This is a genomic window from Streptomyces sp. NPDC059994 (assembly GCF_042737755.1).
GTDB lineage: Bacteria > Actinomycetota > Actinomycetes > Streptomycetales > Streptomycetaceae > Streptomyces.
Window position 1 is genome coordinate 26027 of record NZ_JBHWUR010000034.1, and the last position, 40711, is coordinate 66737.

Genomic DNA, 40711 nt, shown 5'->3' on the forward strand with positions numbered 1-40711 from the left:
GGGGGGCGGGACCGTGGGCGCGGGCACTTGATTACTGAAAAACATTTAATTCTTTGTTTTGTGAGAGTGTTGCTCGAACATCTGAACCTAGAGTGGGCCCCGCACCGATTGGTGCGGGGCCCTCTTGCTGTGCGCGTCTCAGCCCGCGGCTTTCTGTACGGGTCTCAGCCCGCGGCCCGCACCGGAGGAGCCCCGGCCGACCCCAGCGCCCACACCCACGGCGCCCCGTCGACGCCGAGGCCGACGGCGACCGGCCCGCGTGCGGTGAGGTGCAGGGTCGGGGCGTCGACCGGGACGGCGCCCTGCGTACGGATCCGGCGCTCACCCCCGACGAGGGCCTGCACCCGCCCCTTGACGTCCTTGCCGAGCACGACGAGCCCGTCCCTGGGTGCCAGGAGCGCGCCGACGGGCCCGTATCCGTCGAAGTCGTGGGGCGCGGGGGTGCGGCCGGTCCCATCGGCGCGTACGGAGACGAGCCGGGGGTCGGCAGGGGCGAGCCCCTTGCCCTTGGTCTTCCGTGGATCGGTGAGCGTCCGGTAGAGCAGTTGCACACCACCCTCCGGCAGGCCCACGGGGGTGGGGGCGCCGACGGCGAGCGGCAGCCGGGGCCCGCTCCTGACGTAGGCGAGGGGCTCGCCGGGCGCCTCCTGCGTCCAGTGGTGGACGAAGTCGTACCCCGGCGCGAAGACGTGCACGCGCCCCTGGGCGTCCACGGTCGCGCCGAGCCCGTCCTGCACGGTCTCCCCGCCGAGCGCACGCCAGGAGCCCCAGGAGCCGTCCGCCTCGCGCACACGCGTACTGACCCCCTTGCCGGCGTTGCGTACGAACAGATGGACGCGGCCGTCGGGGGCGGTGACGGCGACGGGGGAGCCGATCCTGCGCCCCCGGTCGTCACCGGCCTCCGGATTCCCCAGCCCCCGCCAGGCCCGGAAGGGCCCGCCGGGGGAGCCCTGCTCCAGGAGAACGACCTCCCTCGTGTTGGCGCCGGCGCGCCCGGCTATCGCGGCGAACCGCACCCCGAAGAGCAGCTGCCGCCCGTCCCTGAGCGCGGCCCCGCCGAGCACGGGCGCGAGCGGCCCGCCGCCGAGGTCGTCCGCCGCCCCGAACCGCCCGCTGCCGGGCGCGGTCTCCCGCCACCGCACGGCGCGCAGCCCCAGCACCCCGTACGCGGCGAGCCGCCCGTCGGGCTCGTCGCCGACGACCGGCCGGGGCCCGGGGAAGCGGTAGTGGGTGGAGCGCACCCACCCCTTCCAGTTGGTCAGCGGCCGCTTCCCGCCGACGTTGTAGTCCCCGCAGCCGCCGGGGTTGCCGCACTGCCAGTCGGGGGCGCCGCCGTAGGGCTTGAGGTGGGAGGCCTTCTCGGCGAGGACGGCCGGAGGGAGGTTCTTGGGCCAGTGCCGGTTGTAGTAGGCGCGATAGGAGGTAACGGCAAACCCGGGCACGCCCCTCTGCTGCTCGGTGGCCTGGGCGACATACCGCACCATCCCCGCCCAGGCGAAGGAGGCGGCGGCGGTGTGGTCGGCGTGGTCGGCGTACCCCGGCTGCTCGCTGTCGTGCTGGCGGGCCTTCTCGGTGCTGTGCTGGATGTCGGGGTCGGGGTCGAGGGTCTGGACGAGGGTGGGCGCGTACATGTCGAGCAGCCCGGCGACGACCTCGACGAGTTCGTCGTACGTGTACGGGGCGGCCGTGCGCAGGGGCGACCCCTCGGCGATGACGACGGGCAGCGAAAGCGCCCGGTCCTCCCAGAGGCTGGGCAGGCCCATGCGTCCGCCGCGCAGGGTGTGCATGGCGGTGTTGAGGAACACGAGCTCGGCGTGGCGCCCGTTGTGGACGAGCGTGTTGACCTCGGCGCGGTGTCCGCCGCGCAGGTCGAGGACGGACTTCTGCCAGGGGGTGAACACCGGCAGGCCGAGCAGCGAGGCATAGGCCTGCCGGAGCCCCTGATGCCGGGCGGAGGAGTAGGCGGCCTTGTTGTAGATCCGGTCGGAGGGATCACTGACGACCCGGTTGTCCCCGTTGGCCTCCCCGCCGGTGAGATACACGCTGACGATCTTGGCCCCGCCGTCCAGCGCGTGCTGGGTGTCGGGGTTCATGAAGTACAGGTCGTCATCGGGGTGCGCCACGATCTGCATCAGCACGGCCCGCTGCCCGGCGGAGACGGGCTGGCCGGGGGCGGCGGTGGGGTTGTCGCTGCGGTGCCGCTGGCTGCTGGGGACGGAGCACGACCCGACGGCTGCGGCGAGCCCGACGGCGGCCGAGGCGCCGAGGACGGCGCGTCTGCTGGGACGCCGGTACCTGCTTGCTCCGAACACGTACGTTCCCCGTCCCCGTCCGCTGATTCGACTGTCTCGGATCGCTTTTCTTGGTCGCCGGACTAGACGGGGGGAGGGGGGGTGCTGGTTGCTCGGGGAAATTCGATTAGCGGGTGATTTGCGGGGTGGTTGGAATTGGTTTGATTGGAGTTTTCTTTGTGGATGCTTTCTATTTGCTGGGGGGCTTGGTGGGGCCGCAGTCATGAGGACGGCTCGCCCTTACGCGTACCGGGGCAGGCCGTCCGTCGGGATCGTCCAGTCGGCGATGGTGACGTCCTCGCCGTACACGAAGTCCTTGCGGGTGGCGTAGCGGGGGCCGTCGGGGGTGGGATGGATGTCGGTGAGGACTGCGCCCGTGCCGGTGCGGGGGTCGAAGATCGCATAGACCGGGATCCCGAGCAGGGGGTAGTCCTTGACCTTGCCCACCCAGTCGTTGTCCGGGTTGGAACGGGAGACAACCTCGATCGCGGCGATGAGGGTGCGGGGGTCGAAGGAGTCCTGGCCTTCCATGTCGGCAAGGGCGATCACGATGATGTCGGGGAGCCGCAGGATGCTCTCTGGCTCGTCCTCCACATCGGGCGCCCCTGTGTGGGCCGCGAGTTCCTCCGGCATGACCTTCTCAAGCCGTTTCCGCAGGCGTAGAGCGGTCAGCTCGTGAGGCCGGCTCGGGGACATCATGTCGTGGACGATCCCTTCCTTGGTGATCTCGAATTTGCCGGGAATGGTGTCGTCCATCGACTGAAGGAATTCCCGCATGGCCCGGTACAGGGGAGAGGTGGCCTGCTGTGCGTCGTCCGGGGCGATGCTCATGGCGTGCGCTCCTCGTCTGTGCCCGGGGGCAAGGGTCGTCACGTTCATGCTAGGCGGCCTCCGAGGGGGCGGTTCGGCAGTCGCGGCAGCGGCCGGGGCCGGTGTCGCGGAAGGCCCGGTCGCAGTCCTCGCACGTCTGGAGGGGGCGCGGACGTGCCATTGCCGGGGGTACGGGGAGGGGTGGCGGCAGCAGTGTGGTCAGGCGGTGTGCGAGCAGGGCGGTCGGGTGGTGCAGGGACTCCGGGAGGTTCGCCGTCAGGGTGCGGGTTACCGCCTCGGGCGCGGCCCCGCGTTCCAGCCAGGCCGCGACGGCGGGCGCGAGGCGGTGGACGTCCCGTTCGGAGAGCAGGAGGCGGGGGTCGTGGCGGCGGAGGTCTGCCAGTAAGTCGGCTCCCGCGTGGGGGAGTTGAGGAAGAAGGGTGGCGGCCGCGCCGGCCGGTGGAGCCGGGGTCGGGGGGACGTCTGACTCCGGGATGGCGTGGGCCAGAGCCTTCGAGACTTCCGGGGTGGGAGGCGCGGCGGCTTCCGCTCGGACTCCCGGCTGGTTGTACGACACAGTCCGCGTCACGACCCGCCCGCTGGGCAGGCGTTCGCGGGTCCGCTCCAGGTACCCGTATGCCTCTAACTCCCGCAGGGCCGCCGCGATGCGCGTCTCGCCCTCCGGGAAGCGGTCCGCCAGCGTCTTGATGCTGATGCGGGCGCCTGCGGGCAGCGACTGGATGTGGACGGCGAGGCCGATCGCGACGAGGGAGAGCTCGCGGTGCTGGGCGAGGTGGTTGCCGACGACGGTGTAGCGGCTGGTGTGCCGGGTGTTGACGTGGATGACACCTGAACGAGGGGTGCCGCCGGGAACGGGGGACGTGGCGCGCGAGGGCGCGCTAAGGTGCTGAAGAGCCATCGGGAAGGTGCTACTTCCTTGGTGGTTAGGCCCTCGATCGGGATCGCTAGTCCCGGCCGGGGGCCGACGCATGTCCGCAGTTGTTGCTCGGTCGCGGCGAGCATATGCCGCTCAACCCTCCCGGAATCCAGTCCAGTTGGCGCAGATCACCCGTGTGGGTGATGGGAGGCTGGAGGGGTTGGGAAGGGTGTTTTCCCTCCGGATTGAAAAGCCTTTGATGTCGCGGAGCACCGGGTCGCGGACAGCCACCCCGTGAGCAACCGGGTCGTGGCCGTCCGCGACCCGGTGAGGATCGGCCCGACCGCACCTTCCCGGCCACTTTCACCCCGTACAAGCTGTCCGAGTAGGGGTACTCATGCTGTGGCCAAAGGGGCCTCAGTACGGTTGCCGGGTGGGTGCCGACATAGCGCAGTTCGAGAGACAGCTGGGTTCGTTTCGGCGTACGGCAGTGCTCGTGCCACTCATCGACGGTGGTCTCTGGACGGCGGACCGGGGTCGGGTCCGGTGGATCTGTGCCTTCTCCGATGAGGCGGCGCTGGCGCGGTTCGCGGTTGTGCGGGGGGACGGCGCGCGGGAGTGGGCGTATCAGCGCATCCTCGGCGCGCGGCTGCTGGACGTGGCAGTGCCCGCGCTCGGTGTGCCGGGCGGGGTCGCCCTTGACGTGGGCAGTGACGACGGCACGGTGTTTCCGCCGGTCGCCGGGATCGTGCCGGACAGTGCCGTGGTGTCGGCATGAGCGGCGAGACCCCGGACCTCGCGGCACCGAAGGCCGCTCTCGCTTCGATCACGGACGGCATCAACAAGACGCTCGGTGAGCTCAAGGACATCGGGATGGTGGGGGAGGGGTCGCTCGGCCGGGGCTTCTCCGGGCTCGCCCTGTCGGGCATGGAGCTCGGCCACTCCGGGCTGACCTCAGAGTTCAAGGCGTTCTGTGACCGCTGGGAGTGGGGCATACGCAGCCTCGTCCACGAGGGCAACGGCTTCGCGCACCGCGTCGGCCTGTCGGCGGGCCTCATCTACGAGCAGGAGCACTACGTCGGCGACAGCTTCAAGGTGCTGGCCAACTCGCTCAACGGCAATCCCAACCTGAGCGAGGAGGAGGTCGTCAAGAAGGGCTGGGGCGATCTGCTGACGCAGACCCCGCTCGACGGCGCGGACTACAGCGCCGACTCGTTCAAGCAGGCGCAGAAGGACATCAACCGGACCTGGGACAACACCGCGTACGACGTTCAGGCGGGTGTGATGGACCAGCTGAACGACTTCGGCGTCATCGACGAGCGGACGCGTGCGGAAGTGGATGAGGTGTCCCGGCAGGTCACCGACCCGGACCAGGAGGTCGTCGACCGGGCGCACTGGGGGCGTGACTGATGCCGGACTGGGGGAAGCTGGCGAATTCCGGGCTCGGCAAGATCGAACACGGGATCGACTGGAGCAAGAAGAAGGTCGGGGAGGGTGTCGACCGGGCGGCTCACGCGGCCGGTGACGCCCTTGAATACGTCGGCGCCGAGGGAATCGCCGACAAGGTCGAGGACTGGGCCGACGACTTCGCCTCCGGCATGGGCGCGGACGTCGCCGAGCAACAGCTGGGCCAGACCGACGAAGCGAACGAACTGGTGCACGGCGACCCGGACAAGATCCGTGGGACCGCGAAGCACCTCACCACCTTCAAGGGCGCCTTCGAACGGGTCGGCCAGGGCATGAGGAGCCTTGACTCGTCGCACTGGAGGGGTGAGGCGGGCGACGCGTTCCGGGCCAAGTTCGCGACGCATCCCACGAACTGGCTTCACGCGGCGGACGCCTGCGCGAAGGCGGCGGGGGCGCTGGACGCGTACGCCTCCACGGTGACCTGGGCCCAGGGCAGGGCCAAGGAAGCCGCCCTCCTTTACAAGGAGAGCAAGAGGGCCTCGGAGGACGCCCGCGACGACTACAACAAGAAGGCCGACGCCTTCAACGCCAAGCTGAAGGTGGGGGAGGACCCCGGGCCGCGTCCCGCACCGTTCAGCGATCCGGGCAAGGGGCAGCGGGAACGGGCCGCCGAAATCCTCCGCGACGCCCGCCGGCAGCGCAACGAGGCGGCCGAGACGGCCAGGGCCGCCGTGGCGCTGGCGCTCGCCCACGCCCCGAAGGAGCCTCCGCCGCTCTCCCGCGCCAAGGCCGATGTCATGGACTCGGTCGTGGGCGAGGGCATCGAGCTGGCCCACTTCGGCGGAGGCATCGCCAAGGGGACCGGAGGCCTGCTGAACTTCGTACGCGGCCTGGACCCGATGGACCCGTACAACCTCACGCACCCGGCCGACTACTACAAGCACGTCAACATGACCCTCGCCGGTCTGGAGTCGGCGGCCGTCCACCCAGACCGCACGTTCAGCGACATGAGGGACGCGGCCAGGAAGGACCCGAGCGAGTTCGCGGGGCGGATGGTGCCCGAACTCATCGGGGGCAAGGGTGGCGGGCTACTCAAAGGGACGCTTCGCGCGGGAGCGAAGGAAGGTGCCGAGAGCGCCGGGGTGAACGCGGCCCGGCGGGCGGCGAAAAACGACCCGCACGGCAGGTCGCGGCCCGACGAGGCCAAGAAGGAGTGCGGCGACCCCGTGGACGTCGCCTCCGGACGCGTCTTCCTGTCGGAGACGGATGTCTCGCTGGCAGGTGCCCTGCCGCTGCTCTTCCTGCGTCGTACGGAGTCGGGCTACGACTGCGGGCGGTGGCTCGGGCCGTCCTGGGCCTGCACCGCCGACCAGCGTTTGGAGATCGACGCCGAGGGCGTGATCTTCGTGACGGAGGACGGGAAGCTCTTGGAGTACCCGCACCCCGCGCCCGGGGTGCCGGTGATGCCGAAGCACGGACCGCGCCTGCCGCTCGACCGTACGCCCGACGGCGGCTACACGGTCGTGGACCCGGAAACCGGCCATGTCCGGCACTTCCTGGAGCGGATCGACGGGACCGCGCCACTGGTGCAGATCGACGACCGCAACGGCAACTGGGTCACCTTCGAGTACGACGCGGACGGCGCCCCGGCTTCGATCTCCCACTGCGGCGGCTACCGCCTCGAACTCACCACTGTGGACGGTCGGATCACCGTTGTCGCCCTCGCCGGGGCGGGCGAGCTGATCCGCTACGGCTACACGCACGGGCAGCTCACAGAAGTGGTGGACTCGTCCGGCCTGCCGTTGCGCTTCTCGTACGACGAGCGTGGCCGCCTCACGTCGTGGACCGACCGGAACGACAGCTCGTACCGGTACGAGTACGACGACCGGGACCGCTGCGTCTTCGAGACGGGCGAGGCGGGCCATCTGCGGTACGCCTTCCGTTACGAGGAGCCGGACCCGGCGACGGGCCTGCGGGCGGCGACGGCCACCGACTCGCTCGGAGCCGTGACCCGCTATGTGGTGAACGAGCGGTTGCAGATCGTCGAGGAGACCGGCCCGACCGGGGCGGTGACGCGCTCGGAGTGGGACCGGCACCACCGGCTGCTGTCCCGGACGGACGCGCTGGGGCGGGTGACGCGCCTCGCCTACGACGAGCGGGGCAATTCGGTGGGGGTGACACGGCCGGACGGGCGGGGCTCCTCGGTCGCGTACAACGAGCTGGACCTGCCGGTCTCGGTGGTCGCGCCCGACCGGACGGAGTGGCGCCACACGTATGACGAGCGCGGCAACCGCACGTCGGTGACCGACCCGGCAGGCGTGACGACTCGCTTCACGTTCACCGAGGCGGGTCACCTCGCTTCGGTGGCGGACGGGCTGGGGCGGGTGACGCGGGTCCGGTGCGACGCGACGGGCCTGCCGGTCGAGGTGGTCGATCCGCTCGGAGCTATCACGAGCTGCTCGCGCGACGCCTTCGGCCGCCCGGTGGCCGTCACGGATCCGCTGGGTGCGGTGACCCGGCTGGAGTGGACGCCCGAGGGCCGGATCGCCCGACGCGTGGAGCCGGACGGCACGGCGCAGAGCTGGGCGTACGACGGTGAGGGCAACTGCCTCCGGCACGTGGACGCACTGGGCGCGGTGACCACGTACGAGTACACGCACTTCGACCTTCTCGCGGCGCGGACGGGGCCGGACGACGTGCGGTACGAGTTCACGCACGACACGGAGCTGCGGCTGGTGGGGGTCGCCAACCCGCAGGGTTTGAGGTGGAGTTACCTGTACGACCCGGCCGGGCGGCTGGTCTCCGAGACGGACTTCGACGGCCGGGTGCTGGGTTACGCGTACGACGAGGTCGGCGCGCTGGTGGCCCGTACGAACGGGCTGGGCGAGACCATCCGGTACGAGCGGAACGAGCTGGACCAGGTGGTCCGCGAGGACGCGGCCGGAGTGGTCACCACCTTCGAGTACGACCTCTCCGACCAGCTGGCCCGCGCGGAGAACCCGGACGCGACGGTGTCCTGGCTGCGGGACCGGGCGGGCCGCCTCAAGGCCGAGACGGTGAACGGCCGACGGCTCGCCTTCTCGTACGACGAGTTGGGTCGACGTTCGGGCCGTACGACGCCCGGGGGTGCTGCCAGCTCATGGACGTACGACGCGGCGGGGCGCCGGAGCGAGCTGACGACGTCGGGGCGCAGGCTGTCCTTCTCGTACGACGAGGCGGGGCGGGAGGTGGGCCGTGGGGTGGGCGGCACGGTCGAGCTCTCGCACGTGTTCGACGCGCTGGGCCGGCTGACGGAGCAGTCGGTGACGGGCGCGGGCGGCCGGCGGGTCCAGCACCGGGCGTACGAGTATCGCCACGACGGCAACCTGGTCGCGGTCGATGACCAGTTGTCGGGCCCGCGTCGCTTCGACCTCGACGCGGCGGGCCGGGTGACGGCGGTCCACGCCCAGGACTGGACGGAGCGGTACGCGTACGACGAGGCGGGCAACCAGACGGAGGCGAGCTGGCCGACGACGCATCCGGGGCAGGAGGCGACGGGGACGCGCGCGTACGCGGGCACCCGCATCACACGGGCCGGGGGTGTCCGCTACGAGCACGACGCGCAGGGCCGGGTGGTGCTGCGCCGCAGGACGCGGCTGTCCCGCAAGCCGGACACCTGGCGGTACGCGTGGGACGCCGAGGACCGCCTCACGTCTGTGACGACGCCCGACGGCACGGTCTGGCACTACCGGTACGACCCGCTGGGCCGCCGCGTCGCGAAGGAGTCGGCGGCGGGGGAGCGGGTTCTCTTCACCTGGGACGGCTCGACCCTGTGCGAACAGACCACGACGGGGCCGGGGGCGCCGAACCCGGTCACGCTGACCTGGGACCACGACGGGTTGCGCCCACTGGCCCAGACGGAACGCATCGGCGCAGCCGAGGCGCCCCAGGAGGCGATCGACGAACGCTTCTTCGCCATCGCCACGGACCTGGTGGGCACGCCGAGCGAACTGATCGACGAGCGCGGCGAGATCGCGTGGCGCACGAGGTCGACCCTGTGGGGCACGACGACGTGGACGTCGGACGCGACCGCCTATACCCCGCTGCGGTTCCCGGGCCAGTATTTCGACCCGGAGACGGGGTTGCACTACAACTATTTCCGGTACTACGACCCTGAGGCGGGGCGGTATCTGTCCTCGGACCCGCTCGGCCTGGCGCCCACCCCCAATCCGGCGGCATATGTCCACAACCCGCACCGCTGGGCCGATCCACTCGGGCTCGCTCCCGAGGAGTGCACGAAGCCGAAGAGGGTCGGGCGCGGGAGGGAGGAGGCGAAGGCCAAGGCGCTGCGGGATGCTGGTATACCGGAAGGCGCCGAGCCGTTCGATGTCAATGATTACATTCCGGCCACCACTCCGGAATGGCAAGGCGGGAAGCAGTTGATGGGGGCAGACCATAAGCCGATCTTCTATCGACAGGAATGGTATGAGACGCCCAACGGGGATATCGTCGTCTATCAGGACCACTGGTTCGGACATCAAGAACCCGGCACGCCTGGATATCAAGGTCCACATGTGCATGTGCGCCCGTACGACGACACGCGGAACGGGCAGATTCCCGGCGCGGACGAACATTACTACTACGACCGGGGCTGATTTCGTTGACCTGGGCTGATTCTCTGGTAAACCCCGAGGTGTTCACGCCGTTCTACCAAGCCGTTCCGGATCTTGTGGATGTACGGGTGCGCTCGGTCCATCTCGATCGGCGCGGTCCGACCGTGACGCTCCGGCTGGACCTGCCCGGACCGGATCGGCTCCCGGACGGGTGGGAGCGTGGCAGCGGACGCGCGGTGCAGTGCCATGTCCAGTTCCTCGCGGTCGAAGACCTCGTTCTGTCGCACTGGGAACCCCCGGCGGTCGCGCGCGTCGAACTCCGTCCGCTGGAGCGGCACCGCCTGGGTGTGGCGGTTGTCGGCGATGGAGTCGATCTGACGTTCGACAGCAGTGCGTCCCTTGTTGCCGGGCATGTCAGCGTCTTCACGCCGGACGGCGACGGGTCCGATGGGGGCGCTCATCGGTATGCCCGCAGGATTGATGCGATCCGATATGAATCCGTACCCGCGACCTATGAGAAAGTCTTCTTCGAGCGTGTCTGACTGGACTGAATTCCTGACGGTTCCCGGTGCGGTGAGGGAACTCTACGAGGTCCCCCCGGGGCTGAATGCGTGCGACCTCTTCTATTTTCACGTGGATGAACGTCTCGAATCCGTGACCTTGGGATTCGAGACGCGGAAGCTTCCCGCGAACCCCCGTGAGGAATGGCTGGACGCAGAGTTCAATACGTTCGAGTTCTATGTGCAATTCGTTGGCGTGACTGAGCTGCGGATCTCGGGGTGGACGGGGCAGGCGCACCACGACTTCTCGCTGACGCGGACGGCGGACGGACGCCTCGCTGTGGCGATCTCTGGCGCGGCCGCGGAGCAGGGCGCTGAATTTCTGGCGACTGAGGCGTCGCTCGTGAAGAGCCGCGTCTACCTTGCGGGAGGCCAGTAGGCCCATGCGGGGAGGTGTGGGGCCTCAGCCCCTGCCGTGAGCTGGGGCTGCGCGAGGACTCCATGAAGGCGATCAGGAACTTGAAAACCTAAAGAGGGACCTGGTCGGAGACATTAATTCCGAACCGAACCACAATCACTACGACGCTGCTCGGCGGGAATCACAAGGTGAAGTAGTGGCCCGAAAGGCGGACGGCACGCCTTTCGATCAGATAGCCGACTTGAAGCAGGCAAGGAACGGGCTCGACAGCGTACGGCGGGTACTGGAGGACGAGATAAGGAGGCCGTCTGAGGGGATGACCCCGCGCGGTCTCGAAGTCCTGCTGAGCAAGCACAAGGAAACCACCCAGATACTTGACTGTCTGAATGGGTTCCTCCATTCCATCGGTCACCGATGACGCTTCGAGAGGAATACTTGTGGCCAAGCCGTTCGACCGCAACAAGTCGCTGGAGGAGCTGGAAGGCAATCGGTGGCCGGATCCTCCGGAGGGCGCCACCGGTCTCGTCAGGGCCGTGCACAGCCTCCGCCGCCGACCGGTCGGGTCTCTCGACGCGGACGAGCTGCGCCGCCTGATCGGGCAGGACGTCGGGCTCCCCTGGCTTCTGCTGCCGGCCCTGGAGGTTCTGCGTGACACGGCGCCGAATCAGGCGGCCGGCGGCTTCTTTGACGACGATCTGCTGTCGGCGGTGCTGACGCGGAAGCCGTCGCTGTGGCAGGCGATGCCGGAGTCGGCGCGCGAGCTGAGGGAGATTCTCGGCATGCTGACCGGCCTGTCCCCGTACGTTCAGCCGGAAGCCGATGCCTTCCTTGCCTCTGCGCCGGACTGATGATCGTGCCCGCGGCGGCTGGGGCGAGATCCCTGTCCTCCCCGGTGAGCCGCTCGGCGGCCCGCGGCGCCCGCCCCGTGCATGCCCCCATGTGACGTGGGGTACGATCCTCGGCTCGATTGGCCAGGCCACCGCCCCGTGTGGCAGACTGTCGGGGTTGCTCGGTTGAGTGCCGATGCTGCGCGCCTCCCGCCGGGAGGACCGGAAGCGAGTCCCACAGTACTCGTCGCCTTATCTGTCGCCTGCGGCAGCGCTGGGGCGGACGTACGGGAATCTTTCGGGAAGTGTCAGCGGGGCTCCGACCAGGCGCCCGGTGGGTGTTCTGCCCCCGACTGCTCTTCATTGGGCACGCTCTTCATTGAGCACAGCGCGGTCTCACGGCCCGCATCCCCTTGGTTGGGAAATCCTTATGGGATTTCTGCGTAGAGGGAGTGCGACACGCCCGACCGCGTGGGTCGGAGACAGAGTCGGTAGAACCCCCGGGTTCCAGAGCGTTACGAGACAAAGGACTACTAGGTAGCCATGGCGGGACAGAAGATCCGCATCCGGCTCAAGGCCTACGACCACGAGGTCATCGACTCCTCGGCGAAGAAGATCGTCGAGACGGTGACCCGCACTGGTGCGTCGGTCGCGGGCCCGGTGCCGCTGCCCACTGAGAAGAACGTGTACTGCGTCATCAAGTCGCCGCACAAGTACAAGGACTCTCGCGAGCACTTCGAGATGCGCACCCACAAGCGCCTCATCGACATCCTCGACCCCACGCCGAAGACGGTTGACTCGCTGATGCGTCTCGACCTGCCGGCCGGTGTCGACATCGAGATCAAGCTCTGAAGGGACGGGCCGAGATGAGCAAGAACATCAAGGGCGTCCTGGGCGAGAAGCTCGGCATGACGCAGGTGTGGGACGAGAACAACCGCGTTGTTCCGGTCACCGTCGTCAAGGCCGGGCCGTGCGTCGTGACGCAGGTTCGCACGAACGACGTCGACGGCTACGAGTCGGTCCAGATCGCCTTCGGCGAGATCGACCCGCGCAAGGTGAACAAGCCCCTCAAGGGCCACTTCGCCAAGGCCGACGTGACCCCGCGCCGCCACCTGGTGGAGCTCCGCACCCCTGACGCCAGCGAGTACACGCTGGGCCAGGAGATCACTGCCGAGGTGTTCGAGTCCGGCGTCAAGGTTGACGTCACGGGCAAGAGCAAGGGCAAGGGCTTCGCCGGTGTCATGAAGCGTCACAACTTCAAGGGCCTGGGCGCCGGTCACGGCACCCAGCGCAAGCACCGCTCGCCCGGTTCCATCGGTGGCTGCGCCACCCCTGGCCGTGTGTTCAAGGGCCTCCGCATGGCGGGTCGCATGGGCAACGAGCGTGTGACCACCCAGAACCTGACCGTCCACGCCGTTGACGCCGAGAAGGGTCTGCTGCTCATCAAGGGCGCCGTCCCCGGCCCCAACGGTGGCCTCGTCCTGGTCCGTACTGCGGCCAAGGGGGTTTGAGGAACCGATGAGCACCATTGACATCCTTTCGCCGGCTGGCGACAAGGCCGGGACCGTCGAGCTCCCCGCGGAGATCTTCGACGCGAAGACCAGCGTTCCGCTGATCCACCAGGTCGTCGTCGCTCAGCTCGCGGCTGCCCGCCAGGGCACGCACAAGACCAAGACCCGCGGCGAAGTCCGTGGTGGTGGCAGGAAGCCCTACCGCCAGAAGGGCACCGGCCGCGCCCGTCAGGGTTCGACCCGTGCGCCGCAGTTCGCCGGCGGTGGCGTCGTCCACGGCCCGCAGCCGCGTGACTACTCGCAGCGCACCCCCAAGAAGATGAAGGCCGCCGCCCTGCGCGGTGCCCTCTCCGACCGGGCGCGCCACTCCCGCATCCACGTCGTCACCGGCGTGGTCGAGGGTGCGGTTTCCACCAAGGCCGCCAAGACGCTGTTCGGCAAGATCTCGGAGCGCAAGAACCTGCTCCTGGTCGTCGACCGCGCCGACGAGGCCGCGTGGCTGTCCGCTCGCAACCTGCCCCAGGTGCACATCCTGGAGCCGGGCCAGCTGAACACGTACGACGTGATCGTCTCCGACGACGTGGTCTTCACCCAGGCCGCTTTCGAGTCCTTCGTGTCTGGCCCCCAGACCGCTGAGACCGAAGGGAGCGACGCCTGATGAGTGAGGCGACCGTTACCAGCAAGACTTTCTCGGACCCGCGCGACCTGCTGATCAAGCCGGTCGTCTCCGAGAAGAGCTACGCGCTGCTGGACGAGAACAAGTACACGTTCATCGTGAAGCCGGGCTCCAACAAGACCCAGATCAAGCAGGCCGTCGAGGCGGTCTTCTCGGTCAAGGTCATCGGGGTCAACACGATCAACCGCCAGGGCAAGCGCAAGCGCACGAAGACCGGTTTCGGCAAGCGTGCCGACACCAAGCGCGCCATCGTGACCCTTGCTGAGGGCGACCGTATCGACATCTTCGGCCAGGCCTCCTAACGGAGCGCCCTGGTCCGAATATCGGACGAGGACTGAGAAATGGGTATCCGCAAGTACAAGCCGACGACTCCGGGCCGTCGTGGCTCCAGCGTCGCCGACTTTGTCGAGATCACGCGGTCCACGCCGGAGAAGTCGCTGGTCCGCCCCCTGCACAGCAAGGGCGGCCGTAACAACACCGGTCGTGTGACCGTCCGCCACCAGGGCGGTGGCCACAAGCGCGCCTACCGAGTGATCGACTTCCGTCGTCACGACAAGGACGGCGTGCCGGCGAAGGTCGCTCACATCGAGTACGACCCCAACCGCACCGCGCGCATCGCGCTCCTGCACTACGCGGACGGCGAGAAGCGCTACATCATCGCCCCCCGTGGCCTGAGCCAGGGCGACCGTGTCGAGAACGGCCCGGCCGCCGACATCAAGCCCGGTAACAACCTGGCGCTGCGCAACATCCCGGTCGGTACGACCATCCACGCCATCGAGCTGCGGCCCGGCGGCGGCGCGAAGTTCGCCCGTTCCGCGGGTGCCTCCGTGCAGCTGCTGGCGAAGGAGGGCACGATGGCCCACCTTCGTATGCCGTCCGGCGAGATTCGCCTGGTCGACGCCCGCTGCCGCGCCACCATCGGTGAGGTCGGCAACGCCGAGCAGTCGAACATCAACTGGGGCAAGGCCGGCCGTATGCGCTGGAAGGGCGTCCGCCCGACCGTCCGCGGTGTCGCGATGAACCCGGTTGACCACCCGCACGGTGGTGGTGAAGGCAAGACTTCCGGTGGTCGCCACCCGGTCTCGCCGTGGGGTCAGAAGGAGGGTCGTACTCGCTCGCCGAAGAAGGCATCGAGCAAGTACATCGTCCGCCGCCGCAAGACGAACAAGAAGCGCTAGGAGCGGGTTTAGATGCCGCGCAGTCTCAAGAAGGGGCCCTTCGTCGACGGACACCTCATCAAGAAGGTGGACGTACAGAACGAGGCAGGCACCAAGAACGTCATCAAGACCTGGTCCCGTCGCTCGATGATCATCCCCAGCATGCTGGGTCACACCATCGCGGTGCACAACGGCAAGACCCACGTCCCGGTGTTCGTCACCGAGTCGATGGTCGGCCACAAGCTCGGCGAGTTCTCGCCGACTCGCACCTTCCGCGGCCACGTCAAGGACGACCGGAAGTCGAAGCGCCGCTAACGCGGGGTGACTGACTATGACTTACACCGAAGGGACAACCATGGAAGCCAGGGCCCAGGCGCGGTACATCCGCGTCACGCCCATGAAGGCCCGCCGAGTGGTGGACCTCATCCGTGGCATGGATGCCACGGAGGCTCAGGCGGTCCTGCGCTTCGCCCCGCAGGCCGCGAGCGTGCCGGTTGGCAAGGTGCTGGACAGTGCCATTGCCAACGCTGCACACAACTACGACCACACCGACGCCTCTTCGCTGGTCATCAGCGAGGCGTACGTGGACGAGGGCCCGACCCTGAAGCGGTTCCGTCCGCGTGCTCAGGGCCGTGCCTACCGGATCCGTAAGCGGACCAGCCACATCACCGTGGTCGTCAGCAGCAAGGAAGGAACCCGGTAATGGGCCAGAAGGTAAACCCGCACGGGTTCCGGCTCGGCATTACCACGGACTTCAAGTCCCGTTGGTACGCCGACAAGCTGTACAAGGACTACGTCAAGGAAGACGTCGCCATCCGTCGGATGATGACGTCCGGCATGGAGCGCGCCGGCATCTCGAAGGTTGAGATCGAGCGCACCCGTGACCGCGTGCGTGTGGACATCCACACCGCTCGTCCGGGCATCGTCATCGGCCGCCGTGGCGCCGAGGCCGACCGCATCCGCGGCGACCTCGAGAAGCTCACGGGCAAGCAGGTCCAGCTGAACATCCTCGAGGTCAAGAACCCCGAGATGGACGCTCAGCTGGTCGCCCAGGCCGTTGCCGAGCAGCTCTCCTCCCGCGTCTCCTTCCGTCGCGCCATGCGTAAGAGCATGCAGGGCACGATGAAGGCCGGCGCCAAGGGCATCAAGATCCAGTGCGGCGGCCGCCTCGGCGGCGCCGAGATGTCCCGCTCGGAGTTCTACCGCGAGGGCCGTGTGCCCCTGCACACGCTCCGCGCGAACGTGGACTACGGCTTCTTCGAGGCCAAGACGACCTTCGGCCGCATCGGCGTGAAGGTCTGGATCTACAAGGGCGATGTCAAGAACATCGCCGAGGTCCGCGCCGAGAACGCAGCGGCCCGTGCGGGTAACCGCCCGGCCCGTGGTGGCGCCAACGACCGTCCGGCCGGTGGCCGCGGTGGTCGTGGCGGCGAGCGTGGCGGTCGCGGCCGCAAGCCGCAGCAGGCTGCGCCGGCTGCCGAGGCCCCCAAGGCCGAGGCTCCCGCCGCTGCCGCTCCGGCTGAGAGCACCGGAACGGAGGCCTGACCGAAATGCTGATCCCCCGTAGGGTCAAGCACCGCAAGCAGCACCACCCCAAGCGCCGCGGTATGGCCAAGGGTGGTACGACGGTTGCGTTCGGCGAGTACGGCATCCAGGCCCTCACGCCGGCGTACGTGACCAACCGCCAGATCGAGGCGGCTCGTATCGCGATGACCCGCCACATCAAGCGTGGCGGCAAGGTCTGGATCAACATCTACCCGGACCGCCCCCTGACGAAGAAGCCTGCCGAGACCCGCATGGGTTCCGGTAAGGGTTCTCCGGAGTGGTGGGTCGCGAACGTTCACCCGGGCCGGGTGATGTTCGAGCTGTCCTACCCGAACGAGAAGATTGCTCGTGAGGCGCTCACCCGCGCTGCTCACAAGCTCCCGATGAAGTGCCGCATCGTTCGGCGCGAGGCAGGTGAGGCGTGATGTCGGCCGGAACCAAGGCGTCCGAGCTGCGCGAGCTGGGCAACGAGGAGCTTGTTGCCAAGCTCAGCGAGGCCAAGGAAGAGCTGTTCAACCTCCGCTTCCAGGCGGCGACCGGTCAGCTCGAGAACCACGGTCGGCTCAAGTCCGTCCGTAAGGACATCGCCCGGATCTACACCCTGATGCGCGAGCGCGAGCTGGGCATCGAGACGGTGGAGAGCGCCTGATGAGCGAGAAGAATGTGACTGAGACGACTGAGCAGCGCGGTTTCCGCAAGACCCGTGAGGGTCTCGTCGTCAGCGACAAGATGGACAAGACCGTCGTCGTCGCTGTCGAGGACCGTGTGAAGCACGCGCTGTACGGCAAGGTCATCCGCCGTACGAACAAGCTCAAGGCGCACGACGAGCAGAACGCTGCCGGCGTCGGCGACCGCGTCCTCATCATGGAGACGCGTCCGCTGTCGGCGACGAAGCGCTGGCGCATCGTCGAGATCCTCGAGAAGGCCAAGTAATTTCCTGAGCTTTTGCTCAGGATGAGTTCCGCCAGGCTCGGTCGGGGCTTGAGAGATCAAGCCCCGGCCGGGAACCGGCAGACGATCAGGAGATAGACGTGATCCAGCAGGAGTCGCGACTGCGTGTCGCCGACAACACTGGTGCCAAGGAGATCCTTTGCATCCGTGTTCTCGGTGGCTCCGGTCGCCGCTACGCGGGTATCGGTGACGTCATTGTCGCCACCGTCAAGGACGCGATCCCCGGTGGCAACGTGAAGAAGGGCGACGTCGTCAAGGCTGTCGTCGTGCGCACCGTCAAGGAGCGTCGTCGTCAGGACGGCTCGTACATCCGCTTCGACGAGAACGCGGCCGTCATCCTCAAGAACGATGGCGACCCCCGCGGCACCCGCATCTTCGGCCCGGTGGGCCGGGAGCTGCGCGAGAAGAAGTTCATGAAGATCATCTCGCTCGCGCCGGAGGTGCTGTAAGCATGAAGATCAAGAAGGGCGACCTGGTTCAGGTCATCACCGGTAAGGACAAGGGCAAGCAGGGCAAGGTCATCGCGGCCTTCCCCCGCGAGGACCGCGTCCTGGTCGAGGGTGTCAACCGGGTCAAGAAGCACACGAAGGCCGGCCAGACCGCTCGCGGTTCGCAGACCGGCGGCATCGTGACGACCGAGGCCCCGATCCACGTGAGCAACGTTCAGCTCGTCGTGGAGAAGGACGGCAACAAGGTCGTCACGCGTGTCGGTTACCGCTTCGACGACGAGGGCAACAAGGTTCGCGTTGCCAAGCGGACGGGTGAGGACATCTGATGGCTACCACCACCACTCCGCGTCTCAAGACGAAGTACCGCGAGGAGATCGCGGGCAAGCTGCGTGAGGAGTTCTCCTACGAGAACGTCATGCAGATCCCCGGCCTCGTCAAGGTCGTCGTCAACATGGGTGTGGGCGACGCCGCCCGCGACTCCAAGCTGATCGACGGCGCTATCCGCGACCTGACCACGATCACCGGCCAGAAGCCGGCCGTGACGAAGGCCCGGAAGTCCATCGCGCAGTTCAAGCTGCGTGAGGGTCAGCCGATCGGCTGCCACGTCACCCTCCGTGGTGACCGCATGTGGGAGTTCCTGGACCGTACGCTGTCGCTCGCGCTGCCGCGTATCCGTGACTTCCGTGGTCTGTCGCCGAAGCAGTTCGACGGCCGTGGCAACTACACCTTCGGTCTCACGGAGCAGGTCATGTTCCACGAGATCGACCAGGACAAGATCGACCGTACCCGGGGTATGGACATCACCGTGGTCACCACGGCGACCAACGACGCTGAGGGCCGCGCGCTCCTTCGTCACCTCGGCTTCCCGTTCAAGGAGGCGTAAGCGAGATGGCGAAGAAGGCTCTTATCGCGAAGGCTGCCCGTAAGCCCAAGTTCGCTGTGCGTGCGTACAACCGCTGCCAGCGCTGTGGCCGGCCGCACTCCGTGTACCGCAAGTTCGGCCTGTGCCGCGTGTGCCTCCGTGAGATGGCTCACCGTGGCGAGCTGCCGGGCGTGACCAAGAGCTCCTGGTAAACCCCGTAATTTCGGGTTTTTCCGGAGTCTCTCGGTAAGTAAAGGGTGGGCGGAGGCCCCTCTCTCCATGGCTTAGGCTAGGAGGGTTGGGCGTCCGCCGCCCAGACGACTTACTACGCCGTAGGTCCCCGTGCCGCACCCGTCCCGCCCATGAGTGGGGAGAGGGATGGCGCATACAGGAAACCCCGGCGAGAGAGGCCGAAGGCCAATTCATGACCATGACTGACCCCATCGCAGACATGCTCACGCGTCTGCGTAACGCGAACTCGGCGTACCACGACTCCGTCGTGATGCCGCACAGCAAGATCAAGTCGCACATCGCGGAGATCCTCCAGCAGGAGGGCTTCATCACCGGCTGGAAGGTCGAGGACGCCGAGGTCGGCAAGAACCTCGTCCTTGAGCTGAAGTTCGGCCCGAACCGTGAGCGCTCGATCGCTGGCATCAAGCGGATCTCGAAGCCGGGTCTGCGTGTGTACGCGAAGTCCACCAACCTGCCGAAGGTCCTCGGTGGCCTGGGCGTGGCGATCATCTCCACGTCCCACGGTCTCCTGACCGGTCAGCAGGCAGGCAAGAAGGGCGTGGGTGGGGAAGTCCTCGCCTACGTCTGGTAGTCGGGAACGGAGGAAAAGCTAATGTCGCGAATCGGCAAGCTCCCCATCCAGGTTCCCGCTGGTGTGGACGTCACCATCGACGGCCGCACGGTCAACGTGAAGGGCCCCAAGGGCACCCTCACGCACACCGTTGCAGCGCCGATCGAGATTGTTAAGGGCGAGGACGGCGTTCTCAACGTCACCCGTCCCAACGACGAGCGTCAGAACAAGGCCCTGCACGGCCTGTCCCGCACGCTGGTGGCGAACATGATCACCGGCGTGACCCAGGGATACATCAAGGCGCTCGAGATCAGCGGTGTCGGTTACCGCGTCCAGGCGAAGGGCTCCAACCTGGAGTTCGCGCTCGGATACAGCCACCCGATCACCATCGAGGCTCCCGAAGGCATCACCTTCAAGGTCGAGTCGCCCACGAAGTTCTCGGTCGAGGGCATCGACAAGCAGAAGGTCGGCGAGGTCGCGGCGAACATCCGCAAGCTGCGGAAGCCCGACCCGTACAAGGCCAAGGGCGTCAAGTACGCCGGCGAGGTCATCCGCCGCAAGGTCGGAAAGGCTGGTAAGTAAGCCATGGCATACGGTGTGAAGATCGCCAAGGGCGACGCTTACAAGCGTGCGGCCAAGGCACGCCGCCACGTCCGCATCCGCAAGCACGTGTCGGGTACGGCGGAGCGTCCGCGCCTCGTCGTGACGCGTTCCAACCGCGGTATCACCGCTCAGGTCATCGACGACATCAAGGGTCACACCCTGGCGTCGGCGTCGAACCTGGACGCTTCGATCCGCGGTGGCGAGGGCGACAAGTCCGCGCAGGCCAAGTCGGTCGGCGCCCTGGTCGCCGAGCGCGCCAAGGCCGCCGGTGTCGAGGCCGTCGTGTTCGACCGTGGTGGCAACAGGTACGCCGGGCGCATTGCCGCTCTGGCTGACGCCGCCCGCGAAGCCGGGCTGAAGTTCTAAGCCCCGGTTCCGGGACTAACGGACGTAACAGAGAGAGGTAAATCCAATGGCTGGACCCCAGCGCCGCGGAAGCGGTGCCGGTGGCGGCGAGCGGCGGGACCGGAAGGGCCGTGACGGTGGCGCTGCCGCCGAGAAGACCGCTTACGTTGAGCGCGTTGTCGCGATCAACCGCGTCGCCAAGGTTGTCAAGGGTGGTCGCCGCTTCAGCTTCACCGCGCTGGTCGTGGTGGGCGACGGTGACGGCACTGTAGGTGTCGGTTACGGCAAGGCCAAGGAAGTTCCCGCGGCCATCGCCAAGGGTGTCGAGGAAGCCAAGAAGAACTTCTTCAAGGTTCCGCGCATCCAGGGCACGATCCCTCACCCGATCACGGGCGAGCGTGCCGCGGGCGTCGTGCTCCTGAAGCCGGCTTCCCCCGGTACCGGTGTTATCGCCGGTGGCCCGGTGCGCGCCGTTCTGGAGTGCGCCGGCGTTCACGACATCCTGTCGAAGTCGCTTGGCTCGTCCAACGCGATCAACATCGTGCACGCGACCGTGGCGGCCCTCAAGGGCCTGCAGCGTCCCGAGGAGATCGCGGCCCGCCGCGGTCTGCCCCTTGAGGACGTCGCCCCCGCGGCTCTGCTCCGTGCGCGTGCCGGGGCGGGTGCGTAATGGCTCGCCTCAAGATCACGCAGACGAAGTCGTACATCGGTAGCAAGCAGAACCACCGCGACACCCTGCGTTCGCTCGGGCTCAAGCGCCTGAACGACACGGTTGTCAAGGAGGACCGCCCCGAGTTCCGCGGAATGGTGCACACCGTCCGCCACCTCGTGACGGTTGAGGAGGTCGACTGATATGGCGGAGAACAAGCCGCTCAAGGCCCACGACCTCCGTCCCGCCCCGGGCGCCAAGACCGCCAAGACCCGTGTGGGTCGTGGTGAGGCGTCGAAGGGTAAGACGGCCGGCCGTGGTACCAAGGGTACGAAGGCCCGTTACCAGGTTCCGGAGCGCTTCGAGGGTGGCCAGATGCCCCTCCACATGCGTCTTCCGAAGCTGAAGGGCTTCAAGAACCCGTTCCGCACCGAGTTCCAGGTCGTGAACCTGGACAAGCTCGGCGCCCTCTACCCCGAGGGTGGCGAAGTCACCGTTGCCGACCTGGTCGCCAAGGGTGCCGTGCGCAAGAACAGCCTCGTCAAGGTCCTGGGCCAGGGCGAGATCTCCGTGGCGCTGCAGGTGACGGTCGACGCCGTCTCCGGCTCCGCCAAGGAGAAGATTGCCGCCGCTGGCGGCACCGTCACCGAGCTCGTCTGAGACAGCTCGTTGGCCTGAACATCCGACCGGGGATGCCCTCTCAAATGGGGCATCCCCGGTTGGTCGTTCCTAGGGGGGCAGGGTCGCCGGTAAGGTGGCGTGCACTGTCTAAGTTTCCGTGCGGTATGCCGTGCGGTTCCTCTGACTCATCCATATCCGTCGATCCTCAAGACCGTCACCTCTGACGCACCTAGCGCGGGGGTCGCAGGAGGCACCGTGCTCACCGCGTTCGCCCAGGCGTTCAAGACGCCTGACCTGCGCAAGAAGCTGCTCTTCACGCTCGGCATCATCGTGCTCTACCGGATGGGGACGCACGTCCCGATCCCCGGTGTGAGCTACAAGAACGTGCAGATCTGTGTGGACCAGGCCCAGCAGGGCAACAGCCTTTTCGGCCTGGTGAACATGTTCAGCGGCGGCGCGCTGCTGCAGATCACGATCTTCGCGCTGGGCATCATGCCGTACATCACGGCGAGCATCATTCTGCAGCTGCTGACCGTGGTGATCCCGCGCCTGGAGGCCCTCAAGAAGGAGGGTCAGGCCGGCACGGCAAAGATCACGCAGTACACGCGTTATCTGACCGTGGCGCTGGCGATCCTGCAGGGCACCGGCCTGGTGGCCACCGCCCGCAACGGCGCGCTGTTCAGCGGCTGCCAGGTCGCCACCGAGATCGTGCCGAACCACTCGATCTTCACCACCATCACGATGGTGGTCACCATGACCGCCGGCACCGCCGCCGTCATGTGGCTCGGTGAGCTCATCACCGACCGCGGCATCGGCAACGGCATGTCGATCCTGATGTTCATCTCGATCGCCTCCAGCTTCCCGACCTCGCTGTGGGCCATCAAGAAGCAGGGCCACCTGGCGCAGGGCTGGATCGAGTTCAGCACCGTCATCCTGGTCGGCCTCGTCATGGTCGCCCTGGTGGTCTTCGTGGAGCAGGCGCAGCGCCGCATCCCGGTGCAGTACGCGAAGCGCATGATCGGCCGCCGTTCCTACGGCGGTACATCGACCTACATCCCGCTGAAGGTCAACCAGGCGGGTGTGATTCCCGTCATCTTCGCGTCGTCGCTGCTCTATATCCCGGCGCTGGTCGTGCAGTTCTCCAACTCGACCGCGGGCTGGGCGACCTGGGTCAAGGACAACTTCGTCAAGGGCGACCACCCGTACTACATCATCACCTACTTCCTCCTGATCGTGTTCTTCGCCTTCTTCTATGTGGCGATCTCGTTCAACCCCGAGGAAGTCGCTGACAACATGAAGAAGTATGGTGGCTTCATCCCGGGCATCCGGGCTGGTCGACCTACTGCTGAGTACCTGAGCTACGTGCTCAACCGGATCACCTGGCCGGGGTCGCTGTATCTGGGACTGATCGCGCTCGTACCGACGATGGCGTTGGTGATCTTCGGGGCCAACCAGAGCTTCCCGCTGGGCGGGACAAGCATCCTCATCATCGTGGGTGTGGGTCTGGAGACCGTGAAGCAGATCGAGAGCCAGCTCCAGCAGCGCAATTACGAAGGGTTCCTCCGCTGATGCGAATCGTCCTCGTCGGGCCGCCCGGTGCCGGCAAGGGAACGCAGGCCGCGTTCCTCGCCAAGAACCTCGGGATCCCGCACATCTCCACGGGCGACCTCTTCCGTGCCAACATCAGCCAGGGCACGGACTTGGGCAAGCAGGCCAAGTCGTACATGGACGCCGGCAACCTGGTGCCGGACGAGGTCACCATCGGGATGGCCAGGGACCGCATGGCCCAGGCGGACGCCGAGGGCGGCTTCCTGCTCGACGGATTCCCGCGCAACGTGGTACAGGCCGAGGCGCTCGACGAGGCGCTGAAGGCGGACGGTCTGAGGCTCGACGCCGTCCTGGACCTCGAAGTGCCCGAGGACGAGGTCGTGAAGCGGATCGCCGGCCGGCGCATCTGCCGGACCGACTCCGCCCACGTCTTCCACGTCACCTACAACGCGCCGAAGACCGACGGTGTCTGCGACACCTGCGGCGGCGAGCTGTACCAGCGCGGCGACGACACCGAGGACACGGTCCGCAAGCGACTTGAGGTCTACCACAACGAGACCGAGCCGATCATCGACTTCTACCGGGCCCAGGGCCTGGTCGTCACGATCTCGGCGCTCGGCAAGGTCGACGAGGTCACGGAGCGCGCGATGCACGCCCTGAAGGCCGAGAACACGGCCTGACTTCCGGTACGCAGTTGAACGGCCGCGGTGCCCCTCCGGGCGCCGCGGCCGCTGCCGTGTCCGGGCCCGGGTGGCCGTATCGTGGACGTACCCCCGTATCCGTTCCTCCTTCCCCCGCACTCGTTCAGAAAGGCGTCAGTCGCCATGGTGGAGATCAAGACCCCCGAGCAGATCGCGAAGATGCGCGAGGCGGGGTTGGTCGTCGCCGCCATCCACGCGGCGACCCGCGAGGCCGCGGTGCCCGGCGCCACGACGAAGGACCTGGACGAGGTCGCCCGCAAGGTGATCGCCGAGCACGGCGCCAAGTCGAACTTCCTGGGGTACGGCGGGTTCCCCGCCACCATCTGCACCTCGGTCAACGAGGTCGTCGTCCACGGCATCCCGGACGAGAAGACCGTGCTGAAGGACGGCGACGTCATCTCCATCGACGCGGGCGCGATCATCGACGGCTGGCACGGCGACGCGGCCTTCACGGCCTTCGTGGGCTCCGGTCACGCTCCGGAGCTGATCGAGCTCTCCCGGGTGACCGAGGAGTCGATGTGGGCCGGCATCGCGGCGGTGAAGAAGGGCAACCGCCTGGTGGACGTCTCCCGGGCGATCGAGGGCTACATCCGGCGCCAGCCGCGCCCGCCGAAGGGCAAGTACGGGATCATCGAGGAGTACGGCGGCCACGGCATCGGCTCCGAGATGCACATGGACCCGCACCTCCTGAACTACGTGGACAAGCGCCGCCTGCTCGGCCGCCACAACCCGAAGCTGATCCCCGGCTTCTGCCTGGCCATCGAGCCGATGGTGTCCCTGGGCACGCCCCGCACCGAGGTGCTGGAGGACGACTGGACGGTCATCACGACCGACGGGACCTGGTCCTCGCACTGGGAGCACTCGGTCGCCCTGACCGAGGCGGGCCCGATCGTCCTGACCTCCCCGGACTGCGGCAAGGCGAAGCTGGCGGAGTATGGCGTGACGACGGCGCCGGATCCGCTGGCCTGAGCGCTGGGCCGGGGGCCCAGCCGCCGGTCGGAGGCCGGCGCAGCCGCTCGAAGCCTGTGAGGCGCGCCGGCGCCGAGCCCGCGAGGGCGGCAGGGGGAGGGGCCGGCGTGACGACGGCGCCGGATCCGCTGGCCTGAGCGCTGAGCCCGGGGCCCAGCCGCCGGTCGGAGAGCGGCGTCGAGAAGAGTTTCCCGCTGGGGTGTCCCGTCCGGTGCTGTCCGCTTAACGATCTAGTGTTGAGGGCAAGCTTCCCTGATTCGTCTTTTCGGGTGCCCTGACGTAGACTGATGCGTCGGCTCTGGTGTACCCGTGTGTCCGCACACGAGCGCGAGAGTCGATCAAGGTAGCCGATTCGAAAGGCGAAGCGTGGCCAAGAAGCAAGGTGCCATCGAAATCGAGGGCACCGTGATCGAGTCCCTCCCGAACGCCATGTTCAAGGTGGAACTCCAGAACGGTCACAAAGTCCTCGCGCACATCAGCGGCAAGATGCGGATGCACTACATCCGTATCCTCCCGGATGACCGGGTCGTGGTGGAGCTCTCTCCGTACGACCTGACGCGTGGGCGGATCGTCTACCGGTACAAGTAGATCTCACGACCCGGAGAACCTGAATCCCATGAAGGTCAAGCCGAGCGTCAAGAAGATCTGCGACAAGTGCAAGGTGATCCGCCGTCACGGCCGGGTCATGGTCATCTGCGACAACCTGCGCCACAAGCAGCGCCAGGGCTGACGCACGCCGACCGACCTGCATTTACGCAGTTCTTCGCGCGACGCACGTAAACGTACATACGCAGAGCCCGTCGGGCCGTGTTCCACGGTTGACGACACCTCCGGCGGGGGCCGGGGACCCGGACGTACCACCTCTCAGCAGAGACGGTCGGCGGTCGGGAGTGGTTCTGCGGAAGACCCCCGAACACACAGGAGCCATTGAATGGCACGCGTTTCCGGTGTTGACATCCCCCGCGAAAAGCGGGTGGAGATCGCACTCACCTACGTCTTCGGTATCGGGCGCACCCGGTCCAAGGAGATCCTCGACTCCACCGGCGTGAACCCGAACACCCGCGTTCGTGACCTGGCCGAAGAGGACCTGGTCAAGATCCGCGAGTACGTGGACGCCAACCTCCGCACCGAGGGTGACCTCCGCCGCGAGATCCAGGCCGACATCCGCCGCAAGGTCGAGATCGGCTGCTACCAGGGTCTGCGTCACCGTCGTGGCCTTCCGGTCCACGGCCAGCGCACCAGCACGAACGCCCGTACCCGCAAGGGCCCGCGTCGCGCGATCGCCGGTAAGAAGAAGCCGGGCAAGAAGTAGTCCTCAGCCGGACGCTTACTCAGCGGTCTTCGCTGTAGGACCGACCACCTCCCGTAGGAGATTTAGATGCCCCCCAAGGGTCGTCAGGGCGCTGCCAAGAAGGTGCGCCGCAAGGAAAAGAAGAACGTCGCTCACGGGCACGCCCACATCAAGAGCACGTTCAACAACACCATCGTCTCGATCACGGACCCCTCGGGCAACGTGATCTCCTGGGCGTCCGCCGGCCACGTCGGCTTCAAGGGCTCCCGCAAGTCGACTCCGTTCGCCGCGCAGATGGCCGCCGAGTCGGCTGCCCGCCGCGCGCAGGAGCACGGCATGCGCAAGGTTGACGTCTTCGTCAAGGGTCCGGGCTCCGGCCGCGAGACCGCGATCCGCTCCCTCCAGGCCACTGGCCTTGAGGTCGGCTCGATCCAGGACGTCACCCCGACGCCGCACAACGGCTGCCGTCCGCCCAAGCGCCGCCGCGTCTGATCCGGGGCGGCGCCCTCTCCGCGCAAGCGGAGGTGAACCGCGCCGCCGCGTCTGACGCACGGCTGCTGGACTGAGGTTTCGGGCGGTACGGCTCTTCGGAGGCGTGCCGCCCGTACCCTTGCAGTACGTACCACCACGAGGGCGTCAAATAGTGGGCGCCCACGACTGAAGGAACACACATGCTTATCGCTCAGCGTCCCTCGCTGACCGAAGAGGTCGTCGACGAGTACCGCTCGCGGTTCGTGATCGAGCCGCTGGAGCCGGGCTTCGGCTACACCCTCGGCAACTCCCTGCGCCGCACCCTCCTGTCCTCGATTCCGGGCGCCGCTGTCACCAGCATCCGGATCGACGGCGTTCTGCACGAGTTCACCACCGTGCCGGGCGTCAAGGAGGACGTGACCGACCTCATCCTCAACATCAAGCAGCTGGTCGTCTCCTCGGAGCACGACGAGCCGGTCGTGATGTACCTGCGCAAGCAGGGCCCGGGTCTCGTCACCGCCGCCGACATCGCGCCCCCGGCCGGTGTCGAGGTGCACAACCCCGACCTGGTCCTCGCCACGCTGAACGGCAAGGGCAAGCTGGAGATGGAGCTGACCGTCGAGCGCGGTCGCGGCTACGTCTCCGCCGTGCAGAACAAGCAGGTGGGCCAGGAGATCGGCCGTATCCCGGTCGACTCCATCTACTCGCCGGTGCTCAAGGTCACGTACAAGGTCGAGGCGACCCGTGTCGAGCAGCGCACCGACTTCGACAAGCTGATCGTCGACGTCGAGACCAAGCAGGCCATGCGCCCGCGTGACGCCATGGCGTCCGCCGGTAAGACCCTGGTCGAGCTGTTCGGTCTGGCGCGCGAGCTCAACATCGACGCCGAGGGCATCGACATGGGCCCGTCCCCCACGGACGCCGCCCTCGCCGCTGATCTCGCCCTGCCGATCGAGGAGCTTGAGCTCACCGTTCGGTCGTACAACTGCCTCAAGCGTGAGGGCATCCACTCCGTGGGTGAGCTCGTGGCGCGCTCCGAGGCCGACCTGCTCGACATCCGCAACTTCGGTGCGAAGTCGATCGACGAGGTCAAGGCGAAGCTGGCCGGCATGGGCCTGGCCCTCAAGGACAGCCCGCCCGGATTCGACCCGACCGCCGCCGCCGACGCCTTCGGCGCCGACGACGACGCGGACGCCGGTTTCGTCGAGACCGAGCAGTACTAAGAGAAACTTCCGGCTCGCACTAGCGGGTCGGTAACTGACACCGGTACCTGACACGGCCGGTGCAGACACTAGGAGAAACACCATGCCGCGTCCCGCAAAGGGTGCCCGTCTGGGCGGCAGCGCCGCGCACGAGCGTCTGCTTCTCGCCAACCTGGCGAAGTCGCTGTTCGAGCACGGCCGCATCACGACGACCGAGGCCAAGGCCCGCCGCCTGCGTCCGGTCGCCGAGCGCCTGATCACCAAGGCGAAGAAGGGCGACATCCACAACCGTCGCCTGGTGCTGCAGACGATCACCGACAAGGGCATCGTCCACACCCTCTTCACCGAGATCGCGCCGCGCTTCTCGGAGCGTCCGGGTGGTTACACCCGTATCACCAAGATCGGCAACCGCCGTGGTGACAACGCGCCGATGGCCGTGATCGAGCTGGTCGAGGGCGAGATCGCCAAGAAGGCGACCGTCGCCGAGGCCGAGGCCGCTGCGAAGCGCGCCGTCAAGGAGGCCGACGAGGCCAAGGCCGCCGAGGCGACCGAGGTCGAGGACGCCGCCCCGGCGGAGGAGTCGAAGGACGCGTAAGCGTTCCGCAGACTGACGGACGGGTCCGTTCCCTTCGGGGGACGGACCCGTCCCGCTTTTGCTGCCGGTCCGGGAGGACCGGTCTGAGAGGATCAGTTACGTGAGTGATGAGGTGGAGCCCGGCCGCGTCCGGGTGCGTCTTGACCTGTCGTACGACGGCAAGGACTTCTCCGGCTGGGCCAAGCAGCCCAGCGGCCGGCGGACGGTCCAGGGCGAGATCGAGAGCGCGCTGCGCACGGTGACGCGGGCGTCCGAGACGTACGCCCTGACGGTCGCCGGGCGCACCGACGCGGGCGTGCACGCGCGCGGGCAGGTGGCCCATGTCGACCTGCCCGAGGAGGTCTGGGCCGAGCACCGCGAGAAGCTGCTGCGGCGCCTCGCGGGACGACTGCCGCACGACATCCGGATCTGGCGGGTCGCGGAGGCCCCCGGCGGGTTCAACGCGCGCTTCTCCGCGATCTGGCGGCGGTACGCGTACCGGGTGACCGACAACCCCGGCGGCGTCGACCCGCTCCTGCGCGGCCATGTGCTTTGGCACGACTGGGAGTTGGACGTCGACGCGATGAACGCGGCCTCGGCCGCGCTGCTGGGTGAGCACGACTTCGCGGCGTACTGCAAGAAGCGCGAGGGCGCCACCACCATCCGCACGCTCCAGAAGCTGTCCTGGGTGCGGGGCGAGGACGGCGTCGTCACGGCGACCGTGCGGGCGGACGCGTTCTGCCACAACATGGTCCGCTCGCTGGTGGGCGCGCTGCTGTACGTCGGTGACGGGCACCGGGGTGTGGAGTGGCCGGGCAAGGTGCTGGCGGCGGCGGTACGGGACTCGTCGGTGCACGTGGTCAAGCCGCACGGGCTCACCCTGGAGGAAGTCGGCTACCCCGCCGACGAGTTGCTGGCCGCGCGCAGCCGCGAGGCGCGGAACATGCGGACGCTGCCGGGGGCCGACGCGGGGGCGGGCTGCTGCTGACGGGGGCGCCGCTTGGGGGGCGCAGGACAACCATCTTCGGTGGTCGCTGGTCTGGGTGACCATGAGATCTGTCCTGAAAATGAGATCCGTCCCTTCTCTTGCCGCTGCCTCGGGGCTGGTCGCGGGGCTGGTCGCGCTGGGCCTCGCGGGCCCGGCGCGGGCCGCCGAAACGCCGGGTGACGCGGCGCAGTTGGCGTTCGGCTGGACCGACATGCCGAAGCAGTCCAAGGCGGACACCGTGCTGCACAGCCGGTTCGCCCTGGTCAACAAGGGCAAGGCCGCCGTCCCCGACGGGGTGATCCTCTCCATCCGGGCCACCCGGGGCCTGGACCTGACGCAGCACTTCTCCAACTGCGAGTACGGCGACAGCAAGTGGTACTCGTACGAGCGCCGGCTCCTGTGCTTCGTGCCGGGTGCCGTCGAGGCGGGCGCGGCCTACGAGCTGTCGTCGAAGCTGGATGTGGCGGCGGGTCACATCGCGTACAAGGAGTGGCTCTTCGCCGCCGCGCTCCCGGACACGCCGGCCAACCGGGCGGAGCTGCGCGGCGACGCCAAGGCGGTCAAGGGCGAGGGCCCCGAGCTGAAGCTGAACAGGCTGCCGGAGGGTGCGCCCGACCCGAAGCCGCTGGGCGAGGACGAGTTCATCTTCGCGAACAAGGCCGACTTCGCGGTGACCGGCACCCGGGTGAAGGGCGCGCCGGGCCAGACCGTGAAGGCGACCGTGGAGTTCCGCAACCTCGGGCCCGCGTGGGTGAACGAGCTGTGGCGCCAGCGGTCCATCACGGGCCTCGCGATCGACTTCCCCGCCGGTGTGGAGGTGACCAAGGCGCCGGCCCACTGTGCCCCTCCGAACCCGCCGGACTTCCCGTCCGAGCCCGGCGTCGACTACACGTGCTTCACCAGCTACATCGTGACCGAGGACGAGCGGGACGCGTTCACGTTCGAGGTGCGGCTCGGCAAGAAGGCCGGGACGGCCAAGGGGAGCGCCGGGATCACGGCCGCGCCGATCGACCCCACCGAGAAGAACAACACGGCTGAGCTGGTCTTCGAGACGGCGGCCGAGGGTTCTGGGACGGGCGGGACTACGGGTGGAACCACGGGTGGCACCACCACGACGGGCGGCACGTCCGGCTCCACCGGGGGCTCCGCCTCGGGCGGGTCCACCTCGGGCGGGTCCACCTCTGGTGGCACGTCCGGTACATCCGGCTCGTCCGGTGGTGGCACCACGGGCGGCACATCCGGGACCACCGGCGGATCCGGCGGCCATCTCGCCGCGACCGGTACCTCGGTCACCCCCGCCCTGGGCGGTGGGGCGCTGCTCCTGGTTGTCTCGGGCGCGGCCGCAAGGGTCGCGGCCAAGCGCCGTCGGGGCTGAGGTTCCGCTTCGGCCGCGGGCCGTCTGTGGCGGGTCGCTCCCCCAAGTTCTCGGCTTCGCTCGAACAGAGGACCCTCATCGCGGCGGAGCCGCACTTGTCACAGCCCCGCGCTCCTATGGGGCGCCCGGTGCCGTCGCGGCCGCCTGGGCCTGGGCCTCGCCGCGGGCGACGATCTGGCGGAAGGTGAATTCGGCCAGATCGTCGCCCGCGGCGAAGGCGTTCTTGTCGCCCTTGGTGACGCTCTTGCCGTCGGTGTAGCCGCTGATGCTGAAGTACGCGTACCGGCCGTACGAGTTGGAGAGGTTGCGGCAGACCGCGTGGCCGCCGTCGCAGAACCCGGAGACCCCGTCGCCGGTGAGCGGGGCGAGGCCGATGCCCGCCTGCTGCTTGGCGCGCAGCGCCTTCGCCTCGGTCTCGAAGGTGGCCACGCCTATGGTCACGGCGACGCCGTCCCTCATATAGGTGGCCCGGATGACCTGGTCGCAGCCGTTGGACGTGAGGGCCGAGCCGAGCGAGCCGCGGGTCGCGGCGGCGCAGTCGGTGGTCCGGGCGGTGGCGCCCTTGGTGTAGGCGCGGTCGCCCATCTTCAGCGTCTTGCCGGGGAAGAGCGTGTCGGCGCTCAGCGGCGCCTTGTCCTTCTTGGCGCTGGATATGAAGTCGTGCGGGTTGGGCGGGGGCGGCGGCGCCACCGACGAGAACGACGGCTGCGGCTCGGCGGTGCCGCTGGGCAGCGTCTGCGCGGAGGGCAGCTCGCTCGCGGACTTCCCGTCGGCGCCGTTCTTGGAGTCACCGGTGCTCACGATGGCGGTCGCGACGATGGCCACCACCGCGGCCGTGGCGATCGCCCCGCCGCCGATCAGCAGCCAGCGCTTCTTGCGGCCGCGCGCCGCGGCCTCGTCGGCGAGCGCCGCCCAGTCCGGTGTGCCGTTGCCGTTGTCCCCCGGGCCCCATGCGGGTCCCCCTTGCCCAAAGCTCATGGCGCGCATCTTAATTCGGTTGTGGGCGGACGTACGGAGTGGGCGACAATCCGCGTATGGGACATGTAGAGGCCGCACACCTGGAGTACTACCTGCCGGACGGGCGGGTCCTGCTCGGCGACGCGTCGTTCCGGGTGGGGGAGGGTGCGGTGGTGGCCCTGGTCGGGGCGAACGGCGCCGGAAAGACGACCCTGCTTCGGATGATCTCCGGCGAGCTCCAGCCGCACGGCGGGACCGTCACCGTGGGCGGCGGACTCGGTGTGATGCCGCAGTTCGTGGGCTCGGTGCGGGACGAGCGTACGGTCCGTGACCTGCTGGTCTCGGTGGCCCAGCCGAGGATCCGGGAGGCGGCGGCCGAGGTGGACCGGGCCGAGCACCTGATCATGACGGTCGACGACGAGGCCGCGCAGATGGCGTACGCGCAGGCACTGAGCGACTGGGCGGAGGCGCGTGGGTACGAGGCCGAGACGGTCTGGGACATGTGCACGATGGCCGCGCTCGGCGTTCCGTACGAGAAGGCGCAGTTCCGGCAGGTGCGCACGCTCTCCGGCGGCGAGCAGAAGCGGCTCGTCCTGGAGTCGCTGCTGCGCGGCCCGGAGGAGGTGCTGCTGCTCGACGAGCCGGACAACTACCTCGACGTGCCGGGCAAGCGCTGGCTGGAGGAGAAGCTGAAGGAGACCCGCAAGACGGTCCTCTTCGTCTCCCACGACCGCGAGCTGCTCTCGCGGGCCGCCGACAAGATCGTGAGCCTGGAGCCGAGCCCGGCGGGCACGGACGTGTGGGTGCACGGCGGCGGCTTCGCCACGTACCACGACGCCCGCAAGGAGCGGTTCGCCCGCTTCGAGGAGCTCAAGCGGCGCTGGGACGAGGAGCACGCGCGGCTGAAGGCGCTGGTGCTGCGGCTGCGCAACCAGGCGGCGATCAGCCCGGACATGGCGTCGCGGTACCGGGCGATGCAGACCCGCTTCAAGAAGTTCGAGGAGGCCGGGCCGCCGCCGGAGCCGCCGCGCGAGCAGGAGATCTCGATGCGGCTGCGGGGTGGGCGTACCGGTATACGTGCCGTGACCTGCGAAAACCTTGAGCTGACCGGGCTCATGAAGCCGTTCTCGCTGGAGATCTTCTACGGCGAGCGGGTGGCGGTCCTCGGGTCGAACGGCTCGGGGAAGTCGCACTTCCTGCGGCTGCTTGCCGGGGACGCGTCGGTGGCGTCCACGGGCACCTGGAAGCTGGGGGCGCGGGTGGTTCCCGGCCACTTCGCGCAGACTCACGCGCACCCGGAGCTGCTGGGGCGCACGCTCGTCGACATCTTGTGGACGGAGCACGCGAAGGACCGGGGCGGGGCGATGTCGGTGCTGCGGCGGTACGAGCTGGAGCGCCAGGGCGACCAGGCCTTCGAGAAGCTCTCCGGCGGCCAGCAGGCCCGCTTCCAGATCCTCCTCCTGGAGCTCTCCGGGACCACGGCGCTGCTCCTGGACGAGCCGACGGACAACCTCGACCTGGAGTCGGCGGAGGCGCTCCAGGACGGGCTGGAGGCGTACGAGGGCACGGTCCTCGCCGTCACCCACGACCGCTGGTTCGCGAAGTCCTTCGACCGCTACCTGGTCTTCGGCTCGGACGGGGTCGTACGGGAGACGGGGGAGCCGGTGTGGGACGAGCGGCGGGTGGAGCGGGCGAGGTGAGCCCCACCCCGCCCCTTCCCTAAACCCTCCGGGGGTGGGTGGGGGTTGAGGCGGCTCTCCCGGGGGCTACGCCCCCAGACCCCGGGGCGGGGTTACGCCCCTGCGCCCCTGGCGGGGCCTGCACCCCTGCACCCCTTGCGGGGCCTGCACCCCTGCACCCTGCTTACGGGGGGCTGCGCCCCGGTACCCCCGCCGGGGCTGCGCCCCCGCCCCCGCTTCGGGGCTCCGCCCCGGACCCCGCTCCTCAAACGCCGGAGGGGCTGGATGTACGGGCCCCGCCGCTCAAACGCCGGAGGGGCTGAAGGTGCAGGCTCCATCCCTCACTCCGGAGGACTGCATGTGGCCGGGCCCCGTGCTGCCTCAAGGGGCGCGGGGAACTGCGCGACCAGCCACACACAGCCCGCAGACGAACCCCGCACGCCCGAAGGGCCCCGCGGCGGTGCTGCGCTACCAGCCGCAGGCAGCCCGCAGACGAGCCCCGCACCCCCGAAGGGCCCCGCGGCGGTGCTGCGCGACCAGCCACACACAGCCCGCAGACGAACCCCGCACCCCCGAAGGGCCCCGCGGCGCTGCTGCGCTACCAGCCGCAAGCAGCCCGCAGACGAACCCCGCACCCCCAAAGGGCTCCGCGGGGTACTGCGTGGCCGGCCCCCACCCGCCCGCAGACGAACATGCGCCCACTGAGGGCGCGCTCCCACCGGCCCGCAGGCGAACACGCACCCACCTGGGGGGCCCGCAGGGCAAAAACTCGGCCCCCGGGGCGCGGTTTTGACCCGCACGGGGGACCCCGGGTATTCTTCTGGTTCGTTATGCGTATTGGCTTGGTCGTTCTCACGCGAGGGGCCATTACGTAGGTTCTCTGGAGCAGTTACCAGTGGCTCGCATACGGGCAGCGTCCCCGGCACTGTGAGTCCAAGCTGCATGATCGCTTCAGGGTGCAATGTGTCTGGACCCCATCCACTGAAGAAGCGAAGGCTACGACCGTGCGTACGTACAGCCCCAAGCCCGGCGACATCACTCGCCAGTGGCACGTCATTGACGCGCAGGACGTCGTCCTGGGCCGTCTGGCGACGACCGCTGCCAACCTCCTCCGGGGCAAGCACAAGCCTGTGTATGCGCCCCACATGGACATGGGTGACTTCGTCATCATCATCAACGCCGACAAGGTTCACCTGTCCGGCAACAAGCGCGAGCAGAAGCTGGCCTACCGCCACTCCGGCTACCCGGGCGGTCTGCGCTCGGTGCGCTACGACGACCTGCTGAAGAACAACCCGGAGAAGGCCGTCGAGAAGGCCATCCGCGGCATGATCCCCAAGAACACCCTGGGCCGTCAGATGCTCTCGAAGCTGAAGGTCTACTCGGGCGACCAGCACCCCCACGCTGCCCAGCAGCCGGTGCCGTTCGAGATCACCCAGGTCGCGCAGTAGTTCCGGCCACACCCCCTAAGACAGAAAAGAATCTGAGGAGCATCGTGGCCGAGACCACTGTCGAGACCCCCGTCGAGGGCGAAGAGACCTACGCGGAGGTCACCACCTTCGAGTCCGAGGTCCCCGTCGAGGGCGAGTACACCACCGAGTCGCTGGCGTCCCGCTTCGGCGACCCGCAGCCCGCCGCCGGCCTGGGCCGTCGCAAGAACGCCATCGCCCGCGTCCGGATCGTCCCGGGCACCGGCAAGTGGAAGATCAACGGGCGTACGCTCGAGGACTACTTCCCGAACAAGGTCCACCAGCAGGAAGTCAACGAGCCCTTCAAGGTGCTTGAGCTCGACAACCGCTACGACGTCATCGCCCGCATCTCGGGTGGCGGCGTGTCCGGCCAGGCCGGCGCCCTGCGCCTCGGCGTGGCCCGTGCGCTGAACGAGGCGGACGTCGAGAACAACCGCCCGGCGCTGAAGAAGGCCGGCTTCCTCTCCCGCGACGACCGTGCGGTCGAGCGCAAGAAGGCCGGTCTCAAGAAGGCCCGTAAGGCCCCGCAGTACAGCAAGCGCTAAATCGCGCCTGCCGCCTGTACGGCTCTCGTCCGCCCCGGCAGCACTCTTCGTGCTGCCGGGGCGGGCTTGTTTTTGGCACCAGTGGTGGGCGCCCGGGTGCGGCGCCTGGTGGATCTCTATGGAGGACAGCAGTGGGACGACTCTTCGGCACCGACGGTGTACGCGGTATGGCCAACGCAGATCTGACGGCTGAGCTCGCGCTCGGCCTGTCGGTCGCGGCGGCCCATGTACTCGCCGAGGCGGGTACCTTCGCGGGCCATCGGCCCACCGCGGTGGTCGGGCGCGATCCCCGCGCGTCCGGGGAGTTCCTGGAGGCCGCGGTCGTCGCGGGCCTCGCCAGCGCGGGCGTCGACGTGCTGCGCGTCGGCGTGCTGCCGACCCCGGCCGTGGCGTATCTCACGGGCGCGCTCGGCGCGGACCTCGGTGTGATGCTCTCCGCCAGCCACAACGCCATGCCCGACAACGGCATCAAGTTCTTCGCGCGCGGCGGCCACAAGCTCGCCGACGAGCTGGAGGACCGCATCGAGCGCGTCTACGACCAGCACCGTACGGGCGAGCCGTGGGAGCGGCCGACCGGCGCCGGCGTGGGCCGCGTCCGCTCGTACGAGGAGGGCTTCGACAAGTACGTCGCCCACCTCATCGGCGTGCTGCCGAACCGCCTCGACGGTCTGAAGGTCGTCCTCGACGAGGCGCACGGCGCGGCCGCCCGGGTCTCGCCGGAGGCCTTCACGCGGGCCGGTGCCGAGATCGTCACGATCGGCGCCGAGCCGGACGGGCTCAACATCAACGACGGCTGCGGCTCGACCCACCTCGACCTGCTGAAGGCCGCCGTCGTCGAGCACGGCGCCGACCTCGGTATCGCGCACGACGGCGACGCGGACCGCTGCCTGGCCGTCGACGCGCAGGGCAACGAGGTCGACGGCGACCAGATCCTCGCCGTGCTCGCGCTGGCCATGCGCGAGCAGGGCACCCTGCGGGGCGACGCCGTCGTCGGCACGGTCATGTCGAACCTCGGCTTCAAGATCGCCATGGAGCGCGAGGGCCTCCAGCTGGTCCAGACGGGCGTCGGCGACCGGTACGTCCTGGAGGCGATGAAGGAGCACGGTTACGCGCTGGGCGGCGAGCAGTCCGGCCACGTGATCATCCTCGACCACGCGACCACCGGCGACGGCACGCTCACCGGTCTGATGCTGGCGGCCCGCGTCGCCGCGACCGGCCGTACCCTGGCCGACCTCGCGGGTGTCATGGAGCGTCTGCCGCAGGTCCTGGTCAACGTGCCGGACGTCGACAAGTCCCGGGTGTCCACCTCGGCCGAGCTGACCTCCGCGGTCATCGAGGCCGAGCGCGAGCTGGGCTCCACGGGCCGGGTGCTGCTGCGCCCGTCGGGCACCGAGCCGCTGGTGCGCGTCATGGTCGAGGCCGCCGACATCGACCAGGCGCGGTCGGTGGCGGGCCGTCTGGCCGACGTGGTGAAGTCCGCGCTGGGCTAGGCCGGTCGCGTACGTTCGTACGCCCAACGAGCGGGCCCGCCGGGGGAGTTCCCCCGGCGGGCCCGTTTGTGTTCGCGGACCGGCTACAGCTTGCGCAGGGACAGCTTCTGGACCTTGTGGTCGGCGCCCTTGCGGACGACGAGGGTGGCGCGGCCGCGGGTGGGGGCCACGTTCTCCACCAGGTTGGGCCGGTTGATGGTCCGCCAGGCGGTGCGCGCGTAGTCGAGCGCCTCCTCCTCGGAGACCTGGGTGTACTTGCGGAAGTACGAGGACGGGTTCTGGAAGGCCGTCTCGCGCAGCTTGCGGAAACGATTCAGGTACCAGGTCTCGATGTCCTCGGTACGGGCGTCCACGTACACGCTGAAGTCGAAGTAGTCGGCGAGGCCGACCCGGGTGCGCCCGTCCTGGCCCGGCAGGGCGGGCTGGAGCACGTTGAGGCCCTCGACGATGAGGATGTCCGGGCGGCGCACGGTGAGCACCTCGCCGGGCACCCTGTCGTAGATCAGGTGCGAGTAGACGGGCGCGGTGACCTCGTCCTTGCCCGCCTTGATGTCGGCGACGAACCGCGTCAGCGCGCGGCGGTCGTAGGACTCCGGGAAACCCTTGCGCGACATCAGGCCGCGCCGCTGGAGCTCGGCCATCGGGTAGAGGAACCCGTCGGTGGTGACGCGCTCCACGCGCGGGTGCTCGGGCCAGCGGGCCAGCATCGCCTGGAGGAGCCGGGCCACCGTGGACTTGCCGACGGCGACCGATCCGGCCACGCCTATGACGAACGGGGTGCCGCGCTGGGCGCCGTGCCCGTTCTTGCCCGCGTCGCCCAGGAACGTGTTGAGGGCGCCGCGCAGCTCGGCGGTGGCCTGGACGTACAGGTTGAGCAGCTGCGAGAGCGGCAGATAGATGTCCCGCACCTCGTCGAGGTCGATGACGTCGCCGAGTCCGCGCAGCCGCTCCACCTCCTCGGCGGTCAGCGGCAGCGGCGTCTTGTCCCGCAGTGCGCTCCACTCGCTGCGGGTGAGGTCGACGTACGGCGTCGAGTCCGCCCGGCGTTGGGCGCTTCGTGGCGGCGAAGTGATCACAGGCCCATTGTCGGGGCTGGCGGCCGGATGTGGGGGGTGGGGTGGGTCACGCGGCGGACCGCCCCGGGCGGGGCCGCGGCAGTGGGCCCGATTCGCGGCCGTGCGGTCGTAGGCTGCCGCCATGTGCGGAATCGTCGGGTACGTGGGAGCGCAGTCAGCGCTCGATGTTGTCATCGCCGGGCTGAAGCGGCTCGAATACCGGGGCTACGACTCGGCGGGGATCGCGGTCCTCGCCGACGGCGGGCTGGCCGCGGCCAAGAAGGCGGGCAAGCTCGTCAACCTGGAGAAGGCCCTGGTGGACCGGCCGCTGCCGAGCGGCTCCACGGGCATCGGGCACACCCGCTGGGCCACCCACGGCGGGCCGACCGACGCCAACGCCCATCCGCACCTCGACAACGCGGGCCGGGTCGCGGTCGTCCACAACGGCATCATCGAGAACTTCGCGGCGCTGCGGGCGGAGCTGGAGGAGCGCGGCCACGCCCTGGCCTCCGAGACGGACACCGAGGTCGTCGCCCACCTCCTGGCGGAGGCGTACTCCTCGACCGAGGACCTCGCGGAGGCGATGCGGCAGGTGTGCCGACGGCTCGACGGGGCGTTCACGCTGGTCGCGGTGCACGCCGACGAGCCGGACGTGGTGGTCGGGGCGCGGCGGAACTCCCCGCTGGTGGTGGGCGTTGGAGAGGGTGAGTCCTTCCTCGCCTCGGACGTGGCCGCGTTCATCGCCCACACGCGGTCCGCGATCGAGCTGGGCCAGGACCAGGTCGTGGAGCTGCGGCGGGACGGTGTGACGGTCACCGACTTCGACGGGGCTCCCGCACAGGTGCGGTCGTACCACGTGGACTGGGACGCGTCGGCCGCGGAGAAGGGGGGCTATGACTACTTCATGCTCAAGGAGATCGCCGAGCAGCCCAAGGCCGTGGCCGATACGCTGCTCGGCCGGATCGACGGCGCGGGTTCGCTGACGCTCGACGAGGTCCGCATCCCGGCCTCGGTGCTGCGCGAGGTCGACAAGGTCGTGATCGTCGCGTGCGGTACGGCGTACCACGCGGGCATGATCGCCAAGCTGGCGATCGAGCACTGGACGCGAATCCCCTGCGAGACGGAGCTCGCCAGCGAGTTCCGCTACCGGGACCCGATCCTCGACCAGCGCACGCTGGTGATCGCGATCTCGCAGTCCGGCGAGACCATGGACACCCTGATGGCGCTGCGGCACGCCCGCGAGCAGGGCGCGAAGGTGCTGGCGATCTGCAACACCAACGGCTCGACGATTCCGCGCGAGTCGGACGCGGTGCTGTACACGCACGCGGGCCCGGAGGTCGCCGTCGCCTCCACGAAGGCGTTCCTGACCCAGCTGGTGGCCTGCTATCTGGTCGCCCTGTATCTGGGCCAGGTGCGCGGGACGAAGTGGGGCGACGAGATCCGGGCGGTGATCCGGGACCTGGCGTCGATCGCGCAGGACGTCGACCAGGTGCTGGAGACGATGGAGCCGGTGCGGGAGCTGGCGCGCTCGCTGGCGGCGAAGAACACGGTGCTGTTCCTGGGCCGCCATGTGGGCTACCCGGTGGCGCTGGAGGGCGCGCTGAAGCTCAAGGAGCTGGCGTACATGCATGCGGAGGGGTTCGCGGCGGGGGAGCTCAAACACGGCCCGATCGCACTGATCGAGCCGGATCTGCCGGTGGTGGTGGTCGTTCCTTCGCCGCGTGGCCGGTCGGTGCTGCACGACAAGATCGTGTCCAACATCCAGGAGATCAGGGCGCGCGGGGCGCGGACGATCGTGATCGCGGAGGTCGGGGACGAGGCGGTGGTGCCGTACGCGGACCATCTGATCCGTATCCCCGCGACGCCGACGCTGCTTCAGCCGCTGGTCGCCACGGTCCCGCTCCAGGTCTTCGCCTGCGAGCTGGCCACGGCGCGGGGCAACGAGGTCGACCAGCCGCGCAATCTGGCGAAGTCGGTCACCGTCGAATGATCATCGGGGTCGGGATCGACGTGGCGGAGGTCCGGCGCTTCGGGGAGTCCCTGGAGCGGACACCCGGGCTGCTCCAACGGCTCTTCGTGGAACAGGAGTTGCTGCTGCCGAGCGGGGAGCGACGGGGCACGGCGTCCCTGGCGGTCCGCTTCGCGGCGAAGGAGGCCCTGGCGAAGGCGCTGGGCGCGCCGGCGGGGCTGCACTGGACGGACGCGGAGGTGTACGTGGAGGAGAGCGGGCAGCCGCGGCTGCGGGTGCGGGGGAGTGTGGCGGCTCGGGCTGAGGCGTTGGGGGTTCGGGGGTGGCATGTTTCGCTGAGTCATGACGCGGGGGTGGCTTCGGCGGTGGTGATCGCGGAGGGGTGACGTTGCCCCGCCCCGCCCCTTTCCCTAAACCCTCCGGGGGTGGGGGGAGGGTGAAGGTGGGTTCTCCCGGGGGCTGCGCCCCCGGACCCCCGTTGCGGGGCCTGCGGCCCCTGCACCCCGCTCACAGGGACTCCTCCCCCGATACCCCCGCC

General features: G+C 68.6%; 50 protein-coding genes. 45 read left to right on the forward strand and 5 right to left on the reverse strand.

All coding sequences use genetic code 11. The features are described 5' to 3' along the window. Positions 1–164 precede the first annotated feature (164 nt). The 3 genes from ACFWA7_RS18840 to ACFWA7_RS18850 form a co-directional block, all read right to left on the reverse strand. Positions 165–2312 (reverse strand): PIG-L family deacetylase, encoded by a 2148-nt coding sequence (locus ACFWA7_RS18840; RefSeq protein ID WP_385823973.1) that lies wholly within the window; start codon positions 2310–2312, stop codon positions 165–167. A 219-nt stretch (positions 2313–2531) separates the two neighbouring features. Then, the gene (locus ACFWA7_RS18845; protein ID WP_385540283.1) at positions 2532–3122 is read right to left on the reverse strand and encodes a Uma2 family endonuclease; all 591 of its coding nucleotides are present in this window, start codon (positions 3120–3122) and stop codon (positions 2532–2534) included. 49 nt (positions 3123–3171) lie between these two features. Next, the gene (locus ACFWA7_RS18850) at positions 3172–4020 is read right to left on the reverse strand and encodes a helix-turn-helix domain-containing protein (RefSeq protein WP_385823975.1); all 849 of its coding nucleotides are present in this window, start codon (positions 4018–4020) and stop codon (positions 3172–3174) included. Between the two features lie 391 nt (positions 4021–4411). On the opposite strand from ACFWA7_RS18850, the gene ACFWA7_RS18855 reads away from it, so the two are divergent. The 39 genes from ACFWA7_RS18855 to ACFWA7_RS19045 all read left to right on the forward strand — a co-directional run bounded on the left by ACFWA7_RS18855 (position 4412) and on the right by ACFWA7_RS19045 (position 31012). Continuing rightward, on the forward strand, positions 4412–4756 hold the full coding sequence (locus ACFWA7_RS18855) for an SseB family protein (RefSeq protein ID WP_385823977.1): 345 nt from the start codon (positions 4412–4414) through the stop codon (positions 4754–4756). Then, positions 4753–5388, forward strand: a complete 636-nt coding sequence (locus tag ACFWA7_RS18860; protein ID WP_385823979.1) for a hypothetical protein — start codon at positions 4753–4755, stop codon at positions 5386–5388. The genes ACFWA7_RS18855 and ACFWA7_RS18860 overlap by 4 nt, the downstream gene beginning before the upstream one ends. After that, on the forward strand, positions 5388–10019 hold the full coding sequence (locus ACFWA7_RS18865) for a putative T7SS-secreted protein (protein ID WP_385823981.1): 4632 nt from the start codon (positions 5388–5390) through the stop codon (positions 10017–10019). Before ACFWA7_RS18860 ends, ACFWA7_RS18865 begins: the two co-directional genes overlap by 1 nt. Before the next feature lie 38 nt (positions 10020–10057). After that, entirely contained in the window at positions 10058–10519 is a 462-nt protein-coding gene (locus ACFWA7_RS18870; RefSeq protein WP_385540292.1) for an Imm50 family immunity protein, read from the forward strand. Next, entirely contained in the window at positions 10512–10916 is a 405-nt protein-coding gene (locus ACFWA7_RS18875) for an Imm50 family immunity protein (protein WP_385540295.1), read from the forward strand. Before ACFWA7_RS18870 ends, ACFWA7_RS18875 begins: the two co-directional genes overlap by 8 nt. A gap of 112 nt (positions 10917–11028) precedes the next feature. Continuing rightward, complete coding sequence (locus tag ACFWA7_RS18880) at positions 11029–11313, forward strand: polymorphic toxin type 28 domain-containing protein (protein ID WP_385823994.1); 285 nt, start codon at positions 11029–11031, stop codon at positions 11311–11313. Positions 11314–11332: 19 nt separating this feature from the next. Beyond that, positions 11333–11743 carry a contact-dependent growth inhibition system immunity protein gene (locus tag ACFWA7_RS18885; protein WP_385823983.1) on the forward strand — a complete coding sequence of 137 codons (411 nt, stop codon included), beginning with the start codon at positions 11333–11335 and terminating at the stop codon, positions 11741–11743. Positions 11744–12265: 522 nt separating this feature from the next. Beyond that, entirely contained in the window at positions 12266–12574 is a 309-nt protein-coding gene (rpsJ, locus tag ACFWA7_RS18890; protein ID WP_003948644.1) for a 30S ribosomal protein S10, read from the forward strand. A gap of 14 nt (positions 12575–12588) precedes the next feature. Then, a complete protein-coding gene (gene rplC, locus ACFWA7_RS18895; protein ID WP_067163147.1) occupies positions 12589–13233 on the forward strand; it encodes a 50S ribosomal protein L3 in 645 nt (214 codons plus the stop codon). Positions 13234–13240: 7 nt separating this feature from the next. Then, positions 13241–13891 (forward strand): 50S ribosomal protein L4, encoded by a 651-nt coding sequence (rplD, locus tag ACFWA7_RS18900; protein ID WP_327369309.1) that lies wholly within the window; start codon positions 13241–13243, stop codon positions 13889–13891. Continuing rightward, positions 13891–14211, forward strand: a complete 321-nt coding sequence (gene rplW / locus ACFWA7_RS18905) for a 50S ribosomal protein L23 (protein WP_371654200.1) — start codon at positions 13891–13893, stop codon at positions 14209–14211. Before rplD ends, rplW begins: the two co-directional genes overlap by 1 nt. Before the next feature lie 39 nt (positions 14212–14250). Next, on the forward strand, positions 14251–15087 hold the full coding sequence (rplB, locus tag ACFWA7_RS18910) for a 50S ribosomal protein L2 (RefSeq protein WP_101389600.1): 837 nt from the start codon (positions 14251–14253) through the stop codon (positions 15085–15087). Positions 15088–15099: 12 nt separating this feature from the next. Continuing rightward, complete coding sequence (rpsS, locus tag ACFWA7_RS18915; protein WP_067163154.1) at positions 15100–15381, forward strand: 30S ribosomal protein S19; 282 nt, start codon at positions 15100–15102, stop codon at positions 15379–15381. Positions 15382–15421: 40 nt separating this feature from the next. Next, positions 15422–15769, forward strand: coding sequence for a 50S ribosomal protein L22 (gene rplV / locus ACFWA7_RS18920; RefSeq protein ID WP_004571827.1), 348 nt, complete (start codon positions 15422–15424; stop codon positions 15767–15769). Next, complete coding sequence (rpsC, locus tag ACFWA7_RS18925) at positions 15769–16611, forward strand: 30S ribosomal protein S3 (RefSeq protein WP_358835979.1); 843 nt, start codon at positions 15769–15771, stop codon at positions 16609–16611. The genes rplV and rpsC overlap by 1 nt, the downstream gene beginning before the upstream one ends. A 5-nt stretch (positions 16612–16616) precedes the next feature. Continuing rightward, positions 16617–17036 carry a 50S ribosomal protein L16 gene (gene rplP / locus ACFWA7_RS18930; RefSeq protein WP_053727610.1) on the forward strand — a complete coding sequence of 140 codons (420 nt, stop codon included), beginning with the start codon at positions 16617–16619 and terminating at the stop codon, positions 17034–17036. Continuing rightward, entirely contained in the window at positions 17036–17260 is a 225-nt protein-coding gene (rpmC, locus tag ACFWA7_RS18935) for a 50S ribosomal protein L29 (protein ID WP_067163159.1), read from the forward strand. Before rplP ends, rpmC begins: the two co-directional genes overlap by 1 nt. Beyond that, the gene (gene rpsQ / locus ACFWA7_RS18940) at positions 17260–17544 is read left to right on the forward strand and encodes a 30S ribosomal protein S17 (RefSeq protein WP_283142059.1); all 285 of its coding nucleotides are present in this window, start codon (positions 17260–17262) and stop codon (positions 17542–17544) included. Before rpmC ends, rpsQ begins: the two co-directional genes overlap by 1 nt. A gap of 98 nt (positions 17545–17642) precedes the next feature. Continuing rightward, complete coding sequence (gene rplN / locus ACFWA7_RS18945) at positions 17643–18011, forward strand: 50S ribosomal protein L14 (RefSeq protein ID WP_053727611.1); 369 nt, start codon at positions 17643–17645, stop codon at positions 18009–18011. A gap of 2 nt (positions 18012–18013) precedes the next feature. Beyond that, positions 18014–18337 (forward strand): 50S ribosomal protein L24, encoded by a 324-nt coding sequence (gene rplX / locus ACFWA7_RS18950; protein ID WP_067163164.1) that lies wholly within the window; start codon positions 18014–18016, stop codon positions 18335–18337. Next, entirely contained in the window at positions 18337–18894 is a 558-nt protein-coding gene (gene rplE, locus ACFWA7_RS18955; protein ID WP_067163167.1) for a 50S ribosomal protein L5, read from the forward strand. The genes rplX and rplE overlap by 1 nt, the downstream gene beginning before the upstream one ends. Positions 18895–18899: 5 nt before the next feature. Beyond that, the gene (locus ACFWA7_RS18960; RefSeq protein WP_030890724.1) at positions 18900–19085 is read left to right on the forward strand and encodes a type Z 30S ribosomal protein S14; all 186 of its coding nucleotides are present in this window, start codon (positions 18900–18902) and stop codon (positions 19083–19085) included. 212 nt (positions 19086–19297) lie between these two features. Further along, positions 19298–19696 (forward strand): 30S ribosomal protein S8, encoded by a 399-nt coding sequence (gene rpsH, locus ACFWA7_RS18965; RefSeq protein ID WP_003966947.1) that lies wholly within the window; start codon positions 19298–19300, stop codon positions 19694–19696. 21 nt (positions 19697–19717) lie between these two features. Next, the gene (gene rplF / locus ACFWA7_RS18970) at positions 19718–20257 is read left to right on the forward strand and encodes a 50S ribosomal protein L6 (RefSeq protein WP_371654204.1); all 540 of its coding nucleotides are present in this window, start codon (positions 19718–19720) and stop codon (positions 20255–20257) included. Between the two features lie 3 nt (positions 20258–20260). Continuing rightward, positions 20261–20644 carry a 50S ribosomal protein L18 gene (rplR, locus tag ACFWA7_RS18975; protein ID WP_067163175.1) on the forward strand — a complete coding sequence of 128 codons (384 nt, stop codon included), beginning with the start codon at positions 20261–20263 and terminating at the stop codon, positions 20642–20644. A 46-nt stretch (positions 20645–20690) separates the two neighbouring features. Then, positions 20691–21293: a 30S ribosomal protein S5 gene (rpsE, locus tag ACFWA7_RS18980; protein WP_030214033.1), complete on the forward strand. Its 603-nt coding sequence runs from the start codon at positions 20691–20693 to the stop codon at positions 21291–21293. Further along, entirely contained in the window at positions 21293–21475 is a 183-nt protein-coding gene (gene rpmD / locus ACFWA7_RS18985; RefSeq protein ID WP_007826007.1) for a 50S ribosomal protein L30, read from the forward strand. Before rpsE ends, rpmD begins: the two co-directional genes overlap by 1 nt. A 1-nt stretch (position 21476) precedes the next feature. After that, the gene (gene rplO / locus ACFWA7_RS18990) at positions 21477–21932 is read left to right on the forward strand and encodes a 50S ribosomal protein L15 (protein WP_067163177.1); all 456 of its coding nucleotides are present in this window, start codon (positions 21477–21479) and stop codon (positions 21930–21932) included. Between the two features lie 216 nt (positions 21933–22148). Then, positions 22149–23462: a preprotein translocase subunit SecY gene (secY, locus tag ACFWA7_RS18995; protein WP_371654205.1), complete on the forward strand. Its 1314-nt coding sequence runs from the start codon at positions 22149–22151 to the stop codon at positions 23460–23462. Beyond that, positions 23462–24121, forward strand: coding sequence for an adenylate kinase (locus tag ACFWA7_RS19000; RefSeq protein WP_385540312.1), 660 nt, complete (start codon positions 23462–23464; stop codon positions 24119–24121). Before secY ends, ACFWA7_RS19000 begins: the two co-directional genes overlap by 1 nt. Positions 24122–24265: 144 nt before the next feature. Beyond that, on the forward strand, positions 24266–25111 hold the full coding sequence (map, locus tag ACFWA7_RS19005; RefSeq protein ID WP_385540314.1) for a type I methionyl aminopeptidase: 846 nt from the start codon (positions 24266–24268) through the stop codon (positions 25109–25111). A 366-nt stretch (positions 25112–25477) separates the two neighbouring features. Then, a complete protein-coding gene (gene infA, locus ACFWA7_RS19010) occupies positions 25478–25699 on the forward strand; it encodes a translation initiation factor IF-1 (RefSeq protein WP_003956442.1) in 222 nt (73 codons plus the stop codon). Between the two features lie 28 nt (positions 25700–25727). Continuing rightward, the gene (gene rpmJ, locus ACFWA7_RS19015; RefSeq protein ID WP_003956441.1) at positions 25728–25841 is read left to right on the forward strand and encodes a 50S ribosomal protein L36; all 114 of its coding nucleotides are present in this window, start codon (positions 25728–25730) and stop codon (positions 25839–25841) included. A 201-nt stretch (positions 25842–26042) separates the two neighbouring features. Beyond that, positions 26043–26423: a 30S ribosomal protein S13 gene (gene rpsM / locus ACFWA7_RS19020; RefSeq protein WP_356886083.1), complete on the forward strand. Its 381-nt coding sequence runs from the start codon at positions 26043–26045 to the stop codon at positions 26421–26423. Positions 26424–26489: 66 nt separating this feature from the next. Then, positions 26490–26894 (forward strand): 30S ribosomal protein S11, encoded by a 405-nt coding sequence (rpsK, locus tag ACFWA7_RS19025; RefSeq protein ID WP_003956432.1) that lies wholly within the window; start codon positions 26490–26492, stop codon positions 26892–26894. A 179-nt stretch (positions 26895–27073) separates the two neighbouring features. After that, entirely contained in the window at positions 27074–28096 is a 1023-nt protein-coding gene (locus tag ACFWA7_RS19030; protein WP_003956430.1) for a DNA-directed RNA polymerase subunit alpha, read from the forward strand. 82 nt (positions 28097–28178) lie between these two features. Further along, entirely contained in the window at positions 28179–28670 is a 492-nt protein-coding gene (gene rplQ / locus ACFWA7_RS19035; RefSeq protein ID WP_371654208.1) for a 50S ribosomal protein L17, read from the forward strand. A gap of 100 nt (positions 28671–28770) precedes the next feature. Then, a complete protein-coding gene (gene truA / locus ACFWA7_RS19040) occupies positions 28771–29637 on the forward strand; it encodes a tRNA pseudouridine(38-40) synthase TruA (RefSeq protein WP_385823986.1) in 867 nt (288 codons plus the stop codon). Positions 29638–29716: 79 nt separating this feature from the next. Next, entirely contained in the window at positions 29717–31012 is a 1296-nt protein-coding gene (locus ACFWA7_RS19045) for a hypothetical protein (RefSeq protein ID WP_385823988.1), read from the forward strand. 114 nt (positions 31013–31126) lie between these two features. Here the strand turns inward: ACFWA7_RS19045 and ACFWA7_RS19050 are convergent, their stop codons facing one another. Next, complete coding sequence (locus ACFWA7_RS19050; protein ID WP_385823990.1) at positions 31127–31990, reverse strand: hypothetical protein; 864 nt, start codon at positions 31988–31990, stop codon at positions 31127–31129. A gap of 56 nt (positions 31991–32046) precedes the next feature. On the opposite strand from ACFWA7_RS19050, the gene ACFWA7_RS19055 reads away from it, so the two are divergent. The 4 genes from ACFWA7_RS19055 (at position 32047) to glmM (ending at position 37149) form a co-directional block, all read left to right on the forward strand. Then, complete coding sequence (locus ACFWA7_RS19055) at positions 32047–33669, forward strand: ATP-binding cassette domain-containing protein (protein ID WP_385549889.1); 1623 nt, start codon at positions 32047–32049, stop codon at positions 33667–33669. Between the two features lie 983 nt (positions 33670–34652). After that, positions 34653–35096, forward strand: coding sequence for a 50S ribosomal protein L13 (rplM, locus tag ACFWA7_RS19060; RefSeq protein WP_385549891.1), 444 nt, complete (start codon positions 34653–34655; stop codon positions 35094–35096). Between the two features lie 44 nt (positions 35097–35140). Further along, entirely contained in the window at positions 35141–35659 is a 519-nt protein-coding gene (gene rpsI / locus ACFWA7_RS19065; RefSeq protein WP_358836279.1) for a 30S ribosomal protein S9, read from the forward strand. Positions 35660–35790: 131 nt separating this feature from the next. Further along, entirely contained in the window at positions 35791–37149 is a 1359-nt protein-coding gene (gene glmM, locus ACFWA7_RS19070; RefSeq protein WP_385823992.1) for a phosphoglucosamine mutase, read from the forward strand. A gap of 83 nt (positions 37150–37232) precedes the next feature. Here glmM and coaA read toward each other — a convergent pair whose 3' ends face one another. Beyond that, positions 37233–38225, reverse strand: coding sequence for a type I pantothenate kinase (gene coaA / locus ACFWA7_RS19075; protein ID WP_385549897.1), 993 nt, complete (start codon positions 38223–38225; stop codon positions 37233–37235). Between the two features lie 121 nt (positions 38226–38346). Between coaA and glmS the strand changes: the two genes are divergently transcribed. Beyond that, a complete protein-coding gene (glmS, locus tag ACFWA7_RS19080) occupies positions 38347–40194 on the forward strand; it encodes a glutamine--fructose-6-phosphate transaminase (isomerizing) (RefSeq protein WP_385549900.1) in 1848 nt (615 codons plus the stop codon). Beyond that, the gene (locus tag ACFWA7_RS19085; protein WP_385549903.1) at positions 40191–40559 is read left to right on the forward strand and encodes a holo-ACP synthase; all 369 of its coding nucleotides are present in this window, start codon (positions 40191–40193) and stop codon (positions 40557–40559) included. The genes glmS and ACFWA7_RS19085 overlap by 4 nt, the downstream gene beginning before the upstream one ends. Positions 40560–40711 lie beyond the last annotated feature (152 nt).

Excerpts from the sequence above, each read along its gene's own strand:
- ACFWA7_RS18845 (WP_385540283.1), bottom strand. The coding sequence starts at position 3,122 with ATGAGCATCGCCCCGGACGACGCACAGCAGGCCACCTCTCCCCTGTAC.
- ACFWA7_RS18850 (WP_385823975.1), bottom strand. The coding sequence starts at position 4,020 with ATGGCTCTTCAGCACCTTAGCGCGCCCTCGCGCGCCACGTCCCCCGTT.
- ACFWA7_RS18860 (WP_385823979.1), top strand. The coding sequence starts at position 4,753 with ATGAGCGGCGAGACCCCGGACCTCGCGGCACCGAAGGCCGCTCTCGCT.
- ACFWA7_RS18865 (WP_385823981.1), top strand. The coding sequence starts at position 5,388 with ATGCCGGACTGGGGGAAGCTGGCGAATTCCGGGCTCGGCAAGATCGAA.
- rpsJ (WP_003948644.1), top strand. The coding sequence starts at position 12,266 with ATGGCGGGACAGAAGATCCGCATCCGGCTCAAGGCCTACGACCACGAG.
- rplC (WP_067163147.1), top strand. The coding sequence starts at position 12,589 with ATGAGCAAGAACATCAAGGGCGTCCTGGGCGAGAAGCTCGGCATGACG.
- rplD (WP_327369309.1), top strand. The coding sequence starts at position 13,241 with ATGAGCACCATTGACATCCTTTCGCCGGCTGGCGACAAGGCCGGGACC.
- rplW (WP_371654200.1), top strand. The coding sequence starts at position 13,891 with ATGAGTGAGGCGACCGTTACCAGCAAGACTTTCTCGGACCCGCGCGAC.
- rplB (WP_101389600.1), top strand. The coding sequence starts at position 14,251 with ATGGGTATCCGCAAGTACAAGCCGACGACTCCGGGCCGTCGTGGCTCC.
- rpsS (WP_067163154.1), top strand. The coding sequence starts at position 15,100 with ATGCCGCGCAGTCTCAAGAAGGGGCCCTTCGTCGACGGACACCTCATC.
- rplV (WP_004571827.1), top strand. The coding sequence starts at position 15,422 with ATGGAAGCCAGGGCCCAGGCGCGGTACATCCGCGTCACGCCCATGAAG.
- rpsC (WP_358835979.1), top strand. The coding sequence starts at position 15,769 with ATGGGCCAGAAGGTAAACCCGCACGGGTTCCGGCTCGGCATTACCACG.
- rplP (WP_053727610.1), top strand. The coding sequence starts at position 16,617 with ATGCTGATCCCCCGTAGGGTCAAGCACCGCAAGCAGCACCACCCCAAG.
- rpmC (WP_067163159.1), top strand. The coding sequence starts at position 17,036 with ATGTCGGCCGGAACCAAGGCGTCCGAGCTGCGCGAGCTGGGCAACGAG.
- rpsQ (WP_283142059.1), top strand. The coding sequence starts at position 17,260 with ATGAGCGAGAAGAATGTGACTGAGACGACTGAGCAGCGCGGTTTCCGC.
- rplX (WP_067163164.1), top strand. The coding sequence starts at position 18,014 with ATGAAGATCAAGAAGGGCGACCTGGTTCAGGTCATCACCGGTAAGGAC.
- rplE (WP_067163167.1), top strand. The coding sequence starts at position 18,337 with ATGGCTACCACCACCACTCCGCGTCTCAAGACGAAGTACCGCGAGGAG.
- ACFWA7_RS18960 (WP_030890724.1), top strand. The coding sequence starts at position 18,900 with ATGGCGAAGAAGGCTCTTATCGCGAAGGCTGCCCGTAAGCCCAAGTTC.
- rpsH (WP_003966947.1), top strand. The coding sequence starts at position 19,298 with ATGACCATGACTGACCCCATCGCAGACATGCTCACGCGTCTGCGTAAC.
- rplF (WP_371654204.1), top strand. The coding sequence starts at position 19,718 with ATGTCGCGAATCGGCAAGCTCCCCATCCAGGTTCCCGCTGGTGTGGAC.
- rplR (WP_067163175.1), top strand. The coding sequence starts at position 20,261 with ATGGCATACGGTGTGAAGATCGCCAAGGGCGACGCTTACAAGCGTGCG.
- rpsE (WP_030214033.1), top strand. The coding sequence starts at position 20,691 with ATGGCTGGACCCCAGCGCCGCGGAAGCGGTGCCGGTGGCGGCGAGCGG.
- rpmD (WP_007826007.1), top strand. The coding sequence starts at position 21,293 with ATGGCTCGCCTCAAGATCACGCAGACGAAGTCGTACATCGGTAGCAAG.
- rplO (WP_067163177.1), top strand. The coding sequence starts at position 21,477 with ATGGCGGAGAACAAGCCGCTCAAGGCCCACGACCTCCGTCCCGCCCCG.
- ACFWA7_RS19000 (WP_385540312.1), top strand. The coding sequence starts at position 23,462 with ATGCGAATCGTCCTCGTCGGGCCGCCCGGTGCCGGCAAGGGAACGCAG.
- map (WP_385540314.1), top strand. The coding sequence starts at position 24,266 with ATGGTGGAGATCAAGACCCCCGAGCAGATCGCGAAGATGCGCGAGGCG.
- rpmJ (WP_003956441.1), top strand. The coding sequence starts at position 25,728 with ATGAAGGTCAAGCCGAGCGTCAAGAAGATCTGCGACAAGTGCAAGGTG.
- rpsM (WP_356886083.1), top strand. The coding sequence starts at position 26,043 with ATGGCACGCGTTTCCGGTGTTGACATCCCCCGCGAAAAGCGGGTGGAG.
- rpsK (WP_003956432.1), top strand. The coding sequence starts at position 26,490 with ATGCCCCCCAAGGGTCGTCAGGGCGCTGCCAAGAAGGTGCGCCGCAAG.
- ACFWA7_RS19030 (WP_003956430.1), top strand. The coding sequence starts at position 27,074 with ATGCTTATCGCTCAGCGTCCCTCGCTGACCGAAGAGGTCGTCGACGAG.
- rplQ (WP_371654208.1), top strand. The coding sequence starts at position 28,179 with ATGCCGCGTCCCGCAAAGGGTGCCCGTCTGGGCGGCAGCGCCGCGCAC.
- ACFWA7_RS19045 (WP_385823988.1), top strand. The coding sequence starts at position 29,717 with ATGAGATCCGTCCCTTCTCTTGCCGCTGCCTCGGGGCTGGTCGCGGGG.
- ACFWA7_RS19050 (WP_385823990.1), bottom strand. The coding sequence starts at position 31,990 with ATGAGCTTTGGGCAAGGGGGACCCGCATGGGGCCCGGGGGACAACGGC.
- ACFWA7_RS19055 (WP_385549889.1), top strand. The coding sequence starts at position 32,047 with ATGGGACATGTAGAGGCCGCACACCTGGAGTACTACCTGCCGGACGGG.
- glmS (WP_385549900.1), top strand. The coding sequence starts at position 38,347 with ATGTGCGGAATCGTCGGGTACGTGGGAGCGCAGTCAGCGCTCGATGTT.
- ACFWA7_RS19085 (WP_385549903.1), top strand. The coding sequence starts at position 40,191 with ATGATCATCGGGGTCGGGATCGACGTGGCGGAGGTCCGGCGCTTCGGG.